This window comes from Streptomyces sp. NPDC059008, from assembly GCF_042749045.1.
Lineage (GTDB): Bacteria > Actinomycetota > Actinomycetes > Streptomycetales > Streptomycetaceae > Streptomyces.
Window position 1 is genome coordinate 1 of sequence record NZ_JBHYJC010000046.1, and the last position, 57,299, is coordinate 57,299.

The 57,299-nt window shown below is 67.5% G+C and carries 48 protein-coding genes, 1 tRNA gene and 4 pseudogenes; 26 read left to right on the forward strand and 27 right to left on the reverse strand.

Annotation, left to right across the window (positions count from 1 at the left end; all coding sequences use genetic code 11):
• The first annotated feature begins 276 nt into the window (after positions 1 to 276).
• Positions 277 to 1,064: pseudogene (locus ACFWZH_RS32915) on the forward strand (IS5/IS1182 family transposase).
• Positions 1,061 to 1,309: a hypothetical protein gene (locus ACFWZH_RS32920; protein WP_384439707.1), complete on the forward strand. Its 249-nt coding sequence runs from the start codon at positions 1,061 to 1,063 to the stop codon at positions 1,307 to 1,309. Before ACFWZH_RS32915 ends, ACFWZH_RS32920 begins: the two are co-directional and overlap by 4 nt.
• 57 nt (positions 1,310 to 1,366) lie before the next feature.
• Here the strand turns inward: ACFWZH_RS32920 and ACFWZH_RS32925 are convergent, their stop codons facing one another.
• Together ACFWZH_RS32925 and ACFWZH_RS32930 are read right to left on the reverse strand one after the other, a co-directional pair.
• Positions 1,367 to 1,627, reverse strand: coding sequence for a type II toxin-antitoxin system RelE/ParE family toxin (locus ACFWZH_RS32925; protein WP_384439710.1), 261 nt, complete (start codon positions 1,625 to 1,627; stop codon positions 1,367 to 1,369).
• Positions 1,624 to 1,929, reverse strand: coding sequence for a DUF6247 family protein (locus tag ACFWZH_RS32930; protein ID WP_384439713.1), 306 nt, complete (start codon positions 1,927 to 1,929; stop codon positions 1,624 to 1,626). Before ACFWZH_RS32930 ends, ACFWZH_RS32925 begins: the two co-directional genes overlap by 4 nt.
• 1,520 nt (positions 1,930 to 3,449) lie before the next feature.
• On the opposite strand from ACFWZH_RS32930, the gene ACFWZH_RS32935 reads away from it, so the two are divergent.
• The 6 genes and pseudogenes from ACFWZH_RS32935 to ACFWZH_RS32960 all read left to right on the forward strand — a co-directional run bounded on the left by ACFWZH_RS32935 (position 3,450) and on the right by ACFWZH_RS32960 (position 10,937).
• Complete coding sequence (locus ACFWZH_RS32935) at positions 3,450 to 4,646, forward strand: macrolide family glycosyltransferase (RefSeq protein ID WP_384439716.1); 1,197 nt, start codon at positions 3,450 to 3,452, stop codon at positions 4,644 to 4,646.
• A 1,606-nt stretch (positions 4,647 to 6,252) separates the two neighbouring features.
• Positions 6,253 to 7,860 carry a multicopper oxidase family protein gene (locus ACFWZH_RS32940; protein WP_384439719.1) on the forward strand — a complete coding sequence of 536 codons (1,608 nt, stop codon included), beginning with the start codon at positions 6,253 to 6,255 and terminating at the stop codon, positions 7,858 to 7,860.
• Positions 7,861 to 8,509: 649 nt separating this feature from the next.
• Positions 8,510 to 8,557, forward strand: a pseudogene (locus ACFWZH_RS32945) (hypothetical protein); the annotation flags it as partial.
• A 100-nt stretch (positions 8,558 to 8,657) separates the two neighbouring features.
• Positions 8,658 to 8,888: a hypothetical protein gene (locus tag ACFWZH_RS32950; protein ID WP_384439846.1), complete on the forward strand. Its 231-nt coding sequence runs from the start codon at positions 8,658 to 8,660 to the stop codon at positions 8,886 to 8,888.
• 576 nt (positions 8,889 to 9,464) lie between these two features.
• Positions 9,465 to 10,233 (forward strand): annotated as a pseudogene (locus ACFWZH_RS32955) (transposase family protein).
• Positions 10,234 to 10,601: 368 nt separating this feature from the next.
• On the forward strand, positions 10,602 to 10,937 hold the full coding sequence (locus ACFWZH_RS32960) for an Lsr2 family protein (protein WP_384439722.1): 336 nt from the start codon (positions 10,602 to 10,604) through the stop codon (positions 10,935 to 10,937).
• Positions 10,938 to 11,720: 783 nt separating this feature from the next.
• Here the strand turns inward: ACFWZH_RS32960 and ACFWZH_RS32965 are convergent.
• Positions 11,721 to 11,942, reverse strand: a complete 222-nt coding sequence (locus tag ACFWZH_RS32965) for a hypothetical protein (RefSeq protein ID WP_384439725.1) — start codon at positions 11,940 to 11,942, stop codon at positions 11,721 to 11,723.
• 519 nt (positions 11,943 to 12,461) lie between these two features.
• A complete protein-coding gene (locus ACFWZH_RS32970) occupies positions 12,462 to 12,887 on the reverse strand; it encodes a hypothetical protein (protein WP_384439728.1) in 426 nt (141 codons plus the stop codon).
• A gap of 146 nt (positions 12,888 to 13,033) precedes the next feature.
• On the opposite strand from ACFWZH_RS32970, the gene ACFWZH_RS32975 reads away from it, so the two are divergent.
• On the forward strand, positions 13,034 to 13,351 hold the full coding sequence (locus ACFWZH_RS32975; RefSeq protein WP_384439731.1) for a hypothetical protein: 318 nt from the start codon (positions 13,034 to 13,036) through the stop codon (positions 13,349 to 13,351).
• Between the two features lie 267 nt (positions 13,352 to 13,618).
• On the opposite strand, the gene ACFWZH_RS32980 is transcribed toward ACFWZH_RS32975, so the two are convergent.
• A complete protein-coding gene (locus ACFWZH_RS32980; protein WP_384439734.1) occupies positions 13,619 to 14,152 on the reverse strand; it encodes a hypothetical protein in 534 nt (177 codons plus the stop codon).
• Positions 14,153 to 15,246: 1,094 nt separating this feature from the next.
• A complete protein-coding gene (locus tag ACFWZH_RS32985; protein WP_384439737.1) occupies positions 15,247 to 15,597 on the reverse strand; it encodes a hypothetical protein in 351 nt (116 codons plus the stop codon).
• Between the two features lie 146 nt (positions 15,598 to 15,743).
• Between ACFWZH_RS32985 and ACFWZH_RS32990 the strand changes: the two genes are divergently transcribed.
• Complete coding sequence (locus ACFWZH_RS32990; RefSeq protein ID WP_384439740.1) at positions 15,744 to 15,953, forward strand: DUF6300 family protein; 210 nt, start codon at positions 15,744 to 15,746, stop codon at positions 15,951 to 15,953.
• Between the two features lie 137 nt (positions 15,954 to 16,090).
• On the opposite strand, the gene tpg is transcribed toward ACFWZH_RS32990, so the two are convergent.
• Positions 16,091 to 16,648: a telomere-protecting terminal protein Tpg gene (gene tpg, locus ACFWZH_RS32995; RefSeq protein WP_384439743.1), complete on the reverse strand. Its 558-nt coding sequence runs from the start codon at positions 16,646 to 16,648 to the stop codon at positions 16,091 to 16,093.
• Between the two features lie 9 nt (positions 16,649 to 16,657).
• Positions 16,658 to 18,754, reverse strand: coding sequence for a telomere-associated protein Tap (gene tap, locus ACFWZH_RS33000; protein WP_384439746.1), 2,097 nt, complete (start codon positions 18,752 to 18,754; stop codon positions 16,658 to 16,660).
• A 78-nt stretch (positions 18,755 to 18,832) separates the two neighbouring features.
• Here tap and ACFWZH_RS33005 point away from each other — a divergent pair, with 78 nt between their 5' ends.
• Positions 18,833 to 19,705 (forward strand): RNA-guided endonuclease InsQ/TnpB family protein, encoded by an 873-nt coding sequence (locus ACFWZH_RS33005; RefSeq protein ID WP_384439749.1) that lies wholly within the window; start codon positions 18,833 to 18,835, stop codon positions 19,703 to 19,705.
• 488 nt (positions 19,706 to 20,193) lie between these two features.
• Here the strand turns inward: ACFWZH_RS33005 and ACFWZH_RS33010 are convergent, their stop codons facing one another.
• From ACFWZH_RS33010 to ACFWZH_RS33020, 3 genes are all read right to left on the reverse strand, one after another.
• The gene (locus tag ACFWZH_RS33010; RefSeq protein ID WP_384439752.1) at positions 20,194 to 20,601 is read right to left on the reverse strand and encodes a hypothetical protein; all 408 of its coding nucleotides are present in this window, start codon (positions 20,599 to 20,601) and stop codon (positions 20,194 to 20,196) included.
• A 282-nt stretch (positions 20,602 to 20,883) separates the two neighbouring features.
• Positions 20,884 to 21,561: a hypothetical protein gene (locus ACFWZH_RS33015; protein WP_384439754.1), complete on the reverse strand. Its 678-nt coding sequence runs from the start codon at positions 21,559 to 21,561 to the stop codon at positions 20,884 to 20,886.
• 332 nt (positions 21,562 to 21,893) lie between these two features.
• Positions 21,894 to 23,129: a phosphotransferase gene (locus ACFWZH_RS33020; protein ID WP_384439757.1), complete on the reverse strand. Its 1,236-nt coding sequence runs from the start codon at positions 23,127 to 23,129 to the stop codon at positions 21,894 to 21,896.
• Positions 23,130 to 23,557: 428 nt separating this feature from the next.
• Here ACFWZH_RS33020 and ACFWZH_RS33025 point away from each other — a divergent pair, with 428 nt between their 5' ends.
• Positions 23,558 to 24,730, forward strand: coding sequence for a glycosyltransferase (locus ACFWZH_RS33025; RefSeq protein ID WP_384439760.1), 1,173 nt, complete (start codon positions 23,558 to 23,560; stop codon positions 24,728 to 24,730).
• Positions 24,731 to 24,747: 17 nt separating this feature from the next.
• On the opposite strand, the gene ACFWZH_RS33030 is transcribed toward ACFWZH_RS33025, so the two are convergent.
• From ACFWZH_RS33030 to ACFWZH_RS33045, 4 genes are read right to left on the reverse strand one after another with little or no spacing between them, the layout of a single operon-like run.
• On the reverse strand, positions 24,748 to 25,182 hold the full coding sequence (locus tag ACFWZH_RS33030) for a low molecular weight protein-tyrosine-phosphatase (protein WP_384439763.1): 435 nt from the start codon (positions 25,180 to 25,182) through the stop codon (positions 24,748 to 24,750).
• Positions 25,179 to 26,315 (reverse strand): DegT/DnrJ/EryC1/StrS family aminotransferase, encoded by a 1,137-nt coding sequence (locus ACFWZH_RS33035; protein ID WP_384439766.1) that lies wholly within the window; start codon positions 26,313 to 26,315, stop codon positions 25,179 to 25,181. The genes ACFWZH_RS33030 and ACFWZH_RS33035 overlap by 4 nt, the downstream gene beginning before the upstream one ends.
• Positions 26,312 to 27,277 carry an ATP-grasp domain-containing protein gene (locus ACFWZH_RS33040; protein WP_384439770.1) on the reverse strand — a complete coding sequence of 322 codons (966 nt, stop codon included), beginning with the start codon at positions 27,275 to 27,277 and terminating at the stop codon, positions 26,312 to 26,314. The genes ACFWZH_RS33035 and ACFWZH_RS33040 overlap by 4 nt, the downstream gene beginning before the upstream one ends.
• Positions 27,278 to 27,282: 5 nt before the next feature.
• The gene (locus ACFWZH_RS33045; RefSeq protein WP_384439773.1) at positions 27,283 to 28,299 is read right to left on the reverse strand and encodes a dTDP-glucose 4,6-dehydratase; all 1,017 of its coding nucleotides are present in this window, start codon (positions 28,297 to 28,299) and stop codon (positions 27,283 to 27,285) included.
• A gap of 208 nt (positions 28,300 to 28,507) precedes the next feature.
• On the opposite strand from ACFWZH_RS33045, the gene ACFWZH_RS33050 reads away from it, so the two are divergent.
• Both ACFWZH_RS33050 and ACFWZH_RS33055 read left to right on the forward strand, forming a co-directional pair.
• Positions 28,508 to 29,800: a helix-turn-helix domain-containing protein gene (locus ACFWZH_RS33050; RefSeq protein WP_384439775.1), complete on the forward strand. Its 1,293-nt coding sequence runs from the start codon at positions 28,508 to 28,510 to the stop codon at positions 29,798 to 29,800.
• A gap of 54 nt (positions 29,801 to 29,854) precedes the next feature.
• Positions 29,855 to 30,064, forward strand: coding sequence for a DUF397 domain-containing protein (locus tag ACFWZH_RS33055; RefSeq protein ID WP_384439778.1), 210 nt, complete (start codon positions 29,855 to 29,857; stop codon positions 30,062 to 30,064).
• Between the two features lie 194 nt (positions 30,065 to 30,258).
• Here the strand turns inward: ACFWZH_RS33055 and ACFWZH_RS33060 are convergent, their stop codons facing one another.
• The 3 genes from ACFWZH_RS33060 to ACFWZH_RS33070 form a co-directional block, all read right to left on the reverse strand.
• The gene (locus tag ACFWZH_RS33060; protein ID WP_384439780.1) at positions 30,259 to 31,059 is read right to left on the reverse strand and encodes a hypothetical protein; all 801 of its coding nucleotides are present in this window, start codon (positions 31,057 to 31,059) and stop codon (positions 30,259 to 30,261) included.
• A gap of 13 nt (positions 31,060 to 31,072) precedes the next feature.
• Positions 31,073 to 31,660 carry a sigma-70 family RNA polymerase sigma factor gene (locus ACFWZH_RS33065; RefSeq protein WP_384439783.1) on the reverse strand — a complete coding sequence of 196 codons (588 nt, stop codon included), beginning with the start codon at positions 31,658 to 31,660 and terminating at the stop codon, positions 31,073 to 31,075.
• Positions 31,661 to 32,646: 986 nt separating this feature from the next.
• Positions 32,647 to 32,949: a hypothetical protein gene (locus ACFWZH_RS33070; RefSeq protein WP_384439786.1), complete on the reverse strand. Its 303-nt coding sequence runs from the start codon at positions 32,947 to 32,949 to the stop codon at positions 32,647 to 32,649.
• Between the two features lie 1,083 nt (positions 32,950 to 34,032).
• Between ACFWZH_RS33070 and ACFWZH_RS33075 the strand changes: the two genes are divergently transcribed.
• Complete coding sequence (locus tag ACFWZH_RS33075) at positions 34,033 to 36,324, forward strand: hypothetical protein (protein WP_384439789.1); 2,292 nt, start codon at positions 34,033 to 34,035, stop codon at positions 36,322 to 36,324.
• Positions 36,325 to 36,329: 5 nt separating this feature from the next.
• The gene (locus tag ACFWZH_RS33080; RefSeq protein WP_384439792.1) at positions 36,330 to 37,295 is read left to right on the forward strand and encodes a hypothetical protein; all 966 of its coding nucleotides are present in this window, start codon (positions 36,330 to 36,332) and stop codon (positions 37,293 to 37,295) included.
• A gap of 123 nt (positions 37,296 to 37,418) precedes the next feature.
• Here the strand turns inward: ACFWZH_RS33080 and ACFWZH_RS33085 are convergent, their stop codons facing one another.
• Together ACFWZH_RS33085 and ACFWZH_RS33090 are read right to left on the reverse strand one after the other, a co-directional pair.
• Positions 37,419 to 38,372, reverse strand: coding sequence for a hypothetical protein (locus tag ACFWZH_RS33085; RefSeq protein WP_384439795.1), 954 nt, complete (start codon positions 38,370 to 38,372; stop codon positions 37,419 to 37,421).
• A 37-nt stretch (positions 38,373 to 38,409) separates the two neighbouring features.
• The gene (locus ACFWZH_RS33090) at positions 38,410 to 38,556 is read right to left on the reverse strand and encodes a hypothetical protein (RefSeq protein WP_384439798.1); all 147 of its coding nucleotides are present in this window, start codon (positions 38,554 to 38,556) and stop codon (positions 38,410 to 38,412) included.
• Between the two features lie 571 nt (positions 38,557 to 39,127).
• Here ACFWZH_RS33090 and ACFWZH_RS33095 point away from each other — a divergent pair.
• From ACFWZH_RS33095 to ACFWZH_RS33105, 3 genes are all read left to right on the forward strand, one after another.
• Positions 39,128 to 39,487 (forward strand): hypothetical protein, encoded by a 360-nt coding sequence (locus ACFWZH_RS33095; protein WP_384439801.1) that lies wholly within the window; start codon positions 39,128 to 39,130, stop codon positions 39,485 to 39,487.
• Positions 39,484 to 40,155 (forward strand): nucleotidyl transferase AbiEii/AbiGii toxin family protein, encoded by a 672-nt coding sequence (locus ACFWZH_RS33100; RefSeq protein ID WP_384439804.1) that lies wholly within the window; start codon positions 39,484 to 39,486, stop codon positions 40,153 to 40,155. Before ACFWZH_RS33095 ends, ACFWZH_RS33100 begins: the two co-directional genes overlap by 4 nt.
• Before the next feature lie 990 nt (positions 40,156 to 41,145).
• Positions 41,146 to 41,337: a DUF1272 domain-containing protein gene (locus ACFWZH_RS33105; protein WP_384439843.1), complete on the forward strand. Its 192-nt coding sequence runs from the start codon at positions 41,146 to 41,148 to the stop codon at positions 41,335 to 41,337.
• Here the strand turns inward: ACFWZH_RS33105 and ACFWZH_RS33110 are convergent.
• Both ACFWZH_RS33110 and ACFWZH_RS33115 read right to left on the reverse strand, forming a co-directional pair.
• Positions 41,315 to 41,826, reverse strand: a pseudogene (locus ACFWZH_RS33110) (transposase); the annotation flags it as partial. The gene ACFWZH_RS33105 and the pseudogene ACFWZH_RS33110 overlap by 23 nt on opposite strands.
• Before the next feature lie 65 nt (positions 41,827 to 41,891).
• Positions 41,892 to 44,633 (reverse strand): hypothetical protein, encoded by a 2,742-nt coding sequence (locus tag ACFWZH_RS33115; protein ID WP_384439807.1) that lies wholly within the window; start codon positions 44,631 to 44,633, stop codon positions 41,892 to 41,894.
• Positions 44,634 to 45,687: 1,054 nt separating this feature from the next.
• Between ACFWZH_RS33115 and ACFWZH_RS33120 the strand changes: the two genes are divergently transcribed.
• The 5 genes from ACFWZH_RS33120 to ACFWZH_RS33140 all read left to right on the forward strand — a co-directional run bounded on the left by ACFWZH_RS33120 (position 45,688) and on the right by ACFWZH_RS33140 (position 49,509).
• The gene (locus ACFWZH_RS33120) at positions 45,688 to 46,188 is read left to right on the forward strand and encodes a helix-turn-helix domain-containing protein (protein WP_384439810.1); all 501 of its coding nucleotides are present in this window, start codon (positions 45,688 to 45,690) and stop codon (positions 46,186 to 46,188) included.
• Positions 46,189 to 46,397: 209 nt separating this feature from the next.
• On the forward strand, positions 46,398 to 46,766 hold the full coding sequence (locus ACFWZH_RS33125; protein WP_384439813.1) for a hypothetical protein: 369 nt from the start codon (positions 46,398 to 46,400) through the stop codon (positions 46,764 to 46,766).
• Positions 46,759 to 47,973, forward strand: coding sequence for an MAB_1171c family putative transporter (locus ACFWZH_RS33130; protein ID WP_384439816.1), 1,215 nt, complete (start codon positions 46,759 to 46,761; stop codon positions 47,971 to 47,973). The genes ACFWZH_RS33125 and ACFWZH_RS33130 overlap by 8 nt, the downstream gene beginning before the upstream one ends.
• Positions 47,970 to 49,226 carry a cytochrome P450 gene (locus tag ACFWZH_RS33135; RefSeq protein WP_384439819.1) on the forward strand — a complete coding sequence of 419 codons (1,257 nt, stop codon included), beginning with the start codon at positions 47,970 to 47,972 and terminating at the stop codon, positions 49,224 to 49,226. Before ACFWZH_RS33130 ends, ACFWZH_RS33135 begins: the two co-directional genes overlap by 4 nt.
• A 195-nt stretch (positions 49,227 to 49,421) precedes the next feature.
• A tRNA-OTHER gene (locus tag ACFWZH_RS33140) sits at positions 49,422 to 49,509 on the forward strand.
• Between the two features lie 560 nt (positions 49,510 to 50,069).
• Here the strand turns inward: ACFWZH_RS33140 and ACFWZH_RS33145 are convergent.
• From ACFWZH_RS33145 to ACFWZH_RS33165, 5 genes are all read right to left on the reverse strand, one after another.
• Positions 50,070 to 51,863, reverse strand: coding sequence for a pyridoxal-dependent decarboxylase (locus tag ACFWZH_RS33145; RefSeq protein WP_384439822.1), 1,794 nt, complete (start codon positions 51,861 to 51,863; stop codon positions 50,070 to 50,072).
• 315 nt (positions 51,864 to 52,178) lie between these two features.
• Entirely contained in the window at positions 52,179 to 53,156 is a 978-nt protein-coding gene (locus ACFWZH_RS33150) for a VlmB-like protein (RefSeq protein ID WP_384439825.1), read from the reverse strand.
• Positions 53,157 to 53,243: 87 nt separating this feature from the next.
• On the reverse strand, positions 53,244 to 53,837 hold the full coding sequence (locus tag ACFWZH_RS33155) for a flavin reductase family protein (RefSeq protein WP_384439828.1): 594 nt from the start codon (positions 53,835 to 53,837) through the stop codon (positions 53,244 to 53,246).
• Positions 53,834 to 54,346, reverse strand: coding sequence for a hypothetical protein (locus ACFWZH_RS33160; protein WP_384439831.1), 513 nt, complete (start codon positions 54,344 to 54,346; stop codon positions 53,834 to 53,836). The genes ACFWZH_RS33155 and ACFWZH_RS33160 overlap by 4 nt, the downstream gene beginning before the upstream one ends.
• An 83-nt stretch (positions 54,347 to 54,429) precedes the next feature.
• On the reverse strand, positions 54,430 to 55,566 hold the full coding sequence (locus ACFWZH_RS33165) for an acyl-CoA dehydrogenase family protein (protein WP_384439834.1): 1,137 nt from the start codon (positions 55,564 to 55,566) through the stop codon (positions 54,430 to 54,432).
• A 381-nt stretch (positions 55,567 to 55,947) separates the two neighbouring features.
• On the opposite strand from ACFWZH_RS33165, the gene ACFWZH_RS33170 reads away from it, so the two are divergent.
• Positions 55,948 to 56,961 carry a phosphatidylglycerol lysyltransferase domain-containing protein gene (locus tag ACFWZH_RS33170; protein WP_384439837.1) on the forward strand — a complete coding sequence of 338 codons (1,014 nt, stop codon included), beginning with the start codon at positions 55,948 to 55,950 and terminating at the stop codon, positions 56,959 to 56,961.
• Positions 56,962 to 57,013: 52 nt separating this feature from the next.
• The gene (locus ACFWZH_RS33175) at positions 57,014 to 57,181 is read left to right on the forward strand and encodes a hypothetical protein (protein WP_384439840.1); all 168 of its coding nucleotides are present in this window, start codon (positions 57,014 to 57,016) and stop codon (positions 57,179 to 57,181) included.
• Positions 57,182 to 57,299 lie beyond the last annotated feature (118 nt).

Consider the following 57,299-nt stretch of genomic DNA (forward strand, 5'->3'; position numbering starts at 1 on the left):
ACGCTGTGGGACAGCGTTCTCCAACGACCTGGGCCCCAGCAGGCCAGTAGCCTCTATCCACCGATGGCCTGCCACAGGACAACCGACGCACTCCCGCGCAGGCCACCGCTGCTGTCGGCGCGGAGTCCAGCGGGAGTTAAGTCCGATTTCCCCCAGTTCGTGATCACTCGATCGTGGAACTGACCGCCGCCCGGCCGCCTGGCCGCATGTCCATGGTGAGATGCGAGGCATGGAGAGAAGTCGCACCTCAGCGACTTATCGGACAAGCAGCGGGCATTGATCGAGCGGTGACCACGGCCTGGAAACAGGACCGGGTTCACGTTCGGCAACCGAGGACCCCGGGTCCTGCGACCTCCGAGAAAGCGCGATCTTCGACCAGAAACGAACAGGTTGTCAGTGGCACTGCTTACCCCATGACTTGCTGGCCTGGTCGGCGGTGTTCTAGTACTTCGGCCTGTGGCGCCAGGACAGTCTCGACCAACGGATCCAGGAACTTCTGCGCTGCCAGGTACGGGAGAGAGCCCGCCGGTTAGAGGACCCCTGGTGGTCATCGACACCCAGTCCGTGCGTGCCACGGCGGGTGTCCCAAAGAGCACGACGGGGCTGGATGCGAACCAGAAGCTGTCGCGGCACAAACGGGGACTGGCCGTCGATGTTCTGGGGCTGATCATCAGCGTCGTCGTGCTGGCCACCTCCGCCCGCGGCAACGGCGCCGGCACCGCCCTCCTCGACTAGGCTGCCGAGCAGTGCGGGATGCGTCTGGAGAATGTCCTGGTGGACCGGGGCTTCAAGGACGAAGTCATGTTCCACGGCGCCCTGGTCGACGTCGACGTCGAGGGCATCCGCCGCAATCCCGCCGACCAGGGCAAAGGATTTGTCCCACAGTCGAAGGGGTCGAAGAGACGAACGGCACGATAATGCTGCACCGACACCTGGCCCGTGAGTACGACTACCGGACCGGCACCTCCGCCTCACGCGTCTACTGGGCCTCCACTACGGACATGGCCCACCGCCTCACCACCTCCACCCCGACCTGGCGCGACACCCTCGAACTGGCCGCGTGAATATCGCCGAACTCGCGCCGACCGGGCACTCACCGGATCCGCCCGAGTCGAACACCGCCTACTGGCGTCGTGAACGCGTTCAACCAACACCCGACCAGGAGTTCCGCGCTCACGAGCTTCACGAACTCCTCGGCATGCCCACCAACAAGGTGTCCGTCAACATCACCCGCAGCCGCCTCGGACGCCTCACCCGCCAAGGATTCCTCTCCCAGCCCGGACGTGGCCGCTACCAGAAAGGGATCTAACGACCGCTCAGTCATGCATCCCTGTGTCGTACTGCCAAAGCGCTGCCTATCGGCCGGTCAGCCGAGCCAGATGATGTCGATGGCATACAGGCGTCCGGCAGACCGATTGATCCAGTAGACGGCTGTGAGCTGTCCGACCGAGGCAGATCGGACATCCTCACCTTCGGGGTCTTGCCTGTTGAAAGCCGGGAAGCTCCACGGGTCGCGCGAAGCAATGTCGAGGAGATCGCGAAGTATCTCGCGAGCGTGGTGGGGCAGCCTATCGAGCGCGGACAGAGCCTGCGGCGAGATCCGCACCTGCCAGGCTGCGTCGCTCACGGGCGGGCTCCAAGTGCGTCCTCAAGAGCCATGCCATCGGAGTCGTCCCTGCCGGAGGCAAGGAAAGCATCGACGGCCGGGGCGGCGGCGAGGCGGGCCCGCCAGGTGCGCACGACGTCGTGCAGCGGAGTAAGGCTGTAACTGTGCCGGGAGTCCTCCAGGGCCGCGGCCCAGTCCCGTTCGAAGGCTGGCACCCACTGATCGGCGCGGCGGTCGGAACGGATCCGCGCGAGGAGCTGGGCGGCGGCGGTCGGGGCGGGGGCGGCCGGCGGGACGGGCGCGTGGTCGGGTTGGGCAGTCATGGTCTCCTCCAGGCGGGTCTCATCACCACGGTAGCTGCCGTGACACAGCTGATGAGGGCCTTGGCAGTCATTCAATAGCTTCCACTGCAGCCGACAGGCGGTGCTAACTCGCCGCCGATGAGTCCGCCGACGGCAGCCGCCGGAGTGTGGCTGGTCAAAGCCAGGACGACCACGTCATGAGGGGCACCAGTCTGGTCACGGTGCCAGCCATCCGAGGAGAAGCCAACCACGGGTCCGAGGGCTCCGGCTATAAGCCGGTCGCGGGGCCTCCGCCGAATGCTTCTTGACGATGCATGAGGAGTCTCTGCGCTGGACCGTCTGCGGCTGAAAACACGAGAGACCCAGCCCTCGGAGGGCACCGTGGGCCGAACGCAGCACGACGTGTGCACCCGGGGATGGGGTTGCCAGGCTACGCCCGGCCGACCGGGGTGCGCATTGCAGAGTGCACACGTTCCGGCTTAGTCAGGCAAGGACCTCGGTGGCGTGTCGCAGGATCAACCTCATTCACGGCTTCAGGCCGCGAGGACGAGGGCCACACGGCAGCCAGGACAACGGGTAATGGTGGGTGCTGGGTTGATAGTGGCCACCACGAGGCCCAACACCGCTTTGTGGATGTCGTGTCGGGAAGTGCGGCGCGCTCGAGTTGGGGGCACGCACGCGACGCGAGGCACACGGAGCCGGAGTGCCTCAATGTCAGGCAGTCAGCATTTGGCGTATCCGGAGAAGTCCATTGCGGTGGCGCAGTAGTGCCTTGGCGAACCGTCGCCCCACATTCAGGTGGCGGTCTACAGGACATGCAAGTCGACGCCTATCGCCGTCGCAGACAGCAGACCGGCGCCAGGGTGGGGCCGTCACGTATCCCACCCCGGCACCGGGAGCCTACTGACAGAAAGAAGTTGCTGGTGAGCCACCGGTCGGAGATCAAGACCGCAGTTCCATGTCTGCAGACGGGGAGGGGCAGTCTCCGTGGCTGCGGCCAGCAGTACGGACTCGAAACTCAATCCGGCCCGGTGGCAGCCGCGTGTCCGACTGACGCCCGGCCGACCTGCTGGATTGAGAGCCAATGTCTACGTCCAGTCAGACCAGCTCGGAACCGCTCACGCTGGCCTGGCGAGGACCATCCGCCCGTCAGTCTTCCGCTCTGATGAGGGCCCTGAGCTGGGTGTAAATGCGACGCTCGGCTCAGGAATCGAGCGCGTCGGTCAGCTCGTCCATCACCAGCCTGGTGGCGTCGCGGTGGAAGGCTCAAGCTACGGCGATGCGCTCCACCGCCCGCCCGACAGGTCCTGTCCGTCCCACCAGGAAAGAGCCAGCGAGATTTCCAGCCCTTATGGCAGAGCGGAGATAGCGGTGTCGGCGCCGGCCGCCTCGGCAGCGGCGTGCACAGCGGTATCGCTTTCGGGGCGAGGCTGCCCAAGGGTGACGTACGTGCCGCGTTGCTTTGTTGCGCACTGCCCGTTGCCCAGTCGCACCCCTCAGCGTTTGCCTGCCGTAACCCTCTATTGCAAGGAAGTTCCGGTATGCCACTTCCATCCCATATCGCCATGATCGGCACCCCTGCGGTCAGCCATGTGCTGCCCAGCCTGGAGATCATCCGTGAGCTGGTGGCTCGCGGCCATCGCGTGACGTACGCCAACGCCGACCATGTCGCCGAGTTGATCGCCCCCACTGGTGCCGAGCTGGTCCGCCTGACCTCCACCCTGCCGGTCGCCGACGACGACTGGCCGCGGGATCCCATCGCCACCGCTTCCCTCTTCCTCGACGAGGCGATGGCTGTACTGCCGCAGCTGCACGCCGCGTACGACGACGCCCCCGCCGACCTCTACCTGTACGACATCGGCGCGTACGCGGGTCGCGCGCTGGCCGAGGCGCAGGGCCGCAACCTGGTCCAGGTGTCACCGGCGCATGTGGCCTGGGAGGGTGCCCAGGAGGAGATGGGTGCGGCGTTCGCCAGGTTGCCCGGAGGTCCTGCGCACCGAGTGCGGTTCGCCACCTGGCTGGCCCAGTGCGGTGCAGTGACCACGGACGTCGAGGAGTTCATCGCGCGGCCGAGGCAGGTGCTGGCCCTGATCCCGCGCGCCATGCAGCCGCATGCGGACCGGGTCCACGCTGAGGCGGTGACGTTCGTCGGTCCATGCCGCGGCGCTGCCGAGGAGAAGGGTGGCTGGGTGCGGCCGGCCGGCGCGGAGAAGGTGCTGCTGGTGTCGCTGGGCGGCTCGGCGCGTCTCGGTCAGCGGGAGACCTACCAGCAGTGTGTGGCGGCTTTCGCGGATCTTCCGGGCTGGCATGTGGTGCTGCAGATCGACAACGACAGCGATCGGGGTCGGCTGGGGGAACGGATTCCCCCCAACTTCGAGGTGCTGCCGTGGGTGCCGCCGTCGACGATCCTCGAGCGGGTAGACACCTGGGTGACGCACTCCGGTATGGGCAGCTGCGGTGAGGGCCTGTACGCCGGTGTGCCGATGATTGCGGTACCGCAGGGAGCCGAGCAGTGCCTCTACGCCGACCGGCTCGTCGAACTGGGTGTCGCCCGCCGGATCGACTCCGCGGAGGTCACGGCGGCGGCTCTGCGTACGGCCCTGGTGGAACTCATCGGCGATCCGCAAGTCGCCGCGCGCTCGGCATGGCTGTGGGCCGAGGTACTCGCCGAGGGCGGTACCCGTCGGGCCGTGGAGCTGATCGAGGAGCAGCTAGTAGAGGAGCGCGTGGGCTGCTAAGGCAGGGCAGGTGCCGCACGGGAGCAAGGGGCTCGTGGAAGGCGCCACCACGGTAGAGCTGAAAAGGGAGTGTGGTGTCGATCTTTACCTCCACGGGCCCCACCGTGACCAGAACCTCCTGCCTGACGTGAAGGAGTCGCGCCGGATCAGATGCTGCGGCGCTGTTCTGCGCAGGGCCAGCGGCCGTTGGTGACACAACACCGATGTGCCGCCGCTCGCCAGCGGGCACGGAGAGCTGCGGCATCACTTGCGGCCAGACGCCGGTCAAAGGTGAGCCAGCAGGGATGAGATGGTGCTGGATTCGGTACCGAGGGCCGAAGCGGTCGGGATGCTCAAGCCGATGACACGGTGGAGGACGGCCCCGGCACCGACTGAGCCGACCGTGCCTCAGCGGCCCCTAGCCACCACTGCGATGCCTGCGCTGCCCAGGGTGCGGGCGAGGTGTTCCACCTCAGACAGCGTCCCTGTGTAGGCACCGGCCAGGACCTGGTGTGTGAGGGCTGCGATGTCTGTAGCCGGTGGCACTGGTCCAAGCCGCATGACCGCCTGCCATCGAAGGCGCCAGCGCAGCGCACTCCGATTCTAAGGACGTCGGCTGTCAGGGTCTTCATCTGTTGCGGCCCTCGAAGTTCAAGCCGAGCATGCAGCCCTGGCTGGACCGGACGTGCCCTCCATGGCCACTGCAGCCCCGCGAGCTTTCGACGCTGATGGCTGAGCACCGCTCATCGCTCGTGTCCGAGAACGACGGCCGGAAACTGGCGGGACCTCCTCCGATTGCAAAGTCGTGCTCTGCCAATCGACACACCATCCATTTTCGTAGCCTCGCAAGCTAGAACGGGCTAGTCATATACGACGCAGGCAGCGCAGCTGTGGCACAAAGGAAATTGGGCCAGTAGGCGGCGAATCCAGGCGCAAAAGATGGATTCTGTATCGCGCTCCAGTTGCCGCATCATCTGGCGGTGCGCACCATGGTTCCGAACGCTCGTTACGGAGGTCTGCACATGGAGCCTCACGACATCAACCCTGGCAAGCGCTGTGCTAGTCGCCGGGGGACCAGCCCGCCCAGATCGGCACCCGCCGCCTGCTGCTGCCCGTGATACGGCGTACCCCCCGTTCTTTATCCGGACGCCAAAACCGACGCCTAGGCCACAGCAGTGTTCCTCCGGTGGTTGAGCAGGGTCTTGGGCACGAAGTTCCCAAACTCAGCCGAGGCCTCGGCCGACCAAAACCTGACTTCCCGGCCACCGCCAAAGCCACCCCTCTCACCTTCCCCACAAGTGGCCCACGAGCTGACTGTCCCCACGCCCTCGGAATCGCGTTACCCAGCACCTACATGCTCTTCGCACTCACAAGCGAGGTACCCCTGGCACGGCCACCACCCTCACCATCGGAAATCTGTCAGCTCTATAACGCGCCAGTGAGGCCACCACGACAGAACGCTTCCTGAAGCTCCCCAGAAATGGGAGCCGGACCGCGTCTCATATTCCTCGTCCCGTTATCGGTGCCGCGCGTGTAGGAGCGCCCGCCGCCGACGCTCCGGAGTCCCGCGGCAGCGCCCCCGAACAGACCACACTTCACACCCACATCGCCACGAGGTGCTTTCCCTATGCGTACGCACTCCCGCCGCGCCGTGCTCGGCGCGGGACTCGCCGCCGCCGGAAGCGGGCTGCTGGCCCCCCGATCCCTCGCATCCACCGCCCCGGAGGCCCCACACGACGCGGGCCCCCCCTACGGATCGCCCGACCCCGGCGATTCACATCACTCCGACGACAGCCCCCTGACCGACTACGTCTCCCCCCATGGCCCGGAGGTCGCCGAGCACGAGCACAAGCGGGGCTCGGGTCGTGTGCGGCGCTTTGCGCTGACCGCCGCCGAGACCCAGTTCGACCTGGGCGGTCTGACCGTCAACACCTGGGCTTACGAGGACAGATTGCCCGGCCCTGAGATCCGGGTCACCGCAGGTGACCAGATCTCGCTGACCCTCCACAACCGTCTCCCCCAGCCCACCACCATCCACTGGCACGGGCTGCAGCTGCGCAACGACATGGACGGCGTCCCCGGCATCACCCAGCAAGCCGTCAAGCCTGGCGACTATTTCGACTACCGTTTCGCGGCCGCCACGCCCGGTACGCACTGGCTGCATCCGCACGTCGGCGTGCAGTTGGACCGGGCCCTGTACGCACCGCTGATCGTCGACGACCCCGATGAGCCGCTCTCCTATGACGTGGAGTGGATCGTCCTAATCGACGACTGGCTCGACGGGGTCGACGGCGCCACCCCGGACGCGGTCCTGGCCCACCTGAACAAGAACAAGGCCGGCGGGGCCATGGGCCATGGGGAAATGCAGACTGGGCACACGACCGGCAAGCAGGCCTCAGGAACAGCATCCCGAATGCTAAGAAGTCCGGGACTGCTGTCCGACTATCCGGCCAATGTGGAGCACCCGTTCCACCTGATCAACGGCCGAATGTCCAGAGACCGCGAAACCTTCCACGCCAAGCCCGGCGACCGCATCCGGATCCGCCTCATCAACGCCAGCGGGAACACCGCCTACCGGGTCGCGCTCGGCGACCACAAGATGACCGTGACACACACCGACGGCTTCCCGGTACAGCACCACGAGACCGACAGCTTGCTGATGGGCATGGCTGAGCGTTACGACGTCCTGGTCACAGCCAAGTACGGCGTTTTCCCACTCACCGCGCTCTCCGCAGGCAAGAGCAATCGCACCGCGCAGGCCCTGCTGCGCACCGGAAACGGCGAGGCCCCCGACCCCAAGACTCGCCCGAAGGAATTGCGAAGCGGGGGGCTGGGTGCAGGTGAGCTCAAGGCCGACGAATCAGTTCTTCTCGCTGACCGCGAACCCGACCGCACCATCAGGATGGACCTCACCGGCACGATGGAGAAGTGGGACTGGGCTATCAATGGCACGCCGTACACCCCGTCGCAGCGGTACCCGGTGGAGCAGGGGGAGCGGGTGCGGATCGTCTTCCGCAACAAGACCAAGATGTGGCACCCAGTGCACCTGCACGGGCACACCTTCGCGCTGCCCGACAACGGTCCCCGCAAGGACACCACGATCATGCTGCCGGGCAAGGAACTCTGCGTCGAATTCGATGCCGACAACCCGGGCCTGTGGATGACGCACTGTCACAACACCTACCACTCGGAGTCAGGGATGATGACGATCCTCGGCTACCGGTCACCGAAGTGACGGATGGCGCCCGCCCAGTCGGCTGAGGCGCGAGAGTCCGGACGCCATGCACCGCCGGTCCGTCATCTTCGGTACGGCCGCCGGCGTAGCGGCAGAGCCGCGATGAGCGAGACGCCCTGCGCAAGCTCGCCACCGGCTGCGAAAACACCGACGTGGACCGAACGGGTGTTAGCGCAAAGAAGGCCCCCGGAGGATGGGGGCGGCCGGAGCGCACCGACGTGCGAAGGACAGTGCGCCCCGACCTCTTCCCGCCCACCGGAGACGGGTTGCGCCGCCGAAACTATGGGCACGGCGCGCACATCGCGACGCGACGTAGCCATCCGTACGACAATGCGCGTCAGCCCCGGCTGTCGGCCCGTGGAGCGTACAGGTTTCCTTGCACATCAGGGCATCAAACGAGCTGCCGACCATGCATTTCGCCCATCCGATGTAACACCCGGGTCTGGGCGTCACCTGGTACGGCCGAACCAGCGACGGCTCGGAAGGGCCTAAAGATCCTCATCCGAGAACGCCGCGTCGCCCCCTGCTCTCCCCCAGCCGTCACTGCACTCGGTGCCGAGATTCGATCGTTGTGCACGAGCCGCACCAGAGGCGGCTTTCTTCCCGGCACCGGAAGGGAGCTGTGGGCGCCGGAGCCAAACACCGACTGGTGTTCGTCGACCGACTCCTGGCTGCGCTTGTCCACCTTCGGCACGCAACGACTCACGGCGTGCTGGCCTGCTGGTTGGGCGTGGATCGCTCCACTCACCCGGGCCATCAGCAAGTGGCGGCCGCTGCTCGCCGAACGAGGGTGCACCATGAACTCCGACGTACGGCCTCGAACTCTGGCCGAGGTCGTCGATTATCTCGGGGCTATTGGGAAGACCGGAATCAGCGACGAGACCGAGGTTCGGGTCCGCCGGCCAACCGCCGGACACAGGGACCGGGACACGTTCATGGCCGACAAGAGCAAGCAGAACGCGGTCAAAGCCATGGTGGTCACGGACGACGAGAGCCGCTTGCCCTTCTTCAGCAGACCGCAGACCTAATCCTGGCACAGCAGAAGTGAAACCGAGCTCCGCTGAAGTTCTCGACGCCTCACCGCCAACCGCGCACGAGCTCGTAAGACTGTCCCGCTACTGTGCCCCGGACGGCATGTGGGGTCGAATCATGGTGCGGTGAGTCGATACCGGATGCGCCTTCCTGGCCGTCATCGGACCACAGAGGCGGACATGATGGTCCTCATATCCATGTACCGAAAGGCCGTTGCCGCGTAAGCGCCCCGGTGCCACTGACCGTCGCTGCGGCAGTATTGAGCATTTCTGCAACCACCAGGACGCTGGCCCCTGTACCCGTACGATGCGGAGTGTTCGTGCCACAGCTGTTCCTTCGATGACATGCAGCACGGACGCGACGTGCTTGAGGAGGTAGTGCGTCAGTTGCCTCCCAGGCCCTACACCAAGCTTGAATCCCGAGTGCCTGTCCTGGATGCCAGGTACGTCGAGCGCACGTTGCCGGATCCCTTCGCCACTCATCGGCAGTGGCGTTCTGACCTCTGGTGGCGGCGCCGCCTATCCGACGGCTGGGAAGCTGGACGATGAGCCCAGGCGGCGGTGGAATGATCAATGCGTGGAGGTGCGATCACTGCTTCGCAGGCATCCTGGATAGGCTCGTTCACCGGGCTGAGCACGCGCTGCTTCGGCAAGCTCGTGACTGCCCTGCGCCATGAGGGAGCGGACACGGTCCGCAGAGACCGGCCGTTGAGCCTGCCTCTGGAGGATCGCGTCCCGCTGGTAGCGGCGTACTGGAGAAACAACTTGGCGCTGCGACAGCTCGCGTCCCTGTTCGGCATCTCGAAGACTGCAGCCGACCGCATCATCACCGCCTCGGGCCTCTGCTCGCCCTGCGGCCGCCGGCGGTTCCGCAAGGACGCAGGGCTCAGCGTGGATGGCGCCTCGGTGCCCACGCTTGACCACACGGTGCCGAGCAGTCGGAGAACTACCGTGCTCCACCAACCACAAGATAGTCATCGACGCAGGTACACGGCTGATCGTCGCCGCTGGGTCCGCCTTCGCCCGGCAACCGCAACGGCTGCAGGGCATGGAGTTGTCCGGGGTGAAGGCAGTCGTCGGCGAAGCCACGCTAATCGCTGACGGTGGTTCCTGCGGAACTGGGCCGATGATCCCGCACCGTCGCGAACGCGGCCAAACTGAGCTCCCCGCCTGGAAGGAGGAGCGCAATCGGTCACACCGCAAGGTCCGCGCCCGAGCGGAGCACACCGTCGCATGCATGAAGAGCTGGAAGATGCTCCGCGACTGCCGCTTGAAGGGCGACGGCGTACATCACGCCATGCTTGGCATCGCCCGCCTGCACAAACTCACCCTCGCTGAATAGACAGATGGAGCGTGGACGAGGCCGCCCCCGGCTCTGACAGCCTTGGGCCAGTTGATCATTGCCGGACAGCCTTTTGGGGCGCCGGTGGCGGCGCCGGCGCTCACCCAGCTGGAAATGGGCGTCTGAGCCATCCTGGCGACCGCCAGGGAGCGGTTGGTGTCGACAAGCCCAGCCCTTCCTCTGGAGCCCGTGGAGTTACGGTCGGACCTCGTCACCCAGGTCGTCGTCCGTCGGGGAGTCGCCGACCTCATACCGCTCACCGACACAGAGCACAAGAGTCTCCCTCAGTTGTGATGTTGAAGTTCATGAGGTGAAAGTAAGAGCAAAGGCCCGTGATCACCCCTCTACCGGGCCCTATAATTCCGCCCATGGCACAGAAGATTGTCACCATCTACACAGACGACCTCACAGGCGAAGAGGCCGAGGAGGCGAAGACACACACAATTGCGATCGACGGTATCGCTTATGAAATCGACCTCGGCCCGGACAGCTACGACAAGCTGATGGAAGCTGTAGGGCCTTTCATCACAAATGGGAGGAAGGTCGGCCGGGTCGGCAAGGGCTCCAAGCAGCGCAGCACAGGTAGCGCTGCCAGCGGCGACACCGCGAAGGTCCGCGCCTGGGCCAAGGAGGCCGGATACGAGATCAACGAGCGCGGCCGAGTGCCGGCTGACATCCGTGAGGCATACAACAAGGCCCACTGATTTAATGCCATAAGCCGGAGGCCCCTCGCGAATGGTGCGGGGCCTCTTTGCTTGGTCTAGTCCGAGGTGCGAACAACCCCTCCTACCCACTGGAAGACCGGTTGGCTGCCTCCCGTACGGTGAAGTCTCTCCAGCGACTTCACCCCCATACTGACTTCGTTTTGAAGTAGCGGTGACCGCGATCGCGGGCCCTCTCGTAGGACTCCTTCTTCAGGTCGAGGTGCCGCTGGGTGAGTGCGTTACAAAGTTACGCCGCGGCCTCGGCAGCCAGGGCGACGATGGTCGACGCGCCGTGGCGTGCTGCGGAGAGCCCGCGAGGATGCAGTCCATGACGGTGCAGATCCGGTCGGGTCCATCCGGTGTGCGGCTCAACGGGCACTCTCCTTGGGTGTGTCGGTCGCGATGGTGACCTTCGGCACCCTCCCGCAGTTTGGCGGCGTTCCTGTTTCAACCGCTCAGCCAAGGATTCCGGGGAGGAGGCGGCCTTCTCGATGGTCTCGGCATGTTCGATGAGCAGGTCCGCCTGATGGTCGGTGCGGGCGATATTCGCGCAGTGCTGACGCAGCGGTCCAGCCTGGGGGGGCGCCTCCCTGGTGCCCTCGGGTGGCAAAGGGCCTTGTCCATTTTATAGACGCACATCACGAACGCGTTTGGGTTATCTACATACATGGCCAGATTCGAGTTGTTCAGCAGGTCGCAGCCTGACCGCCTGTGATGTGCGACAGCGCTCGCTCCATGCATCTTTGGGGTGAGTGCTGTCTGTTCGTGTGGTTGCGGCGGCGGTCAGAGGGCCCTGACGGGCGGTTGCGGGGCGGCGCCGGCGAGCCGGTCCAGGCGGTTGTACAGCGCACGGGTGAGGCGGGCGCAGCCCTGGACGCAGCGCACGGTGCCCTCCAGCCGGACGGACAGGCGGCGTTCGGCCTCGGCCAGGACGTGCTCGGCGAGTACCCGGGCTGCATGGTCCTGCGGGAGCCAATATGCCGCGCGGCGGACGTCGTCGGCCACCGCGCGCGGCGCCGGTCAGCTGTAGCGTGATCTGCTCGTAGCCCGCCTTTGCCAGATCAGGGGACAGTCCACCAGGTCCCACTACAACGCCGGCGTGAATTTCAAGGCCGTGCGCGGGCAGCTGGCGGACAGCCCCTATAGTCCAGCTCCCCCGAAGGCTGATGCGTCGGCCTCAGCCTGCTCACCCGCCGCCTCCGTCCAGCCACCGCAACCCAATCGGACTACAAAGCAGCACGAGAAGATGCCGCGCGCATCACCCACGGCAAGGATGCCCAGTACGCGCAACCATCTCCGGTGCGTTCTCCCCGCCTCCCCGCACCCCAAGCCTGGGGGCGGGGAGATACCGGCACGTGAGAGGCGGGGCCGGCCACAGATGGGCACCTCGTCATGACAAACGCCCGAAGGGAACAGGGTGCCAGGCGAACACCTCTGGCCCAGCCGCGCGACCTGGGAACCTGACCCGAAGTGCGTGCTGCCGTCGGCGCCGTCGCAAAAAAGCAGACGCCCGCGGCGGTGGTATCAGCTTGGGCCGTCAGCGGTGTGCGTGCCGCCCTCCGGACGTTCGCCATCGCCCCCTGGCATTGCGTCGCGCAGAAACCGTTCACTCTCCCAGGTGAGGCTGCGTGCGATCTGGAGGAAGTTCAGGTCGGTCACCTCGGAGAGTTCTTCCTTGTCGAGGTCGGGCTGCAGGCGCAGGGCGCGTGCGATCTTTCCGGCCCAGAGTTCTTCCTTAATGTAGGGCCGCTGGCGATAGCGCTGCTGGAGCTCGCCGAGGTGGTCGGGACTGCAGGCTGCCAGACGTCGCATGCCGTCGAGGTCTGCGTTATACGGGTGGACAGCGGAGGAGTCTGGAACCAGGCTGAAGACTTCCGTTGCGGGCGTCAGCTGCACGCCGCACAGGGCACACAGCGTCGGATCAGGCTGAGTGGCTTCCGGCTCGGCCATGTCGTGGGCGAGTCCCCTTCTCAAAGAATCGTCACAGTGCGCTCGGCCAGCTGGCATCGCCAGCTGCCTACCCAGAAATTCCCGAAGGAAGGCCGCGCTATGACCACTGTGTGCCAAATTGCCCCAGCTGCCGGAAATGGCTCAGCGTGGCGCCCCACCCCGGAAAGTGGAGACCTGGAGCAGCACAGGACCTGCCCGGGCCCACCCACGGCACCGTCGACCTGCCGCTGCACACGGTCTGGTCAGGTCGCCGCTCCTACGGACTGGAGCACCCCCGCTCCCGGATGGGCCTGTACCGCACCGTTCTGGCCAAAGGGCAGCGCCAGGACCTGACCGACTTCCTCAACCGGGACCTGCTCATCGAGCAGTGGCCCGTGCTGCGCATGCTGATCAGCCGCCCAATCCGGCACATGTGGGACGCCGCATTTTCCGAGCCCCCACCGCCACGGCCGCGCGCCGTGTGATCCTGACGGCTCTGCACCGTGCCGGCTGTCCTCGCTATCGGCGCCTCCTACCCACTGGTGGTCACCTGGGCGAGTCGTCGGCCCGCCGAACACCCCACTTCCTATCGGTCGGTCTCGGCCCCCGGACCGCCGTCGTGGCAATGAGCCTCGGTACGCAAACGCTGCCCTCGGAGAGCCCGTATGCCCCACGAGCAGAAGGCAGTCACCGCGGCTGCGGCAAGAGCGCCGAGGAACTCCGGAAGGGCAGCAGACAAGATGCTCATCTTCTTACACCCCCTCGCCATCGCGGAAAAGGAGCGCATTGCGACGCTCTTGCTCTGCCACCAGCCGGCGGACCTTGCGCCGGACATGCTCTCCGAAGCGCGCCGGCTCATCGGCACCGGCTTCCTGGGCAGCATCGGCCCAGGTGCGCACACCCGGACGGGCCCAGGCCAGGGCAACAGCACGTTCCGCTGGCAGCAGCGCCCTGACAAGCTTTCCCAGACGAGCATCCTCCGGCTCAGTGGTCACCAGAGCGTCCGCCGGTTCAGAAGATTCGGTCGCGACGTCTTGCAGGGTGAGGCCGTCACCGATCGGGGTGTTGAGCAGCAGGACTCTCCCATGGCGGGTGCGACGGCGCCAGAGCGGGATCAGCTGCCGGTGTACGGCGAAGGCGTCCGTGCGCAGCCGTACCAGAGAGGCTTCGTTGAGCCGCCCCTCCTCTGCCGCAAGAGGCTCCAGCCACTTGATCCTCAGCCCCTCGCCGAGGGGCTCCAGCCAGTCTCGTCCTTGAGCAAAGCCGTCGACACCGCTTCCTGCCATCGAGCTCCGCTCCGCAGGCCCATGACCTCAGATGCGGACGATGCCACCAGGTCGGAGCGGCCCATCAAGGCTGCTCGCCGAGCCTCCAGCGCTCGCACTGTGGGCGGTGGGTCCACCTCATTGGGAGGCAGCCAGGGATGCATGGCCTCTTGTTCCACCTGTGGGAGGAACGTCGGCAACCTCTTGTGCAGCGACGGCAGCGCACTCACAGTTCCGTCGCCATGCACCGTCAATGGCACCATCTCGTCCGGACCCAGAAAGATCAGCGTGGCAAGGTCGCTCTGCGGCCTGGGCTCTCCGCGCCGCCGTACGGGCCCTGCACGGTGCAACACCCGCACTGTCACCAGCGGGCGCGTCCCTTCAAGTCGCCGAAGACTCTGGCCTGGCTGCCGCACAGGCAATGGTGGCCGGTCCAGCAACCGCTCATCGCGCACGGCCTGCGGAGCCGACTTCACAGATGCCAGCTTCTCCCTCACCGGCCACAGACGCCGGACTAACTGTCGGGCAGACAGGGCAAGTCGAACTGATGGACGCGCACTATCTGTCGAAGACGTCCCGGACACGAACAAGCTCCTCGTGAAGGTTTCTAAAGACTTCCTCTCTTAGGTCGTGGCGGGTGGCCGAACCGACAATGAAATTCTCCACATAGCGTGTGACGCTCGTCACTGCTGTTGAGTGAGTAGGGCACGCCGGGCCTGACCGTTCCCAGAGGCCGAGCGGGTTCATCCCCGGTGCGCGGCGAGGCGTGGCCTGCCGCGCCGCCGAATGCACCTGGCACACCCCCGACCCCACCGCCAGACGGCACGGCGAAGTACACACAGCGACAGGGTCGGTGCGGTGCGCCGGCCCAATGGTCTTGACGGTGAATGCCGATCGTGCCGGAAGATTGTGGCGGATCGCGGAGATGTGCACGCGCTGCGCGGCTGCCACACCCGACTGTCGAGTGCTGGACACCGCCCGGCTGTCATCCCGCGACGCCCAGGCCGGGACGGACCAGGCGGCGGTGAACCCGGCCGATGGGCGCAGACCCGCCCACGGCGCTACTGGGAACCAGGCGGTGGTGTTCTCCGACGGCCCCTCCCGCACCGGCCGCCCTACGCCGGGCTGTTGGCTCGTCCAGCCCGGTAGCGTGCGATGAGGCGGCTGAGCTGTGCGTTGTATCCGTCGGCTTCCTCAAGGGCGGCCGACGGCAGCGGATCGTCCCGGAAGTATCCGAGGGCGGGGCGTCCGGCGAGGTGCCCGCACAGCGCGTCGAGGCGGTCAAGGAGCGCCGCTCGGCGGGCCTGATCGAGGGTGAGAGAGCGCAGCCAGTCGTACCGCTCAATGGCCGTCTCGGGACGCGAGGGCAACGAGCGGCGGAGCCTGGCAGCACGTTCTGATAGAACCTGGGCGACCGGCAGGAGCAACGCCTGGGCATCCGGGTCGGCGTCCACGGTGGCGGTCATAGAACCCAGGGTGGCAGCGGGCACTGGCAGTCGGCTGCAGGCTGAGCCCGGCGCTGCTCCGTACGGCCGATCCCTGGCCTTGCCGGGCTGCTACGCCATGGGGAAGGTCAGCCGACGGTCAGGCTACGGACGGGCCGGGCACACCGGTGCGGTCAGACCGGAGAGCCCGCCGTCCTGGCCGGGCCCGCGCTTACAGCTGGAGTTGTGCGGCCTGCGGCGCTGACAAGCCCGCCGTCGGCGCACTGCTGCGGTGGTTTGCCGAAGGCGGCGGGCGGGACGCCACACGCGCTGAGGAAGGCGCCCGGCTGCTGATGGAGTGGACGAAGGACTACATGGCCGGCCACGGCTGGTTCTAGGAGTCGCCCGCCGTGGAGCCGTGACCGGGTGCGTGGGGACGGCGTTGGGACGGGCGTCGTACACCGGGCCACAGCTGTCCACGTGTGATCCGGCTACCCGACCACACCATGAGCGCACGGATCTCCCCCGCGGCGAGTCAGAAGTCCAGTTCGACGTAGTCGATGTCGGTGAACTCCACCAGGAGCCCGTCGGCGCGGCGGCCGCGGTCTTTGAAGTAGATCTCCTGCAGGCCCTCGGCGGCGATGTTCTGCAGCTGCTGCTCGGTGGCGCCGGCGGCCTGGGCGTCGAACAGCCGGGCCGCGTATGTGGGCGGCAGGGCCTGGGTGATGAGTCGAATACGGCCGTCATCGGTGGTGCCCGGGGCTGCGGTGAAGCCGAAGCGGGCGCGGGTTTCGATGACGATGCCGCCGGTGGTGGCTGCCCGCTTCTTCGCCTGCTCGCGTACCCGGGGCTGCCACCGCTTGCGGACCTCGCGCTCTATGCGGGCGGCGAGGTCCTTGCGAGGCCGCTTGATCTGCGCCTTGAGGTAGCGCTCAACCGTGCGCTGGGACACGCCCAACAAGTCGGCCACGGCCTTCGTGGAGCCCTTGTGCTGCTTGACCAGGAACCGCATCTGCGTGGGCCCGGACTTCGGGATGGGGCGGGTGGCGGTGTTCTGTGCGGCCTTGTCGAGGCTGTCGCCGATGATGCCCATCGCGTCTTCCTACTCTCCGCTGTCGGGGGCGTCGTCGCCCTTGATGTGGCGGGCGGGGTTGATCTGGTCGTCCTCGATGGTCTGGGCGAGCCAGAGAAAGTCGCGGGTGCCTTCGTGCTTGACCATGCCGGGGCTGACGCCGAGGCGGAATCCGCCGGGCAGCGGCTTGCCGTCGGGGGTGTGCGGCATGAAGTCCAGCGGGCTGGAGCCGTGGGAGAGGTAGACGGCGCAGTCGGACAGGATCGCCACCGGGAAAAGGCCCACGCGGGCCCATGCCATGAGCTTGCGGTGCTGGTTGGTGCGCGCCTTGCCGATCAGCTCTGCCCTGGCGTGGGGGCTCCAGGTCGGGCGTTCCAGGGCCGGCCACCGTTCCCCGAACGTGTGCTTGATGCTCTGGGGGCGCTCGCGCAGCTTGCCGATGCCGCCCTTGACCGTCGATTTGATGGCCGACAGCACCGCGGCCTGTCCGGGGTCGACGTCCTTGTGGTGCGCCATCGCGGTGAGGAAGTCTTCCTCGCTCATGCCGGCTTCGACGCCGAGGTCGGCCATGGTGGCCATGTAGGCGTCGCGTAGGTGGCTGTACCAGGCGTCGAAGTAGGCCGCGTGCTCGTAGCGGACGTACGCCTCGGCCGGCGCCACGTCGTGGCCGAGCTCCACCGCGTAGGCGACGGTCGAGGTCGAGTACCAAGCCGGGCCCATCGGGCGGGTGCCCTTCGGCGTGAACGGGCTGGGCAGACGGGGGTCGAGGTCGATGTGGGAGAGGTCGACCAGCCAGGAGCCGGGCAGCTTCGGATCGAACGCTGGGTTCTTCACATGGGTGGCGGGTCCGGTGCCGATGACGAGGCGGTTGGCGGCGGCGGCGAAGGCCATGTTGACGTCGATGCCGACCGCGTGGGTGTAGCCCTGGGCGCACTCCTCATCGGTCAGCGACCGGAACCAGTCGTACGCCTCCTCATCGATGACCTGGTCCGGCGTGCGGACGTGGTGGCGGGGGAAGAGGGCGGCGACCAGCGGGTGCTCGGCCGGCGCCTCCGGCGGTGCGGGGTCGACCGGCTCGGTCAGCGCGCCCGGGTTCGGGCCGGAAACCCACGAGCCAGTCTCGTTCTTGACCGGGCGGGTCGGCGGGCGCAGCGCGCTCATCAGCTCCAGGCCGCATACGGCGGTCGAGCCGCGCGGGGTGATGACACGGGTCGCGTAGGCGCCGAGCACCGCGGCGATGTCGGCCGGCGGCAGCTGGTCGGTGTTCCCCCAGGAACGGGTATCGAGGGCGCCCCAGGGCAGGATCGCGAACTGCACGCATTGCCGTTTGCCGCCCACGGCGGGGCGGTAGACCCGGGCCCACGGACCGAATCCGCGCTTGGTCAGTTTCCACTGGGCCTTGGTGAGCTGCTTGACCACCTTGTGGTCCTCTGGCAGACGCAGACCGCGCCGGTCCTCCAGGACGGCCGGAAGTCCGAGGCGTTCGGCGGCCGCGTCGGTGATGACGATCAGCGGGTCGGCGTCCTTCCCGTTGCGGTTGAGCCGCGGGGCGCCCAACTTCGCTTCAGTCAAGGTCCATTCGACCAGCGTGGGAAGGGTGTTGGCTGGGCAATCCAGCACCAGACCGCCCACGCAGTACGCACTGCCGTCACCGTCCAGGACTGCCAGCGGCCCGTGCGGGAACTGCGCGTCGACGGCCGGTTTGGCGGCGGTCTTCTTCGCCGGGCGTCGGGACGACGCCCGGCGCGGCGCGCGCTCGGGCAGCGGTGCGGCCACCGGAGCGGGCGCGGCAGTGGGAACGGCCGAGGTCGGCGGCTGCTCGGCCGGGCCGGTGAATGTCCCCGGCGCCGGCGCCACCTCGGCTTCGGCGTCGGCGGGCTTCGGGTACTTCGCTGCCCAGCCGTCCAGCAGCCGCTGGTACGCCTGACGGCGCGGCGGCCGGGGTTCCGTACGGCCCGCCTCCCAGTTTTTCACCGTCTGCGTCGAGGTCTGCAGCACCTGTGCAAGCCGCGGCTGCGTGACCTTCGCCGCTTCACGCAGCCGCGACCGCTCTGTCGGGGGCGGCAAGTCCGGCTCGCCTTCCAGGAGCGCGTCCACGGACGCGAACAGCTCATCTTCGGTCGGCACGCTTCACCTCCACCCCAAACACTACTACAAATTTATCCTTGGATTTGCGCGCTCCCTATCCTTGGGTTGCGGCTTCGCGTGATCAACCAGAGCGTGACCCACACGGGCAGCGGGCCTTCGTGGTGTCGGCTGCACCGTCCGGCGCGGCGCTTGGCACGGCTGCTGGCCCGGGGAGGGGAGACGAAATCCGTGACTCTCGCGCGGGAGGGCCACTGGTGGTTCGTGTCGTTCAACGTCCGTCTGCCCGCTCCGCCGTCGGTGCGTGCGACGCGGCGGCAGCGGGAGTCGGGAACGGTGGGAGTGGACCTGGGCGTGGCGGTGTTCGCTGCGACGTCGGACCCGTTGGCCGTCGGCGACGACAAGGTCCAGCTGTTCGCGAACCCACGTCATCTGGACAACGCGCGGCGGCAGTTGTGCAAGTGGCAGCGGCGGATGTCCCGGCGTCACGCAAAAGGCGTGCCGGCTCACCAGCAGTCACAGGGGTTGAAGGAGGCACGGGACCAGGTCGCTCGCCTGCAGGGCCTGGTCGCCGCGCGCCGCTCGTCCACACAGCATCTGCTGACCAAGCGCCTGGTGACCCAATACGCGCAGGTCGCATTGGAGGATCTCCGGGTGCGGAACATGACCAGGTCCGCTCGAGGCAGCGTGGAAGCGCCGGGGCGGAACGTAGCGGCCAAGACCGGGCTGAACCGTGCAATTCTCGACGTCGGCTTCGGGGAGATCCGTCGTCAGATCGAGTACAAGGCGCCCTGGCACGGCACCACCGTCTGCGTGGTGAACCCCGCGTATACCTCGCAGACCTGCAATCGGTGCGGGCACACGGATGCCAAGAGCCGCCGCACCCGCAGTCTGTTCGTCTGCACCCGCTGTGGGCATGCGACGCACGCTGACACCGGCGCCGCCGTCAACATCAAGCGGCGCACTCAGAGTGCCGCTCCCGAACTCGCCTGAGGAGGGCATCTCGGCGGACGCCGGCCACCAGCTGCTGCGGGTGCGCAGCATTCCTCCCACGAGCCCATACCCAGGGGCGACCAGACGCGGGCGCCGTGTGCGTCACGGACCCGGGCGGCGAGCACCGCGACAGAGCGCCAGACGTCGTCCATCGCCTCACGCAGCCCGGCTGTCATCGCGCGGGCCTGCGCGACAGTCAGCGGCAGCCGGGCCGGTTCGGCTGCGCCGGCCTGGTGCTGGTCGTGCACGCCTATGTCTCCATGGTGCTGCGCTCAGCGTCTGTGTTGCAGGGGAGTGTCGGGCGCCACGCCGGACACGGCACGGTGACGTCTCCCCCGCCGCTGTGAGCTCCGCTATGGGCGCACCGCGAGCAGGGCCTCGGTGCGGATCGTCTCCCTGTATCGACCAGTCGGATCGTGCGCCAGCAGCGCTTGGCGTAGGTCTTGCTCGAATACCTTCCGACGCTCGCCGAGCATGACGGGCGCGGTTTAGCTGTTGCTGAACTGCAGGCCCATCAGCTCGTCCAGTGTGCGCAGGACCGGCTCGTTCCAGGCGGTACGGGTCACGGCGTTGAAGGGTGAGCGGGCCAGGGTGGCGTGGTAGGGCTGGTGCGGTTGCGGGTACATCCCACGCCCGGCCCGTCGGGCGCGCCCGAGATAGGCGGCGCGGACGTTTTCGATGACGCGGGCCCATGCGGGCAGGGACGTGGTGCCGGGTGGGCCGGCGGAGATGATGACCACGCCGGCTTGCTGGGCGGTGAGTGCGTCGAGGTCGACGAGCACCTGGTTGCGGTTCATCCAGTGGAAGGGCTTGGCCATGACGACCAGGTCCAGCGGCGGAAGGTCGAGGGGCCGCAGCAGTGTGGAGTCGCCCTGGAGCCAGCGGATGTTGTGCACGCCGTGTTCGGCGGCCCGCCGGCGACTTGGTCGAGCATCTCGGCAACCGGGTCGACGGTGTAGACCTCGCAAGCCTTCTCCGCGAGCGGCAGGGCGACGGTGCCCGGTCCGCCCCCCCCAGGTCCAGGGCTCGGGCGTCGTTGAGCTCGAAGCGGTCAGCGAGCAGAGCGAACAGGGCGGCGGGGTACTGCGGCCGGTAGCGGGCGTAGTAGGCGGCCGCAGAAGCGAACGCCTGAGTATCGGAGGTCACGAGCATCCTCCGGTTGGTGGTCGGTGGGCTGCTCAGTGGGCGAGGTCGGCGAGGAAGGACTCGGCGGCGGACCAGGGCGTCAGCTCGATGCCGAAGGTGCTGCGCTCACCCGGGCCGTGGAGGTGGACCAGGCGGCCGGAGAGGTAGACGAGGTCGCCTTCCCGGAAGGCGCCGGTGTACGCGCCGAGGTACGAACGCATCTGCGTGATCCGCCAGGCGAAGGTCGCCGCTTCGTCGATGGTGGAGCCGATGACGGTGTCCACCGTGATCCCGTACACGGCCGGCGTCGCCAGGCCCTCGCTGTGGTCGGTCACCCGGGCCAGCACGCTGATCGCGCCGACCTCCCGGGAGACCACCCCAGCCAGGGTCCGGTCGCCGTCAGCGCCTAAGGGCTCGCAGTTGATATGCGCGCCAGCCCCGGCCGTCAGGCCCTGAAACTTGCGGGACTCCTGCTGCAGCAGCGCGTCGAACGAGCTGCCGGCCACGTACTTTGCCCGCCGGACGTAGAGCCGCGTCAGGGACTCTCCCTCGTAAGGCCGGATCAACGACCGCTCGGCGAACAACGCCTGGGCGGCCTCGTAGCCTCGGGGCCTGTAGCAGACCAGGTCGATATCGCTGCGCGCGTTGCACACCCCGACCACGAACGAACCAGTGACGCCGATGACCTCCGCGGCGCCGGCATCCACGACCCATTCGATGATGGCGGCCAAGTCTTTGCCGACCAGTGAGCCGCCCAGCAATTCCGGGGACTGATGCAGCGGTCAGGGCGCGGCGGCAGGAGTAGTGGGTGATGACGTCCTCGCGGGGCACGCCGGTGATGTCACAGCCGATGGCGGGCGAGTAGACGTAGCACTCGGGCCGGTCGGCCAGGATGCCAAAGGCCTTGCTGACCACGCTGTTCTGCCGGTACATCCGGCCGAACAAGCTCCGATCACCGCCCTCGTCCGGGTAGTACTTCACGTAACCCAGCCAGTGCGAGCCAGGGTGGACGTCGCCGATCACCTTGAAGATGACGCCGGAGCAGTCGAGGAGGTAGTCGCGGTCACGGATAGCCAAGAGCGCCGTGCCGAGCGGCGAAGTCGTCGAGGGCCGGGAAGCGGGCGGTGTCGACTGCTCCGGGGTGCTCATACTGCTCCAGGACCTCCTTAAATAGGTGCCGGCGGTAGTGCCACTTGAGGTGCTTGTCGGTGCGCGCGGGGTCGGTGGGCCGCATCAGGGCGAGGAAGAACAGCGCCTTGACCAGGAGGTAGGGGCCCAGATGCTGGCTGAGGCACTGTCCGGTGGTGGTACGGGCCACCTTGTTCAGCGCTTCCAGGTACCGGAGCCGCTGCTCGGGGCTGGCCAGGTAGCCCTTGGTGCCGCCCTTGAAGGGGATGATCTCCAGGGCCAGGGCGGTGTCGTAGCCGAGCGGTACCAGGCCGTGGTGCTGCCAGTCGATGATGCCGACCGGGAGGACGTTGGGCAGGCCGTAGTCGAGATGGCCGGGCACCAGGGGCACTCCGGCGAGCTGGGCCACCGCCCGGTCCACGGCCGCTCGCACCCGGGGGTTGTCGAGGTCGGGGTTCTCGGCGAAGACGTTGTCGGTCCACCCTGCGGTGTGCACCCAGGCGCGCAGCGCCTGCAGAGGGGCGGGCACCGCGTGTGCGGCCTGGGCCCGCAGCAGCCGGCCTCCGACCTCGGCAGCCAGATCGACCACCGTGTCGGACAGGGCACGTGTGCCGTCCAGGCTTTCCAGGGCCATGTCGTGGAGCGAGCGCTTGCCCAGGGATTCCTCCACGACGAAGACGTGGCCGTCGCTGGTGCCGCTCTGAAGGATGCGCGGGACCGGGTATCCGAGCTCGGCGAGGTGGCGCTGATACGTGGCCTCCGCGGCGAGTGCCTCTCCGCCGGTACGCCGGTAGCGGGTGCCGTGATCGTTGACGTAGACCGCGCCGCCGGCCGGATCGGCGGTGCGCTTCTTCACCAAGTGCCAGTCATCCATCATCACGTTCTCCTTCCGGGGGTTCCGTTGCGGAACCAACTTCCGTGCGGTGAGCGAGGGCGTGGGCCAGCCGCGGGCGTCCATGACCCATCGCCGGTCGCCAGCCGCAGCACTGTGCTGCAGCTCGGCGAGGACCTCGTCCGCGGGTGTCGCGGGCCGGGCGAGGTCGACTCGGCGGAGGAACTTCAGCAGCGCCGGGAGCCGGGCCGGGGTGATGCCGGCGCGCTCGCGCCACGCGCACAGCGGCAGGTACCACTCGGTGAACAGCCGCTGCAGCCGCGGAGTGACGCGGTGCACCTCGAACAGCCGCCGCAGCGCGGGCTCGTCGTAGGGGCATGCGGTAGTGCAGCGCGTATTGCAGTTGCATGCCGCCCCAGCGTCGGACCGGGCGGCGCGCCGTAGGCGGCGGCGTGTGCGGCAGCGTTCTGGATGATGGTCATCACGGGCTGGTCCTCGCCGCGCTGCGCGGTGGCGACCAGCACGGCCAGGTGCAGCCCCCGGCCGCCGGTCGAGCACTACGCCGTCCAGGCCGAGCGAGCCGAGGCTGAAGCCATGGTCGCGGGTGCGCGGTGCAACACCGCCTCAGCACGCCCGGGCAGGGTGGCTGCACCACCCAATAGCCGGTCCTGCATCGGCCGTCGCCTTCTTGAAGGCGACGGCCGAGCCGTCAACCTCCTGAATCGAAGTCGCTGACCGACGTTGTCGAAGCCGGTAGCGTCTGCGCGGTGAACAGTGACACGCTCCCGCGGTCCCTTCGCCTGATCGTCACAGGTGGAGGAACCGGCGGCCACACCTATCCCGCGCTGACCGCCGTGCGAGCTCTGCAGGCCAGGTTGACGGCTGTCGGCGGCACGCTGGACGTGCTCTGGATCGGGACGGCGGACGGGCTGGAGGCTCGCGTTGCCCCGGCTGAAGGCATCGCGTTCACCACGGTCGCCACGGGGAAGATCCGCCGTTCCAGCAACCCGCTGAAGCTCGTCTCGCCGGCGAACGTGCGGGACATGGCCCGCGTGCCACTCGGCGTCGCTCAGGCGCGGAAGGTGGTTGGCGACTTCCGACCGGACGTGGTCCTTGCTACGGGGGGCTATGTTGCCGTTCCGGCTGGGCTGGCGGCCCGCATGTGCCGTCGGCCGCTGGTGCTGCACGAGCAGACCGTGCGGCTGGGGCTGGCCAACCGGAAGTTGGCGAGCTCGGCAACGCGGATCGCGGTGTCGTCGGAGTCGACGCTGCCGCTCTTGCCGGAGGCGGTGCGCGGTGCTGCGGTCGTTACGGGGAACCCGGTGCGGCCCGAGGTGTTGTCTGGGCACGCGGACAAGGCGGTCGCGGCGCTGGGGTTGCACGCTTTCGACCGGCGTTTGCCGACCCTCTATGTCACTGGCGGCGCGCAGGGCGCTCAGCAGATCAACGACGTGGTGAGGGGGCTACTGCCGTGGCTGCTGGAGCGCGCGAACGTCGTGCACCAGTGCGGGCCGGCCAATGTTGAGGGGCTGCGGCAGTATGCCACGGCCCTGCCTGCTGATCTAGCTGGGCGGTACTACCTGACCGGGTTCGTCGGTCCGGAGCTGCCCGACGTCCTGGCGCTCGCCGATGTCGTGGTCTGCCGAAGCGGCGCCGGCACCTTGGCGGAGCTCACCGCCCTGGGCAAGCCGGCGGTGTTCATCCCGCTCACCTCCTCGGCCGGCAACGAACAGGCTCACAACGCCAGGCATCTTGAGGACGCCGGCGCCGCGGTCGCCCTCCTCGGGGACGTTACCGCCGACTCCTTGCGCGATGCTGTCGAGCCACTGCTGACCGACCCTGCCCGCAGAAGCGTAATGGCGGAGCGGGCGCGGGCGCACGGGAGGCCGGACGCCGCGGACAGGCTGGTAGACGTGCTGCTGTCCGCAGCGTCCGGCTGACCGGTGCGCGAGCGGTCCTATGGGAGGTGCTGGGTGGCGCCGTCCTCGATCAGGGCGACGACCGCAGTGAACGCCTCCTCGGGCTTCCCCCACGGGTCGGGGACATCCCGGTCGCCGAGATAGAGGGCGAGTTTCGCGACGGTGCGCTCGTCGGTCAGGCTTCGCAGGTCGGTGAGATTGCTGGTGTCCATCGCGAGGACAAGGTCGGACCACTCCAGCAGGTCATGGGTGATGTGCGCACCGCGGTGCGCGGTGAGGTCGTAGCCGCGTGCTGCCGCGGCGGTCACCATGGCCGGATGTGCTGGCTTGCCGACCCACCTATCTCGGATGCCCGCCGATCGAATTTCGACCGCTGGCCCGCCGACCTTCGCGAGGACGGCGGCTGCGAGCGGGGAGCGGCAGTGGTTGCCGAGGCACACCGTCAGCAGGCGCCGCGGCCACCCGGCGCTCACCGGCCCCCTCCTGCGGTGAGGGCCTGGCGGAGTTCGTCGGTGACGTGGGTTGTATCGGTCTCGGTGAGGTGCTGGTGGAAGGGCAAGGTCATGATCTCCCTGCCGATCTGCTCGGTGATCGGTAGGAACCGGTGCCACTTGGCGAACGCCGGCTGGGTGTGGTTCGGCGGGTAGTGCGTGCCGACGCCGATGCCGTGCTCTTGCAGCGTGTGAAACACCCGGTCGCGGCTGCGCAGGATGCGCACGGCACACAGGTGCGGGACGGAACGGTCCACGTCGACATCGACCAGGGCGACGCCGTCAACGTCCCGCAGCGCGGCGGCGTACGCCCGCCAGAGGGCCTTACGTTTCGCTTCGGTCTCATGGAAACGGTCGAGCTGGGCGAGGCCCACCGCTGCGTTCAGAGCGGACATCTGAACGCGTAGTCCGAATCCATCGACCGTGTACGAGGTCGCCTGTGCTCGCCAGGTTGGGGACTCGGCGATGCCAAGGCCGCGCAGCCTGCGACAGGTGTCTGCTTCCCGCGGAGTGCGTGGCACGATCATGCCCCCTTGCCCGCAGGTGAGGTTTTTGATCGGGCCGAAGGAGAAGCACGTCAGTGCGCCGGTCGCGCCGACGCGCCGGGGGCCGCTGCGGGAGCCAAAGGCGTGCGCGGCGTCCTCGATGACGCAGATTCCTCGCTTGTCCAGCGTGGGCTGAGCGTCGGAGAGGTCGACGGCGCGGCCGCCGTAGAGCACGGGAAGGACGGCACGGGTGGCCGGGGTGAGAGCATCCAGCACCTCGGGGCTCTCGACGCAGCCGGTGCGTGGGCTGACCTCCACGAAGGATGGCCGGGCTCCGACCGCGAGGATCGCCTGGATGGTCGCGCAGAAGGTGAATGACGGCACCACCACCTCGTGCCCGGGGCCGACACCAGCGGCGAGCAGGGCCACGTGCAGGGCGGCCGTACCCGAGGCGACGGCGACGGTTTCCCGAACGCCGAGGAGGCAGGCGACCTTGGCTTCGAACTCGTCGGTGACCGTGCTGTGGTTGTACTGGCCGCTGCGCAGGACCGCGGCCAGCGCGGTCTGCTCGCTGCCGTAGAGGTACGGGCGCGCGTTGTGCCCGGCGCCCGCCCGGGTCACGGTGGTCATCGCTGCTTCCCCTCGCTGATCGTCAGCGTCTCGATGTACTTGGTCAGGCACACGTCCGGCTTGTAGGTGAGCTGGCCGTGGTCGATGTCCTGCTGGAAGAGGCCGCGCAGGAGTTGCCCGACGTAGTCGGCGCCGGCCGCTTCGGCGGCGAGGAAGCCTCCGCCGACACGGGCATTGGCCTCGGTGATCACCACGCGGGTCGGTCCGTCCTGGCGGATGAAACCCTGTACACAGCACGCCCCAGTCACGCCGATGGCGGCGAGGGTCGCGCGGACGCATTCCTGCACCTCGGGGTCGTTGAACGTGCGGGAGACAACGGCGAGGCCGCCTTTGACCAGGAGCCGGTAGCGCAGGATCACCGAGGCCCGGCCGGCTCGGTCGACGAGGCAGTCGGCGGTGAACTCCCGGCCGCTGATGCGCTCCTGGATGATGGGCCTGGGGACGAGCTGGCACAGGACGCGGGCCTGCTCCCGGGTACGGCAGAAGTGCACGTCTTTCCCGCCTTGGCCATGCCGCGGCTTGATGACGAGCGGCCCGTCCGGCGCGCGGTCGGGCTCATACGCCAGGACAGTGCGTGGGGTGGGGATGCCGTGCTCGGTGAGCACCGTGGCGAAGTGGGCTTTGTCGGTGCAGGCTGTGATGGCGGGCCGTTCGGGCAGCCAGGTCCTCACGCCAAGGTCGGCGAGCGGCCGGCGGAGCGTGAGGAGCTTGGGGAGCTCCTGTTCCACCGTCGACAGGACGGCGTCCGGCCGCAAAGTGGCGCACAGGCGGAGCATGCCGGAGCGGTAGCCGGAGTCGGCGGCCGGGACGGTGAGGTGTGAGGTGATCTCGGGGAGCAGGAGGCCGGGCGCGTATGGGTCGGAGTCCGCAGCGATGACCCGGCAGCCCAGCCGCAGGAGGCTCCGTGCGAGGTCGAACCCGGGGGCGCCGCCTACCCCAGTGACCACAAGGGTCTTCGGCACGGCGATCACCGCCCGGCCGAGGTGCTGGGGCGGGACCGTCCGGGGCGGGCGGCCGTCGGGTTGCGCATGAGCGGTGCCCAACGGTCCGGGTTGCGGCGGTACCACTCGGCGGTCTGCGCCAGTCCATCCGTGAAGTCCCGCCTAGGCCGGTACCCGAGTTGTGCAGCGGCCTTCGACCAATCCATGGAGTAGCGGATGTCGTTAGCCTGCCGGTCGGGGATGTAGGTGACCGCGTCCCAGGTGGCACCACAGATGCCGAGTAAGTGTGCCGTCAGCTCCCCGCTGGTGAGGTCGGTGCCGCCGCCGAGGTTGTAGACCTCGCCCGGGGCACCGTCGCGCAATGCGGCCTCGATGCCGGCGCAGTTGTCGTCGACGTGGAGCCAGTTGCGGACGTGCTCGCCGCGACCGTGCAGGGTGGCCTGCTCGCCCCGCAAGAGGCGGGTAACGAACAGGGGGATGATCTTCTCGGGGTGCTGGTAGGGGCCGTAGTTGTTCGAGGAGCGGGTCACGCACACCGGCACCCCGTAGGTCTGGAAGTACGAGAGGGCGACGAGGTCGCTTGCAGCCTTTGATGCGGCGTAGGGGACGGACGGGCGCAGCGGGAACTCCTCCGTTGCCGTGCCTTCTGGAAGAGGCCCGTAGACCTCGTCCGTGGAGACGTGCACGAACTTCTGTGTGCCGTGCCGCATGGCGGCGTCCAGCAGGGTTTGTGTGCCGTGGACGTTCGTTGCGAGGAACGCGCCGGCGGCGAAGAAGCTGCGGTCGACGTGCGACTCGGCGGCGAAGTGCACGATGGCGGTGTGCTTGGCGACCAGGTCGTCCACGAGTTCAGCGTCGAGGATGTTGCCGTGGACGAACGCCAGCTTCTCGCTGAGGAATGCCGTGCCCAGGTTCTCGATGTGGCCAGCGTAGGTGAGGGCGTCGAGAACGGTCACGCTGGCGACATCAGCAGCGTGGATCATCCGCTTCACGAAGTGTGAGCCGATGAAGCCAGCCCCGCCGGTGACGAGAAGGTGTTCCATGGATGATGCCTCCCTTGAGGGAAGGGGACGGGCCGGGCGATGCCCCGAGGTCCCCTCACCATGTCGGTTGGACGTCGCTGGCGGCAGCGTCCAGGGAAGACCTCGCACATGGTGTGCGGGCCCCGCACACCATGTGCCTCCGTACGCCCTCCCGGCGCTCGGGAGATGGCGCTAGCGTCATGCCTCCCGCTGTTCCGTAGGAGGTCCTATGGACGTCAGATCAGCGCGAGAGTTCGGCGCGCTCATCCGCGGAGCCCGCTGTGCCCGCCGCCTCACTCAGACCCAGGTGGGCGCCGCGTGCGGCTACTCCCCCTCGGCCGTCTCCCGGATCGAGGCTGGCCTCATGCATATCGACTACGCACGGATGATGCAGTTCGCCGCCTTCCTTGGCATCGCACCCGACAGGCTGCCCTCGGCTCCTGTGCCGCCCAGGCGTGTGGTCGATACGGTGGAGCGTCCAGCGGACGAGGAGGATGCAGTGCGTCGTAGGGAACTGCTCACCGGGGCACTGGCTGCCGGAGCAACAGCCGCGTTCGGCGCCTCACCAGCCAACGCCGCCTCCCCAACCGTCGACCCAGCCGCTGGCCTTGAGGACACGCTGTTCCATCTCCCCCTTGCCTCTCCCCTGCGCCTGGAGCGGCTCAGCCGGCAGGCGGCACGCGCGCGCACCGACTTCCGTGCCGCCCGCTACACCGCCCTCGGCCGGGCGCTTCCCGGCCTCCTCGCAGCCGCGACCGCGACCCGGGAGACATCCGCCGGACGAGCCCGGGAACAAGCCGGCGTGGTCCTCGCACGCTCCTACGTGCTCGCCGCGGAACTCGCCCTCAAGCAACACCACGACGCCGCCTGGGTCGCCGCCGACCGTGCGCTGGCCACCGCACGAGCGAGTGGCCACCCAGTGTCGATCGGTGAAGCCACCCGCGTCCTGGCCATCACAATGCGCCGCTCAGGCCGTAGCCCCGCGGCGGTGCGACTGCTCACCCGGGAAGCCTCCGACCTCGACGCAGCGCAGGCGCAAACCGGCGCAGTGCGCACGACGCTGCTGCTCACAGCCGCGTACACGGCAGCGACCGAAGGCGACCGAGCGACCGCGCTCAATCTGCTCGATGAAGCAGCGGAGGAAACCGATCGGCGTCGCGCGACAGTGCCAGGACTGTTCACCGTCGACGCAACACAGACTCAGGTCGACGGCTATCGCATCACCGTGCTCAACGCGCTCGGGACCCCGGATGAAGGCGTCAAGGTTTTCACCAGGCTCAATGTTGACCGCATGTCCACCCCAGAGCGGCGGGCCCGCACCTGGACAGACGCCGCCCGTATGTGGCGTGCCCTGGGCGACAGCCAGCAAACGTTCGCTGCCCTGCGCCGGGTTGAGCAGGAGGCGCCCCAGGAACTACGGCGGCCAGCGCTTCGTGCTCTCACCTCTGATCTGCTCTATGCACCCGCCCGCGTCCCCGGGATCCGCGAGTTCGCTGCGCGCACCGGGGCGTTGCCCGTCTGACCCGGACCGGACCGACCGCGGGCCGGATGCACACGATCTGATCAAGGAGATCCGTTGAGCATCACCGCGAACCCCCGCCCTGAGCCCGCCTGGCGCAAGAGCAGCTACAGCAGTGGAGGCGCCAACTGCGTCGAGGCCGCGTCCCTCGGCCCCGACACCGTGGCCGTACGCGACTCGAAGAACGCGGCCCAGACCCCGTTGCGCTTCTCCAGCACGACGTTCACCGCCTTCCTCCTCATGGTGAACAGCCACACGGAGTTCTAGGCCCCCGTCTGAGCGCCGCTGCCTGTGAGGGCAGCAGCGCCGACCGGCGTCACCCCACAGAATCTGGCCAAAGCCACTCACGGCCACCGAGTCCGCGCATCTCAGGGTTCGGAAAGTACGCTGCCTGGGCCCTGGGAGGCTGCGGCCGTCGTTTCGTCGAGCCGGCGGTCCCGACCGCGCCGGCCGGACCGGTTTCAGGCCCGGCACTCGTGGAGCTGGTCGGCGAGCGCGAGGTCGGGCCAGGCCAAGGCGTCTGCTTCGGCAGTGGGTTCGACCGTGAGCCTTTGGACAGCGGCGGCCAGGGACCGGGAGAGCGCTCCGGCGCGAGCGCAGAAGGTTTCCATGGTCCAGCGCTCGGTGGCGCGGGTGGTCTGGCGTCGCAGGATCCGCAGTGCCCGTAGGAGCATGAGGGAGGTCAGGGGCTCAAACTCCCGGCGCGGGGACGAAGGAGGGTGCGGGGGGCGTGGGTCGGCATCGCCAGCATCCAGATCGGCGGCCTGACGAGCCCAGTGCCGCGCGTGCCGCAGCTCGCCGCGGATGAGGTACAGCAGGTACAGGCATTCGGCAGCGGCCGACTTGCCGGCACCTGCGGCGAACTGCCACAGGAACTCGGCCTGCTCGTCGCGGCCGGCCAGGTGCAGCAGGCAGGCGAAGGCCATGGAACTATCGGGGTCGATCTGGTGCGTCGTGGCCAGGCTGGCGATGTGCCGGGCGGCATGGGGGCCGCGGATCGTCCAGGTAGACAGGACCCGAAGCTGGCGGGCCGCCCGCTCCCGACGGGCAGCCGCAGCAGGGCGTCCGGACGTGGCGAAGGTCGGTTGGAGAATGGCGGGGTGCGGGTAGCCGCCCCAGGCAGAGCCGTGCCGTACCGCGTCGTTGAAGTCCTCCTCCAGCTGGCGGCGCGATGCCCTCTCCTGGGCTTCCCCGAAGTCGTCGTCGGGAAAGGCGCGGGCATCGTGCAGGAGGTCATCCAGGGTGCGCGGCTGCTGCTGCATGGGGCGGTACTCCTCAGTCCTCGTGGCGTTCAGTGTCGGGTTCCAGGCCTAGCTCGCGAGCGATTCGGTTGCGGGCATGGAGGCGGTGGGAGCGCACCGTGGCTTCGGAAATTCCCATGATGCTGGCGGTCTTGGCTGTGCTGTAGTCGAGGACGTAGTGCAGCACCATCACGTCGAACTGCCTTCCCGGCAGGCGGGCGATTGCGGGATACAGTCCGACGCTGCTCTCCATGGCGGCGAACTCATCGCGTGCGCCCTCCAGCACAGCGCGGGCGACGCGTTTGAACACGGCCGTCTCCGCCATGGCGGAGTCACGGCCCTGGGCGATGAGAACGTCGTCGACGGTCTCCTTGAGATGCGCCCAGGCGCTGGCGGCCGGGCAGGCCTCCTCCATCAGTCGCGTCCAGCCCTGCAGGAGGCTGAGGAAGACCTGGTGGACGATCCGGCCGGCGAGGCGCTCGTCGCCGAGATGGAGTTCCGCGTATTTGTGGTAGGCCCGATGGAAGCGACCGTGGAAGGCCCAAAAGGCCAGAGGGATCCGCTGCGGTGCATGCACGCCTGGGCTCGGCGCCGTCGAGTCGGTCTTCCTGTTCTCGGTCACGCGTCCTCCCCCTCGCCGGTCGGGAGAGGCAGAGGCATCTCCATGTGCCGACGGGGCGCGCTGCCGGCACATCGGTGATCGGCCAGCGAAGCAGCCCCCACCCGGACACCTACCGCGAGACCTCGCCTTGCCAGACGCACCGCATCGGGGGCGAAGACGCGCACAGCGGTGGCTATCACCAGCGCGCCGATGAGCTGATTGAACAAGATGTTTCCTTCCATTCGTCGGCACTGAGCTCAGCCCCCGCGAGCCAACTGCGTTTCGTGCCGAAGGACTTCACCGCCCTCAGGGATCAGCTAAGCGGGCTGGGGTGGGCAAACGTGGAGGTCGCCTCGGAGGAATTTCGACCGATCGTGATAGTTGAGCTTCCGAACGCGCCCACCACGCGCCCCCTACCGACCAGTAGGCACACAGTGAACGCCTAGATGCGTACTGTGACCAGGGCTTTTCCGGAACCGTCGATTCACCTGCCTTCGGGGCCGCCGAAGCGGGCAGCGAGCTAGTGACGTGCGTCACACTCGTGCCCGTCGATCGCAGACAGGCTTCTGCCGGCGCACGGCAGGGGCCTGTCCCGTCTGCCGTCCGACTCGCGGCGGGCCTTCGCCATCCCACCGACCGGATAGGCCGCCCTGCGGGGGCGCCGGGGTGAGGGCGCCGCACCCGAGGTGCAGGACAGCAGGCCGTGCTTGCGAAGGGGGTACGGACGCCGCACCAGCGTGAGCAGTAGCCCCGGCGACTGTCAGCTGGGCGCGCGCAGACCGCCCCGCGGCCGCCGTTGCCGTCGAGCAGGGCGGAATTGAGGCGGCCGCCGTACTCATGCCGTCGCGGGCGCGGGAGCGTGAGGAGACCGGACTGGCCGGCCGTGGCTGAGAGGGAGCTGTTGCTGCCGCGCTGTGGCCTGGCCCGTCAGGGGCGCTCCGCTCAGCGCGGCACCGTTGGGGTACGCCTCTACTGCGGTGAGTGGACGGGCGGGCCACCCCGCTCGCCTATCGCCCGGCCGCGCCGGTGCCGGGCTGGTGGGTGCTGCGTAGGTGGTTTTGGCGTGTGGTGACCAGGGCTCGCCAGCGTTCGTGGACGGTGTGTGCGTCGTCGAGCCACTGGGTGGTGCTTTCGGCGGGTTGGGGCAGGTCGCCCATGGCGGTGGCGATGTCGACGTAGTAGGCGAAGTCTCCGTTGGCGGTTGCCGCCTGGCGCAGCTCGGGCGGAGCAGTGGCACTGGGCGGCTTCCCGGAGGAGTGGCGAGGTGCGCCGACGTTGCGGAGACCGCCAAGTTCTCTTCTGAACGACAACGCATACCGCTCAACGACTTTGCCTGACCTGATCCATGCCATCCGGGCTCTCACCTGCCTCGTCGCCGCTGAGGACGAGTCCCTGGATGCGATCAACGCCGCCCAAGGGCGCCGAGTGATCACGTCTGGGCGTCCGCTTCACCGCGGGCCGCCGAGTGGGAGGTTACTGGCTCCGTTGATAACGAGCGCTGGCCGAGGCCGGCCTCGGGCGGAGGACCGCCGGATCATCAACGGGATGGTCTACAAGATCCGGACCGGGGTTGCCTGGCGGTCGGCTGGTGACCGGCCGTCTGCACAGCAACCGGTTCGGGACGGGTGCCTGACCGCACGCGGGGGAGTGAATGTTCCCCGACCGCCTCGCCGATGTCACGGGCACCTCGCCCGAGGCGTGGGCGTACCGGCGGTATGTGGCCAGGCTGCGCGATCCTCTCCCCCTGCGGGCGGGCCGGTCGGTCCACCCCGAGTTACCTTCGGCGGCGTGGCCGCCAGCGGGGACCGGGGGACCACACTCCGCCGTAAGGACGGCCTGGCCAGCTTGTTCGCGATTTGCCGCCTCAGTGCGGAAGGGTGACGATCGGAGTGCGGGCGTTTGTCCTTCGCGCCCACAGGTCTGGAGTCGAGTGAAGCCGCTGCCGAGCGACGCTCAGCCGTTGATGCAACGCGCAGCCGTTTAGGCTCCGAGGAGCTGAAGCTGATGCCCCGGATCTGCGGTGGAACCGGACAGGACGGGCGACCCGTTGACGACCGACACCACCGCCGAACGCAGGCGAGGGGATTGTTGCGATGACGCACTCCGGTTCGACATTGGCCTGGCCCGTCCGCTGGGACACCGTGACGGCGTTGGGCACGGAGCGCGAAGCCGATGAACTCGCCGCTCTTCCCCTGCTCGCGGCCCACCGCGTGCTCGACCGGCTGGCGGCGCTGGCGTTCGACGCCGTCGACGGCGTCTACGGGGCGACCGACGCGTTCGTCGACGCCGTCGCCGAACTGCGCCGCACCGTCCCGGACCTGGCCCCGGGCCGGTCCGGGGAAGAACTGACCCGAACCGGCGCTTCCCTGCGTACGACACTCGCCGTGGACCACGTGGAGGGCACGCCCGATCTCACATTCTCCTCCCCCTACCGCGATTCGGGAGACGCCGCTTCCGATGCACCTTCGCCGGACACCCTCATCGACGTCGACGGGGTGAACTTCGTCGAAGAACTGGCACTCCGGCTGACCGGGAGCCTCGGGGCGTACACGATCCGGCGGCTGTCGGAAGTCGCGGTCGCCGCCGAGCGCCGACTGCCCGGCAAGGGATATCCGCACGACCCCGGCTACCTGGCCGACGTTTCGTTCTTGACCGGCACCGCCGCCGAGTACGGCACGGCAGGGGGCCCGGCCGTGGACGACCAGGGGGAACAGCCTCGGTGGTCACCACGGGACCGGACGGACATCGTCGCCCTTGTGCGGGCGACATCGGAGACCTGCAGTACGTGGCTCATTGAGGTGGACGAAGAAGATTGGGCAGCGCACCCGCCGCCGGAGGGCGAAGGGGTGTCCACGACCGGTATCGAGAGCGTCGAGGTCGCACAGCCGTGTGGCGCGTCGCCCGTCATGACGATTCACGGTCACGGCTTCAGCGCCGCACACTCGCCCGGAACGGGCGTCATCGCGGCGACCTGGGAGGGCGCCACGACGCAGGTGGTGTACCGCACGGTGCCGGTGTCCAGCTGGTCCGACACCGTGGTCGTCGCGAAGCTGCCGAGCAATGTGATCCCGGGCTACGCGGCATTCGCCGACCTCGGCTTCATCGCCGATTACAACGCGTGGGCCCAGGGTCGCAACACGAGAGTCACCGCAGCCATGCATGCCCGCGGCTGTCCGGGGGCGTGGAATGTCGAGCGGCTGTACGCGAGCGGCCCCGGCTCCGTGCCAGCTGCCCGCTACATCGCCGGTAAACCGCGAGTCCTCGCCGATGTGGCCCCGACGAGCGGCCCCTCCGAGCACTGGAACGCCAGCACCCTGCACCTCGGGACCGGTCAGGCGTTTCGGGTGGGCTGGCAAGGGTTCGGCGCCGACACTGTCACGCTGCGCGCACTCGACGCGGGTGCGGGCGAGATCCTCGCCAACGCCGGCCACACCGGCTCCATCACCGGGCTGAACGTGTTGGGCGGAACGCTGGTTCTGACAGCCCCCACCGACCCGGTCCGTGCCACGTTCGCCATCGAGGCCGGCAACCCCTGTGGCACCACGCGGGCCACCATCGCGGTAATGGTGACCGGCCCGGAACTTCAACCCGCATCGGTGACGGTGTACCAAGCCGTCGCCGGGGGCGATGTCTCGGTCACCGTCCAGGGCGGCATCGACATCCTGGCCCCGCCGACCGGGTCGTCGATCCCGCTGGTCGCGGACAAGCGCAGCGTGGCGGTGATCGACTGGTGGAACGCTGTACCGCAGATGCCGCCCGGCGAGACGCTCACCGCGACGGCCACGCTCGAGGTCCACGGCCCGCTGCTCAGCTTCCCCGGGGTGACGCTGAGGCCGAGTGTGTCAACCGCCGACCCAGCACCCCCGGACTCACCGCTCGAACTGCCCTCCGGACCGGGCTTCACGTCGTTGGCGGCCTATCAGCAGTGGCTCGCGATGGGCAACGACCCGCAGACGTTCAACGTGGTGCTGCCCGCCGAGGTCTGCCGGGGCGGGGAGATCCTCGGAACAAGCACGCAGGGCTGGACGCGGCTCGACGCCGAGATACGCGTGTTCAGCCAGGACGGGCCGAGCTGGACCTTGACGGCCGGCACCAATGTGACGTTCTACCCGCGGCGCAGAGTCAGGATCCGCTACCGCCGCTGGGGCCAGACCATCAACCTGCCCTCGGGCACGTCGCCACGGCCGGCTCCCACCGACCAGGAATGCCGGACCGCCCTGCGAGCCGCCGGAAGTCTGCTTCCGATACCCGACCCGGAAATCCTCGCCCTGCCCGGCTCACCCGTCGAGCAGAACGGTCACCTGATCGAAGATCTGATCGCCGAGCGCGGCGGCACCGCCACACCGTCGTGGCGCAACGAGATCTGGCTGGTCATCGGCCCGGTCGGCATGGGCGGCTACGCGCCGGGGCCCTGGGTGGGCGCCTCGGACGCCACAGCGGCCACCATCGCACACGAGGTGGGCCACCTGTTCGCCCAGAATCACCTGGCGCTCTGCGGTATCGAGGGCGACCCGCCCTCGTCCTTCCCGAACGACGGCAAGGTGGTCGTGCCGGGCTTCGACATGTGGAACAGCACCTTCGTGCGCAACGCCCGCGACATCATGGTCCGCACCTACTGCCCCGAACCGACGTGGCCGAGCCCCGAGCGCTGGCGCCGCGAATTCCGACAGGTCGGTCGATCATGAACATCGTGCACGTAACTGGCGTCATTCATCCGGACGGCCATTTCACCCCCGGCTGGTGGGGCAGCACCCCGGAGGGTGTCACCGCGCCGCCTGGCCCGGATCTCGACTGGGCGGCCGTTGCGGTCGACGAGGCCGGGCGGACCCTTGTGCTGGCTCCCGCCGCCCTCACGACCTTCCCGGTCTGCCCGGGCAACGGCGAGTTCGCCGCCCGGTTGACCGCGTCCTTGCCGCTCACTGACGGAACGGCAGCCATCGCCGTCCGTCACCATGACGTGGAGGTGTTCCGCCGCACGGTACCCGCACCCGCCACCGTCAGCCTCGAACTCGGCGCCATCCAGCACGAGCGTCTGCCACGCGACCTGGTCGTCGACGTACCCGTGCGGATCGACGGCCCTCAGCCTCCGCCCGGTGCGCACCTCGTTGCCCGGTGGGAGGCACCGGGTTCGAGTTCTCCCGCGGTGCCCCTCGGCCTCATCGACGTCGGCGGCGGCGAGCCTCCGGTGGTGCGGCTCGACCTCGCCGACCTTCCCACCGCCGAGCTGTGCCGGCTGACGGTGAGCTACAGCGACGGGTCGCGCACGGTCACCGTGTCCAGCCCGGCCCTGGCAGTCGAACCACGACCCTCGGGGCCGGAGATCGTGACACCGGAGCCGGGTACCACGCTCTCCGAGGACGGTCTGCTCGTACTGGAAGGGCGGCTCGACGGTGACGGCGACCCCGCCGCCCTGCAATGGCTGCTCGACGCCGAGACGGTCGGTCACGGACCGCGTGCCTCCGTCGCCCGCCCGAGCTCCGGAGAGCACACCGTCTCCCTGCACTACGGCGCCGAACGCCGCCAGGTCGACGTCACAGTTCGCCCCGCCCCTGCGGCGCCACCGCCACCGCCACCACCGCCGCACTGGAAGCCGCCGTGGCGCACCCGTGCGGTGCGCTCGGTCGGCGTCGACCGCCCCGGCGGCGGCCCCGGCTGAGCTCCGGGGCCAGCACCGCAACCAGTGGACTTGATGGCTGCGCTGGAAGAGAGCGTACGGGCGGCGCGGACCAAGTCCTGACATGGGCCCCGGCCGTTCGGTTCGTTCGTGCTGCGCTGCCTTCTACCTCGGCTTCGGGTGCGGGGCGTACTCGGTGCGGATACGGGGGGCCGCAGCGCCGGCGCCACGATAGAGCTGGCGGATGTCGCGGACCAGGTCGTCGTGGTCGCTCAGGTCGACGTAGTCAGGGTGGCAGGCGTACCCGATGAGGCCGAAGAGCTTGTGGGTGAGGCCCAGCTGTTCTCCGGCGGTCAGTTGTGTGCGGCGGGCCCGCTGATCTTCGCTGGCCGCCAGGCACTTCGTGAGCAGGTCGGGCCATGGCATGTCGACGAAGGCCGGGTGAGGTTCTCCGGCTTTCTCGGCGGCCTGAGTGGCGATCCTCGCTGCCTGAACGGACCTGTTGGCGCGCTGCTGCAGATCGGGGACGGCTACGAGCTGGCGCGCCAGGGCGACGATCTGTTCATGGTGCTCGTCGGCCCATAGGCGTTCGGCTCGGCGGTCGCGCTGGGAGCGGATGAACTCCACGCGCTCGCTCTGGCTCATGGGTTCGCCGCTGGCGTCATCGATGTCTGCGCGTATTTGGAGGTAGCGGCGCTCTGCCGATTGGCGGCTGCGCATCTCCAGTGCGTCGGCCAGCCGGGCCCAGGTGACGCTCTTGGTACGCGCTGCACCGATGATGCGGGCCTCGTCGATGAGGAGTTTGTCCCGCAGCGTTCGGATCACTAGGAGTGCGGCGAGCAGGTCGGTTTCCTCGGCGTCGTCCGCTGCTCCGTGCTCGATGAGCCTTGTGAGGTGGTCGAACTTGGCAGCCACGTCGCTGAGGGAGCCGCTGGTGCGGAAGGCGGGAGCCGCCTTGGCCATCTCGCCTGCCCAGGCGTCCGGCTGGGGTGGTTGCGGAGTGAGCAGGTGTTGCCAGGCGTAGTAGCGGTTGGATTCAACTTCGGGGCGTTCGGTTAATGTCGCCTTCCGGACGACGCGTTTTGTCGTCTGCGAGACGACATTAATTGAATGCTGCAAAGTGACGGCTCCAAGAAATCCGATATCGAAGCGAGGTCTATTCGTTGGCTTCCGCGGGCGGCTGCGGCACCTCGGGTGTGGCGCGGCGGCGCCTGCGCCGCCAGGCTTTGCCGATCTGAGCGGCGAGGAAGCCAGTGGCCAGCACAAGGACGCCGGCGACGTATTCGGGCCAGGTCTGGCTCACGAGATGGACAATCATTGCAGGTCAACGCACATGCAAGGCCTGTGCGCCGCGCTCCTTTGCGTTCGGCGTTCATCAGGGTTGGCTGCCCGACCTTGGGCAGTCGGCCGGGCATCACTGCCGCAGCCAGCTCTACGGGGCCCTGGAATGCACTCGACGCCCTTTGCGTCACTTCTGACCCCGTTGTCCGACGAACATTCTTAAGGCATGTGCCAGAGCCAGACGGCCACTTTCCGGCGACCGGGAAAAGCGCCACCCTTCGCCACCCCTCACCTCACCCGAGATGCGGCAATTACGCGGATTGAATTCAATCGAACAAAAGTGGAATTGACGCCTCGCGGACAATTCCCTAAACGGCATGCACTCCCGGAGGGGGAGACACCTCGGCAGTGGAAGCGCGGCCCAGGAAGGCCGTGGAGCTGCTGCAGGGCCACAGCAGGAAGACGCGGAGGCGGCCCGTCGCACCCGCGCAGGCCGGCGCTCCACGCTGTCTGAGGGGAGCGGAATGAGGCACCGCCCAGACCGCCCCGGCCCCGGCATGGCGACCGCGCGACCCGCCGGCGATACTGGGGGCATGAGCGTGCAGTCCCACTCGCTTCCGGTGCCGAACGCGTTCGAGTTGTTGTGTGCGCAGTACGCGAAGCGGCTGCCCACGCAACTGGAGGACCTCAACGGTCCCGCCCACGGCACGGTCGATCTGCCGCTGCATGTGGCCTGGTCGGGACGCCGCTCCTACGGACTGGAGCAGCCGCGCTCCCGGATGGGCCTGTACCGCACCGTCCTGGCCGAAGGACAGCGCCAGGACCTGATCGACATTCTGAACCGGGATCTGCTCATCGCGCAGTGGCCCGTGCTGCGCACGCTGATCAGCCGCCCGATCAGGGACGTGTGGGAAGCCGCTTTCCCCGAGCTGCCCACCGCGACGGCCGCGTGAAGCTGACAGGTCTGCACCGCCGGCTCCTGGCCGACGTCCTCGCTATCGGCACCCCCTACCCGCTGGTGATCACCGGCGGGTACGCCGTGCAGGCCCACGGCCTGGTCGACCGGCTCTCCCAGGACCTGGACGTGGCCACCGAGAACCCGGCCCCCATCGACGAGATCATCCGCACAGTCGGCAATGGCCTGGTCGAGCGTGGCTGGGGCGTCCGGCACATCGAGTCCAGTCCGCTGTCGGGCCGGCTCATCGCCACCGACCCCGCCACGGGCGAGGAGTGCGAGGTCGACGTCCTCAAGGAGGCGTTCTGGGCGCCACCGAAGGTCACCGAGTACGGTCCGGTCCTTTCGCTGGACGACGTGATCGGCACCAAGGTCCGCGCGCTCGCGGACCGCGGCGCGGTCCGCGACCTCATCGACGTCCACGCCGCGACCCAGCATCGCTCTACCGCCGACCTGGAAAACCTCGGCCGTCGCCATGCGCGCTTCGAGTTCAGCCTCCAGGACCTGCGCGACCGCCTCGCCGGTTCCGACTGGTGGGATGACCAGGACTTCGCCGACTACGGCCTCAGCCCTGAGCAGGTAGCGGACCTGCGCGCCTGGGCCCTGGCATGGGCCGGCGACCTCGACACCCGCCTCTACGCCGGGGACGACCTGGACGACAACTGACCTCGCCACGCAGTGTGTTGCTCTGCTGGCTCTCCTCCGTCACACCAGCAGGGTGCGATGCTCGGCGGTCATGACAGGCGATGATGGGGAGAGGCTGTGGGCAAGGAGTTCGTCGACAACACGGCCTTCTCGAAGATCTACGGGCTGTTTGCGACGGGGATGCTGCTGGTGCCACTGCTCCGCCTGGCGCAGCTCGGGCGGAGCAGTGGCACTGGGCACCGAGCAGTATGGGCTCAGGGGCGACGCTGGTGTCGCTGTCCTGGTGCGGCCGCTCCTCGGCGATGACGCCCACAATGTGCCAGGTGACGACGTCGCGAGCCGAGGTCTCCAGCGGCTGGTGCTGCTCCCGCAGCCGGGCCCAGCCTCCGACCACGCCGGTGTCCCAGGACGGGAACGGCTCCGCGTATAGCTCACCTGCGCGGACGCCACCGAGCCGCCACACGGCCCGCTGCAACGACGTCTCATCGACCAGCACGCCGGCGTCGCGGGCAGCCCACCACAGAGCCAGGGCCAGCAGACGAGAGGCTGGCAGCCAATTCCTCGTACGCTCCTTGCCTCGCGCGTGTGCTGGCCCGCCTCGTACGCGTCCAGGTCACCCGAGGCATAACCGATACGGCGTTGTGTGTGAGCTGCCACGCCAGTCGTTGCGCCCGCATCCATGGGCCTTCCCCGAACACCTCCTGGTGCCGCTGCTCCCACCCCGTTGCCATCCTCTGCCTCCGCTGCTCTGATCTGACCGGGGGCGAACGGCGTGCCCCGGAGCCAGGCGATGCATACGGGCGGGACAGCGAGTCTGAGCCGATCGATGGCGTCGTCCCTGGGCGGCAGCTATCCGTCAATTTCCACCCAGGCACTCTGGCAGTGGCCGGATCTTGCGCAGAGCTGTCCCTGTCGACACTTTCAGGTCAAGATCGCTGCTCCGAGAATGGGCACTCGGCTTCGTCCGGTGCCAGCACCGGACGATGAGTGTTTGAACCTGTAAGGAGAGTCATGGCACTGGAGATGCGCGACCGCTGCGAACGCTGTGAAACGGCGCTGCCTCAGACCTCGTCAGCCCGCATATGTTCGTACGAGTGCACGTTCTGTGTGTCCTGCAGCGAAGCCATGCGGGAAACGTGCCCCAACTGCGGCGGTGAACTCGTCGCCCGCCCTCGTCGTGCGTCGGCCCCGGCCGCCGGGTAGACCGGTCGGCTGTGAGTGCCGGCTCGGTGGCGAAGATGTCGAGCAGGGGCTCGCGCTCGTCGGCCTTCGCCCCGGTCAGCATGAAGGCGACCGGTAGTCCGCCTAGGGTGCACACCAGGTGCAGCCGCAGAACCCAGAAGTATCGCGAGTGGCTCGCGCAGTAGCCGTACTGGGCCCGTCCGGCCAGGTCGGAGCGTTTGAGGGTTTCTCGGGAGCAGCGCATTCGATGGGCGTGGAGTCCACGACCCGTACGTCGTCGGTCCACAGTGCGGTGTCCATGGCCAGCCCGCGACTGGTGTGCCGGATGAGTCCGGCCGCCTTGCGCAGGCGCTTGTTGTAGCCGGGCTGCTTGGCAGGTACGGGAACAGCTGTCGCGGGTGGGTGCGCGCGTGACGCAGTCACCTCGCCTCGGAGGTGAAGCCGAGCATCACCTGCATCATTCAACAGGTCATGGGTCTTCACATAGAGTGCGGCCGCGAGGGAGTCCAAGTCGGCCGTCACACAAGGACCTTGGGTTCCCTCGTCTCATGCCCGCAGTCATCCCTTGGAATCAATTATCTAGGGCTTGGTGAGTACTCGTACGCTCTCTTCCGGCACAGCAGCTTCGCGGCGCCACTGTGCACCGACTGGCCTGGATCGGGCACGGACCGTCGTGCGCTGGCTCCCGCGCCTGAGCAGGCGGGCATGGTGTAGGTGGCGCCATGATGAGCAACGGTCCAGGCCGCCAGACCCGGCGCCTCGGCAGCAATCTGTGTCCGCAGTCGAGCGGTCTCCTCAGCCTCCCCGACCGCCTGCAAGTCATCGGGTTCCGGGCGCAACAGCTTGCTAGCGGGTCCGACATCCGTGGTCCGGCTGGCGGGGCGGTCTTGCACGACGTGGGTGACTGCGGCCGCGCGAGCCTGGGCGGCACCCGCCTCGTAGACCGCGTGCCGCTCACCGGCGGTCGCTGCTGTCGGCGCCGAGGCGAGCCAGGCGGTGCTGCGCTGCGTCAGCAGATGTTCGGCGACCCGCTGCCTGGCTCTGTGCGCTGCCTCCTTGGCGGCCTGTTCGGCGGCCTCGATGCTCGGGTGCAGGTGACGGCTCCGGGTCTGCGCCGCGTAGGCGCTGCGAGCCTCGGCATCAGCCTCAGGGCTGGAGCTGAGCGCCAGCAGGGCGGTGGCTCGGTATTCGTGGACAAGGGATTCCGCCGTCAGCCGACCCTGAACGGCGATCGACAGGTCGGTGCCGCCGGCGGCCTGAACTCGGGCACAAGCGCCCTGGATACGTCGACGGGCTCGCTCCTCCGCTGTGGAGACCAGGGCAGCGGTCAGGGACGGGTCGTTCGACTCGTGGCAACCGCTAGCAACGAAGGCGACAGCCTTTGCAATCAGCGCTTCGGTCTCCTCATCAGCCCGGCACACCCCACATAGCCCAGCCGCGTCCGCCTCGCCGCACTGGACACAGGGCAGCGCGCGGCGCCGCGCCTCGTCCGCCTCCTGTTGGGCGCGGACCTCGGCGGCTTGCGCCAGCGATGCGGCCTCGGCCGCGGCGCGCTTGCGGCGGCGCTCCTCAGCGTGCGCGGCATCGGCAGCCACGGCTTGGCGTAGCCGGCTCTCGAATGCCTCGAAGCGCTCCTGGGGTGTGCTGTGGGGCAGTTCGGCCTGGGCCTCGGTTGCCACGCGCCGGCGGCGGCTGCGAAGGTCGAGGACCTGGTCCTCGCAGAGCGTGCAGTCGTCGCCGGAGTGCATCAAGATGCCCTCGTCGCACCGGGCGTCGGTGCAGTCGCTGCGTCGGGGTAGGCCGCGCTTCAGTAGCCAGCCCACCGGGTCGTGGACCCCTGAGGCGCGGCCGGCCTGAGCGGTCAGACGGCGCGTCAGGCGGGCGGCGAGGTAGGCCTCGGCACGGTCCTCGCCGAGCCAGTCCGCTACCCGACGCAGCTCGCGACGGGCGACCTTCTCCACCAACCGGCGGGCGCCACCCCGCTCCATCCGGTCCCACAGCGCCTCCGCCGGAGCCAGAGGAACCTGCAGTTCACGACGTGGCCGGGGAACCCTCCTCAACAGCCGGCTGCCGGGATGCCCGCCCATGCTGGCGAGCAGTTGTGCGGTCGCATCCTGACCCGACTCGGCGGTGCTCGTAGCCCAAGCCTGCTCCGGATCGATTGGCTGTCGGTGGTCGGCAAGGTCTGTTTGCTCTTCCCCGCGCAGCTGGTCGGACTGGCCACCGACCAGCTTCAGCCGACGAGCCTGGTCACTGGCCCGCCCCTCGCGTGCGCCGGCGCGTCCCGGCAGATCACCGATCTCCCCCCGGCCATGGCCGGAAAAGCCATGACGAGCAGCAGGAGAAGGGATGGGAGTAACCACAGGAGCGTGGAAGGCGTGGTGGCGTGCAGTTGTGGCGAGGTCTGTGGATCCCGTTGTCTCATCCTTGGTATCAGCCGAGATGCCAGCATTCACAACAGTCCCGGTGTCCTTGACAACCTCAAGATCTCCGGATGCAGTAGCGGCGTGGTCTGAAAGCACGGACTTGGTGGCTTCGAGGGTCTCCCGGGCGACACGACCGTGGGCCTCGGCGACCGGCACAAGACGCACCCGCGACTTCCCGCTGAGCCCGGACGCCGTCTCCCGCCGTACGACCTCCGCGACGCCCTGCTTCTGGAGCCGCGACAGTACCTTCGCCCCGCCCGCTGGCGAGCAACCCAGTAATCGCGCAACCGTCGCTGCCGGACGCCCTCGGCTCATGTCGACCGCGCCGGGGCACAGCTGCAACCAGCCCGCCGAGCCCGTGGACAGCACCATCAGCAGCAGCCCGAGCCGGTCAGTCGCAGCCCCCCGACCTCTACGTCCCGCAAGCAGGCCGGCCGGCACCGGTTCCCGGTCCTTTGGCGCCCATCCCGGCCCGAACAGCACCTCGCACAACCGCAGCAACACGGCGAGCTCCACCCGGGACAGGGCCAGGGCGTGCCGCCGATCCCCCGCCTGCTGCGCCCGGTACATCGGTACCACCCAGCACTCCAGGCCCGTCGTGTGCCCAGCCGCGTTGGTCACCACCTTCGAACCGAGAACCCCGGCACGGCGCAACTCCGGCAACACCGTGTGCGCCACCTGTGACTGGGACACTCCGAGCCACCGACCAAGCTCTTCCGCCCAGATCACCGTCCGGTAGCCATCGCGGATTGTCGCCTTCGCGGTCAGTACGACCGATGCCAGACGCGCGGCATCCGAAGCGGAGGCCAGAGCCGGGACTGTCACCAGCGCGCGGACCGCGCCCAGCAGGCGTGTCCGCATGGTCCGCGTCAGTTGGAGTGGGTTAACCATCTCCAACTCCAGCGTCGGTGCGGCCTGTGCGGGCACCAATGGCGGCCGATGCCCCGGTGTTGGCACCCGGGATGCGACAGCGGCTACCGCCGCCACCGTGCTCACCGGCGGGACGAGGAAAATACGTCACCATAACGCGCTACTCAGCATCTGCCCCTGTGGAAATGCTCCGCGCGTGCATGCACAGCCGACGGGACGTGGGGAGAGCGACGGGGGATACTGCGTCATCCGTGCTGGCCTGGGCTGGCGCACGGCAGCGCTGTGTTGCATGATGGCGATCGTCCTTCATGTAGTTGCACATGGACGTAACGAAGCCCTGCGGTGGCTTCGGGGTTCTGGCAGAACCTGTAAGTCGCACTGACCTAACCGGCTGGCACCGGTGCGGTCAGCACCTCCGTAAGGCCCTGGCAGGCCTTACGGAGAGCAGTTGGGCTTCCGGTCTTAAGGTGACTGGCATCATCCGGAGACCGGATAGCCCAGGCGGCTGGCCAGTTAGGGGCGCCGCCGAGCGATCTACGTCATCTTGGCCTCCGTGAACGCTGTGTGCTGGTACGCGTGCGAGCACGGGAAGACAGTCCGCTGGCGCGAGGCGCAAGTGACCTCTGTGACGCGGAGAGAGCAAGACCACGGATACCTGGTCTTCTCCGGAACGCTTGGGGTAGGCGCAGCTGGCGGGCCGCACACTTGCAGGTGCGTCGGCATGTCGTCCTATCCGGCCGTGGAGTGTTGCTGGCAAAGGGCACGGGAAGCCGCACCGCTGCGGCACGGAGGTTGCGTAAAGCGGCGCAGCGACGAGAGATCAGACGTTCTGATGAACACTGCCCGGATACGCCGTAGGCGCTTGGTCGAGCAAACATGCTGGTGCACGCGGCGTAGGCTGTGCCCAGGCGAGAGCACCGTAACGGCCCCTCTGTCGCCTCGTGCTGATGTTGACTCAGCATGTCGCATAGCCCTCTCTTGAGGTCCCTCCCCTATCCAGGACGATATGCCCCACCACACTCCGTTGCAACATGATGCGCCGATGGCGCAGTATTGTGCGCCAGGGAGGTAGGGCATGGGCGATCAGGGCAAGCGGACTGACGCGCTGGCACAGCCGGGACTTGACGAGCACGTGCACGCGACGAAGGCTGAAATCGCCACGCGGTTGCGGCACGTGCGTCAGCACCATCCGGAGGGCCCGTTCAGCCTGTCTAAACTGGCCGAGCGCGCCGGGGTCTCCAAACGAACCCTGGCGTCAGCCGAGTCCGCGGACGGCACCAACCTCACCATCGAGACGTTGGTGAAGGTCGCGCATAGCCTGGGGATCCAGCGGAGCGCGTACTTTCTTGACGAACAGGTCTTCCAGCAAGTGAACACCGAATTGGAAGCGCTCAAGGAACTGCGCCGCCGTAAAGTGGAAAACATCGCGCTTCGGCATTCCACAAACTTGCCCATGGATCACCTGTCCCAACTCCTCACGGGGATCATCGACGCTGCGGCGCTTGCGCGCGAGTCCCTGCAGGATGCGCCGCCAATCCCGGACAAGCCTCAGCATCTCACTGACGGCTCGTCGTAGTAATAGTGGTGCGATGGCGGTTCAAGGCTCACGGTGAGCGGTCAGGAAGCCTTCACAAGCGGTGCGAGGAGCGGGTTCACGCTCTTGGTCTGCCCACCAACGAGAAGCTGACTATTCACGCATTGTGCGAACACCTCGGACGTCTACATAACCGCCCTATCCACCTGGTTCCACTCGATCTACCGCCCGGAAGTCCCGACGGTCTGTGGGTGTCGGCGGAGGGCAACGACTATGTCTTCTTCGAGCAACGCCTCGCGCCCGTCCATCAGCAGCAAGTCATCCTCCATGAATTCGGCCATGTAATCTGTGACCACGAGGCGGCGGCACCGGTGATTTCGCCGGAGTCCTCCAAGATCCTGCTGCCTTCACTCGACCCGAACATGGTGCGACGAGCACTGGGCCGGGAACACTCGCACGCCGAAGCCGAAATTGAGGCTGAACTCGTCGGCTCACTCATTGGCCGCCAGATCAGCACCTGGGACGTGGAACACATACGGCCAGTTCCCCCCGAGGCGCAGGAACTAGCCCTGCGCCTTTCTGCTCTCGAAAACCCTGCATCCCGAGGAAGAGATGATTAGACTCCTGGAAGATATTAACGGAATTCTCTATTCAATCTGCGCCGCAATAGCCTTTCTTGCACTGATCTACAAATTACGAATATTGCGGACGGATAGGTCGGCGATACAGATCGCCTTAGTCGGAAGCTTTTTATTCCTTTTCCTGACATATGCCGTCTCCACGCCTGTGCTCTGGAAAGCGACCAGCCGCGCCGTAGGGATCATTAACTTCTCCGGACTCTTTACGCAGAGCTGCGTCATCATCACCGTCGCATTCCAGCAGCTGGTTCTGCTGCATCTGTCGCACGAGCGGCGCATCGCCTGGCGCAAAGCCGTGCCGCGGCTGGCGGCTCTGACCCTGATCCTGATCATAATGGTGACGCTCTTCTTCATAGCGACCAGCGTGGGGGAAAAGCCCACTACCTTTGCGGTGACCCAGGCCCAGTACTATCCCGCATATTTGAGCGTCTATCTGCTGGGCTATGGGGCCAACCTAATCGACTTGTTCATCCTGACCCGGCGCTATGCCAAGACCGCGTCAACTCCATGGCTGCGACGTGGCCTCCTGACCATCGCAACGGCCGTACCTCTGTCTCTGATCTATGTCGCATGCCGGGCTGCAGACATCATCGCGGGACAGTTCGGCACCAGCGGACACGTCTGGGAACCGATCGCTCCGATCGCGGTGTCAACGGGGGCAGTCATCAAGGCAATAGGGTGGACCATGCCGGACTGGGGACCTCACCTCAGCAAGCTGTGGCAGTGGCTCGACCGCCATCGCGCCTACCGGGACCTCAAGCCGCTGCACCGCGAGGTGACCGCCCAGGTGCCCGAGCCAGTGCTCGAGCTGGGCGACGACATCGACCTGCGCACCCGGCTGTACCGCCGTGTCGTGGAAATCCGTGACGCCCAATGGGCTCTGCGAACCTGGATGGAACCCGGCATAGCCAAGAACGCTGAGCAGCTAGGCACCGCCGCCGGCCTGACCGGTATCGATCTTGCCGCCACAATCGAAGCGGCCCAGCTCAAGGCCGCACTCCAGGCGAAAATCCGGCAGGAACAGCCAGCTGCCTACACGGACAGCCCGCGCGTAGCCGCGCCGCCGGACCTTGCCGCCGAGCTTGCCTTCCAGCGCAAACTCGCCCGTGCCTTCGCCATATCACCAATCGTCACAAGTGCCCTCGCACAGCCCATCAGCAGCCCTGCGTCTCATAAGGAAGCCACGTGACAGCACAGCCTCTGACCACGCAACTCCCTCAGCCATTCGACAGCGCGCACTTTGCCGACCCATACCCCACCTACGCGCGCCTTCGCGACGAAGGCCCTGTGCACCGGATTGCACTTCCGGATGGTTCCCCCATCTGGCTCGTGACCCGGGAGGCCGACGTCCGTGCTGGTCTCACCGATCCCCGCCTGTCTGTGAACAAGGCCCATTCCGGCACCGGCTACAAGGGCTTCTCGCTGCCTCCGGCCTTGGACGCCAACCTCCTCAACATCGACTCGGACGATCATCTGCGGCTGCGCCGCCTGGTATCCAAGGGCTTCACTCCCCGCCGCGTCGAAGGGATGCGTGAGCTCGTCCAAGCCGCAGCCGACCGACTCGCTACCCGCCTCACCAGCCGAATAGTTGCTGAGGGCCATGCCGATCTGGTCAGGGAGTTCGCCAACCCCCTGCCCCTCGTCGTCATCGGCGACTTGCTCGACGTACCCGAACCGGACCGGCGCCCCTTCTCCTCCTGGGTCGGCACCATGATTGCCCCAGAGCAACCTGGCCAGGTTGCCGAAGCCGTGGACCACATTCAGCGCTTCTTGATCGACCTTGTCGCCTTGCGGCGAACTAACCCTGGCGACGACCTGCTCTCCGCTCTCATTGCCGCTCGCGACGAGGGAGATCGGCTCAGCGAAGACGAGCTGGTCTCCCTCGCCTTCCTGATCCTCATGGCCGGCAGCGAGAACGCCCAGCACCTCATCAGCGGCGGCCTACTCACCTTGCTGCGCCACCCTGACCAACTCGCTGCCTTGCGCGCCGACCCCAGCCTGTTGCCGGGGGCCGTGGAGGAAATCCTGCGCTACGCACATCCCAACCAGATGGCCATCCGACGCTTCCCCACCGAACCGTTAGAGATCGGCGGTGTCTCAATCCCGCCCGGCGACACGGTCCTGCTCTGCTTGGCCTCCGCCCACCGCGACCCCGCCCGCTACCTCGATCCAGATCGCTTCAATATCCACCGTGAGGACAAGGCTCACCTAGCTCTCGGCCAGGGTATGCACTATTGCCTCGGTGCCCCGCTGGCCCGCATGGAAGTCCAGGTTGCCCTCAGCACTTTGTTGGGCGGCTTCCCTGACCTGGCCCTAGCCATCCCTGCCGACCAGCTGTCCTGGCGGGCATCTTTCCGGTCTCATGCCCTGACGGCACTGCCCCTGGTCACGGAGTCCTCGTCTGCTGAAGACAACAGCAAAGGAGCCGGAGGCGAGCTCTGACATTCCGAGCAGGGCCTGGCCAGCCGGGCAACACTGACCAGGCGGTTTGCGGGGTAGAGCCGGGCCGGCAGCGGCGCTCCTTTCTGACTTGTAGATGGCAAGCTGGGTCTGTCAGCTGGGTGTCAGGGGCTGGTCAGCGATGGCTGGCATAGTGAAGGACACAGCGAGGCCGGAAGCGCCGGCGCAGCTGTACAAGGAGAGGTACCCGAAGCGGCCCAACGGGGGCTTGAGGTCTACCTCAGTCGGGCTCCGGCCCACGCAGGTTCGAATCCTGCCCTCTCCGCCCAGCGGGCAGAGCACTGCGCAGGCCGGGTGTACCCGAGATTCACGGGTACACCCGGCCTGTGGTGTTGTCCGGACAATGTGCACCTCCCGTTACTGAGCTTTGCGCTGCAGGGTGACGATCGACGTGGCGTCTTCCGGTGCACTGTCGCCGGTATCGCTCGGTGCAGCAGGCTTCCCGGTCGACGGAGTGGACCGGGGCCCGTATGTCGAAGCATGGGCGACCCGCTCCGACTGACCTCCAGGTCGGGGCTGTGCCCTGGAGACCAGACGGGCCGTATCTGGGGGATGCGCTATCCGGATGAAGACACCGACTCCCACACCCGAAATCCCCCGGCCGCCGCCCGCTGACCAACTCCGACAGAAACGTCAACAACGATCACCGGGACGAGCCGAAGCCAGTAGATTCCCCTGAATTGACGAATCGCCCACGTTGCCGATGCCGTAGTGATGTCGCGTCCCGTGGCGAGAGCCGGGGATTCGTGGAAAGGGCCGAGGCCGCACCCGTTCATGCAAAGGTGCGGCCTCGGTCGATCCACGGCTCGTGGGGCGAAATGTCGGTCAGCTGCCGCTCGGCCGGCCGATGGCTATGCCGTTACAGACGGCCTCGTCGTCATGGGCTGCTGAGTCGATGAGCCGGTGCAGTTGGCTATCCAGCGTGGTCGGCTCACTGGAACACGGGAGCCCCTCGAACGCTCCGGGCTGCCTCAGGTCCCGTATCAGCTCATCTATGAGCTCTGTGGTGACGTGTTGCATGGTGTAGAGGTGGACGTACGGGCGATCCTGGCCGTCGATGTGCAACGTCTCGCAGGACAGCGAGTACTTGTGGACGAGGTCCGCATTTGGACGTCGGAACCGCACAGTCAGAGACTGCGCGCTGCGGGCCACCCACAGGTCGTGTCCCAGCTTCTCCTGGAGGGCGAGAAGCCGGTCGTGTGCGTAGCCGGCCATGCGTTGCGCCTCAGCGGCTGCGCGGATGTGGTCATCGAAGCTGTGTCGGGCGAGAAAGTCCCACATCAGCAGGGCGGAATGTCCATTGCGGGATCCCGCGAAGGTGGTGTCGGCAGCGCCGATGTACTCCGAGGAGCGGGGTGGGATCATCTGCAGTCCCGTGCGTGTCATGAATACGCCGCAGGGCCAGGGCACACCCATCCACTTATGGCTGCTCATAGTGATTGAGTGGACTTCGGGCAGCCGGAAGTCGAAGACCGGTGGTGTCTCTGTGACCAGGCCAGCGTCGTGAGCCATCTCCAGGTAGGGCGCGTAGCCGGCACCCAGCGCGCCGTCGACGTGGATCCAGTATCCAGGGCGTACGTCGTAGCTGCTGTCCTTGCCTCGGCTGTGGTAGACGTGGCGCTCGTCCAGCCCGTATTCGGCGCAGATGTCGTGGACGAGGCGAGCTGCTGCACTGACGTCGTCGTATGCGCCCTTGAAGGTCGATCCGTAGTTGAGGTTCACCAGGATTGGGTAGCCCTTGCTGGCGAAGAAACGCACGAGGACGGCGAGCTTGTCGAGGTCGATGGCGCCGGTGCCGTCCATCCCGCCTAGCGACGGTACTTCGGTAGGCCAGGGGGTTCCGGGGGCCAGGGGGTTGTCGTCAGGGTAGCGGGTGCTGCCCACGGCGTGGAAGGTGTCGATGCCCAGCACCCGTACCGCTTTGGTGAGCGAGTAGTGGGTGTCTTGGGAGAAGAAGGCGACTGGGTGGTAGGCGTTGGGGCTCTGTCTTTCGTGGCGCACCGCTTGCGTGTATACGACGCTCGCTGGTTCTGCGGTGGCTTCTCGGCTGGCACGGTGGCGCAGCAGCCGGCCGGACAGGAAGTCGCGGGCGTTCCACAGGCCGTAGAGGTTTCCCTCGCTGGATCCCATGGTCAGCAGATAGCCCCAGTATGTTTCGGGATCGTCGTCGCGGTGCGGCCACTTGGCGTTCCACAGGGAGGCGAAGTAGTCCAGGACGGCCCGTTCCAGGACCTTGGAATTGGCCGTGTAGGCGCCCGACTGATAGGGGTCTCCGACGTTGTTGATGTGCCGGTCGAGGTAGTGGCTGAGCCGATCCTGGTAGCCGAGGTCGTTGTTGATCTGGTAGCCGACGAAGTTGTCGGTCTGCCGGTCGATGTAGGCGCGGAACAGGGCCTCTGCCTCGGCATACTGGTCCGGCTCCAGTCCGGCGGGTGGCAGTTGCACCTTGGCGTAGGGGACGTCAGGGGTGTCGGGGTAGGCGTGTCTCGGGTCGCTGCTCGGAGCTGAGATGTGGGGCAGCCCGTCGACAACGCGCAGGTTGCTGAAGGTCTTCTGCCAGGGGGTGTCCTCCGGGCCGAAGGGCAGGTCGGGGTAGGAAGCGCTTGCTGATGCCGACATGGGAGGTCCTCTTCTCTTCGTCTCTCTACGCACGGACTTCGCAGGGGCAGTGCCGCGGCCTTCGCGGGCGGACGGCCGGCACGCGCGGGGCGTCCGGTCGGGTGCCGGTCGGGCACACGGGGCGCTGCCCCAGAGCCGGTCAAGTCCCCGGCAATGGCTGGGGGCGTACGGGAATGACGAGGCTCATGGTGCTTACGGAGTGACTGCCGCGGCCGAGAGGTGGGCTCGCCAGGATCGGCAGGCGCGGACCCGTACCGTCGTCGTGTGCCCGCGTCCGGCCCGCCCCGTCCGTGTGGGGCGGGCCGGACGCGGTGGTCAGGTCAGGCGGAGGATCTCGATGGCCTCGTCAAGGCCCATGTAGGCCAGGCGGGTGGCGGCCATCTTGTCGGTCCAGCGCTCGGCGGTCGCGTAGCGCTCCTCGGCCGTGGTGTCCAGCAGCCGCTGCCCGGGGAAGAGCTCGTAATCCCCGATCAGGTGGGCGTGCTGGTGCATACCTTCCTGGAAGAGGTGCTCGCGCTCCATGATGTACTTCTTGTCCGGGATCTCGTCCCAGAGCTTGCGTCCACGGGTGATGATGTCCATCAGCCGGTCCCGGTAGGTCGGGTTACGGTCCAGGTGCTGCTTGACGATCGAGCTGCCGACCGTAAGGTGGCGGATCTCGTCGATGGCCGCGCCGCGCGCGATGGCGCTAGCCGCGGGGTCGATGAGGTTCCACTTGCGCTCGCTGAGCTCGGCGGCCGGGGCGAGCACACCCTCGATGATGATGGTGAAGATGGCCACCGCGCCGATGAAGTCGCCCTCCTCGCGTACGGCGCGCAGCGCGAACTCCAGGATCGGGTCGAGCACCTCGCGCTTGTAGTCGGCGGAGAGCTTGGTGATGGTGGAGCGCAGTTCGTCCGCCGGGATGCCCATCTCGACCAGATGGTTGCGGAAGACCATCGAGTGCCGGGCCTCGTCCATCAGCTGGGTGGCGAAGAAGTCCATCTCGGCGATGCCGGTGGCGTGGGCGACGTAGTACGCCAGTGCGCGGGTGCCCTCTTCCTCGGCGATCGAACGGCAGCCGAGCTCAAGGATCTGCGCATCGCGCAGCGGCCCGTCCGTGCGCATGTGCTCCGGCGTGATCTCGTCGGCGGTGTGGCCGGACTCCGCGCGGTCGCGCAGGGTGCCCTGCGCCACGCCGCGGAACCAGTACGCGAGGTTGCACTGCTCCGCGGACAGATCGAGGTTCATGGCGCCGTCGAGGAGCCCCGGAGCCTTGTCCCAGTCCGTCTCGGCGGGGATCGGGAGGGTCATGGAAAGACGATCCTTTCTTAAGGGGTGTACGGGCACGGGTGTCGGGGGTGCTGCACCGGAGTGGACGGTGCTCGCGGTGAGGTGTGCTCAGTCCAGGGCGGCGGTGGCCATGCCGGGGGTGCGCCAGCTTTGGCGCCGGACCACATCGCGGAATTCGACGTCGTGCAGCTGCCCGTCGAAATTCACCAGGGGGCGTCCTCTGCCGGCCGTCCCGCCCAGCACTTCAGCGATGACTAGGTCGTCGCTCTGTCCGAGCTGGACGTGGTCGGTAACCCGGCACACCAGCCGGGCCAGGGCCTCGCACAGCACGGGGAGGCCTGTCGCGTCGTCCGGCTCCCACTTGATGAGATCGAACTGGGCCTGTCCCGGTGGGCGTTCGGGGTTGGCGAACCAGTCAGCCAGCAGCGCTTGGCGCGAGGAGAGCACATTGACCAGGAACTGGCCACTTTCCACGGCAAGTCGGCCCATGAGCGAGCCGCGGCGCAGGCTGACGGACAGCGTCAGGGGGCGCTGGCAGACCACGCTCGTGGTACTGACTGTGGCTGCATGGACGACGCCGTGGTGGGCGGTGGTCAGGACCGACACTCCGGTGGGCAACTGGCGGGAGACGGCTCGAAGGGCCTGGGCGTCGCTGTCCTGGGATGCGGCGACGGTAGCGGATTCGAGCGGGGTGCCGGTCACCGCTCGGCCCTCACGACGCTGGGGGCGGGTGCGGGTTCCTGCGGCTGCCCGGTCGTCTGCGGGCTCTTCGTGGAGAAGAGCTTGCTGGTCAGCTGTGCGAATTCCTGGTTCGCCACTGGTTCAAACGGCAGGCCGAAAGGCTTGAGGAAGTTGCCGAATACTCCGCGGTCCGCGCACAGGTGGATCGGGATGACCAGCAGCGCCCATTCCGGGCCGCTGATCCAAATCCACAGACCCACCACAGCGCCCTGGGTCAGCAGGCTGTGCATCGTGTTGTAGGCCACGTAGAAGCCCTTGTGGATCTTCTTGGTGTGGCTTCGGCGGTAGGCGATTGCGCCGGGTATGTAGCCGATGACATCGATGTAGAGGAAGAGAATGAGCGCCGGGAGCCAGCGCACCTCGCCGATGTGGGCAATGAAGAGCCCGAGGGACACGGCGAGGCCGGCCAGGTATTCGGCGCGGTGGATGCGGGCCGTCGTCGGCGACTCAAAGGCGTTGAGCTGGTCCATCGTGACACCCCCTGTCGGTGTGCCGCGGTGTGCGCGGCCTCGATGCGGACTGAGAACGAGCTAAGAACGGACTCGGAACGGAGTCAGATCTGCAGCGGGCCGCCGTTGAAGTACTCGACCAGGTGCGGGGAGGAGCTGGTGCGGCCGGGCGGGTGGAAGGCCAGGGGGTGCAGTGCGGAGGACAGGTAGGCGACCTCGGCGGACTTGATGAACGCGATACCGCCGAGAAGTTCGACTGCCTGCTCCGAGATGGCGGCGAGGGTCTTCTGGATGGCGAAGCGCGCGGTCAGGGTCGCGGCGACTGCCTCGTCGCCACTGACCCCGTCGCGCACCGCGCGGGCGGTTCCTTCGGTGAGTGCGACGGCCGACTCCAGGTGGATGCCCAGCATCGCCCGGTCGTTGACGGTGCCGCGGCCGCGTTCGAGCACCATCTCGGTCAGGGCGCTGGCCGCGCCGACATAGGCCGAGGTGATCAGCATCTCGAACCAGACGAATGCCGCCGTCTGCAGGTCGTCGAGGCGGCTGGGGTCGTCCGGCGTACCGCGGATGATCAGGTGCTCGGGGACATGGACGTTCTCGAGTCGCACCTCGTCGCTCTGCGAGGCCGCCAGGATGGGACTGTCCCAGAACGGGTGGACGGAGATCCCCTCGGAGTCGGCGGGGATGAGCAGTACGGCCAGGGAGTCGGGGCCGTTGCTGTGCGGCACGATGACGCTCGCGGTCAGCAGGTCCATCGAGTGTGAAAGGCTGCACGGCTTCTTCGCACCGTTGAGCACATAGCCGTCTTCGACGGCGGCGGCCGACACCGACGGGTTGAGGATGTCCTGCTGGGTGCGGCCCTCGGCCCAGCCGGAGGCCAGCAGCAGCCCCTCCGGCGCGATCCGCGCCAGCAGCTTGGCCTGGGAGTCGCTGGGCGGTACGACCCGGTCGGCGAGCGCGAAGAGCATGGCCGCCGTGAAGTTGTGCATCGTCGCGGCGGCGGCGAGGGAGGGCGAGTACGCACCCAATGCCCGGGTCACCCGGACCGCATCCAGCGCGTCGGCTCCCAGACCGCCGTACGGGGGCGGTACCAGCAGTCCGGCGCCGCCGTTGTTGCGGAAGATGTCGAGCACCGGGCTGCCGGCCGTCTCCCGTTCCAGGAGCGGGAACTCGTCCAGTCCCTTGAGCAGCCCTGGATGGAGACGTTCGCAAGTCTCGCGTGCAGTGTCGAGGGAACGCATGCGTGGAAGTCCTCCAGGGTGTGTCAAGGAAATCTGATGGCCGTCGCTCATGAATGGACCGTGCGACAAATAGCGAGGGTAGACGAGTTGAGTGGTGGTCCTCGCCTAATCGCCTACGGAGAGCGTGACATGTTGACCTGACCAGGGTCTGACGTCTTTCTGACAGTGGAGAAGAATCCACTACGGCATGGGTTCTGACACCCTCATGACACCCTTCTGACGTCTTCCGCTCCTGCCTCTTCCCGCTATTGATTAGTGCTCTCCGCTCGCCGCATTATGGAGCCTCGACCGGGTCCGCCGCCGCGGACACCGCGCCATACCGGCTCGAAACAAGGGCTAGCCATCCGCTACTCAAGAGCGGGACTTGGAGGAGAGATAGTGATGAATGAGCGGGCTTCAGAATTCAGTAGCAAAGTCTCGGCTGATTATGTCCTCAGCGCGATTAAGGAGTTCTCGGATGCCGATAACCCGAGCTCCTTTCTGGCTGTCAATGAGGGAAACTGCTACTTCGCTCTGCCGGGTCGCCCCGGGGTGATCGTCTACCGTCCGGCAGGAAAGTATCTCGTCCAGTTCGGTGGCCCCTTCGCTCCCGACGACTGCTATACAGACCTCCTGCTGGCTTTCCGTGACTTCGCCGCCGAGCAGCAGCGCACCATCGCCGCGATCCAGCTGCAAGCACACGACGCCCGCCGCTACGCACGCGCCGGCTTCACCGTGAACCAGGTCGGAGCCTCCTACGCCGTGGACCTGAACACGTTTACTCTCGCCGGCAGCCGGTACATGCAGCTGCGCAACAAGATCTCCCGGGCGTTGCGTAGTGGCCTGACCATCATTGAGGCCGACTATGACCAGTGGGCTGATGGTGTCCGTGAGATCGATCGTCTCTGGCTCCCGCTCAAGGGTGAAGGATCCCGCCCCTTGGAGTACCTGGTCGGCCAGACCGGCGGTGAGATGCAAAAGCATCGTAGGCTCTTCATCGGCCACATCGACGGCGAATTGATGGGCTACGTCTCGTACTCGCCGGTCTACGGAACCAACCCGGGCTGGATGCACGACCTGAGCCGACGACACCCTGACAGCCCGGCCGGAGTCATGGAGGCCATCAACAAAGCCGCCATCGATGTATTCCGCAGTGAGGGAGAGTCGTGGCTGCATTTCGGGTTCACCCCCTTTACCAACCTGAGTGACACCCGGGAGGTCGAGGGGCACAGCCTGGGTTTCAAATGGCTGATGCACTATCTGTGGGAGAACCAGATCGTCTACCCCGCTTCGACGCAACTCGCGTACAAAGACAAGTGGAACCAGAGCCTGATTCTCACCGAGTACGCGGCCTTCGACGGCAAGGCCAGTGTGAACGGCTTCGTGAACATTTGGCGAGCAGCCAACGCCATGTAGGAGTTTCTTTCTCGCCCAACCGGCCTCTTTTCAACGGACTAAGGAGCGCAACATGTCTGAATCTCAGTCGGCAGCAACCGCACAGGTCGAGGTCCTGCAGCAACGAGTGACGGGGCTCTTCGTTGAGCTTTGCGGTGATCCGGACAACGCTGCGGCGGCCACCGCCGTCGACCAAGCGCTGCACGACCTGGACGCGCTGCTCGCGGCCACGACCGGATGACGGTGCGTTCCGAGGTGAAATCAGTCGTACTGATCGCCGAAGAGCTGTCGCCCGCCACCGTCGACGCCCTCGGCCCGGACTTCGAGATCCGGCACTGCAACGGCGCGGACCGCGCCGA

Bases quoted from the DNA above. Each gene is read 5' to 3' on its own strand.
- ACFWZH_RS32930 (WP_384439713.1), bottom strand. From the start codon at position 1,929: ATGACTGCCCAACCCGACCACGCGCCCGTCCCGCCGGCCGCCCCCGCC.
- ACFWZH_RS32935 (WP_384439716.1), top strand. From the start codon at position 3,450: ATGCCACTTCCATCCCATATCGCCATGATCGGCACCCCTGCGGTCAGC.
- ACFWZH_RS32940 (WP_384439719.1), top strand. From the start codon at position 6,253: ATGCGTACGCACTCCCGCCGCGCCGTGCTCGGCGCGGGACTCGCCGCC.
- ACFWZH_RS32950 (WP_384439846.1), top strand. From the start codon at position 8,658: ATGAACTCCGACGTACGGCCTCGAACTCTGGCCGAGGTCGTCGATTAT.
- ACFWZH_RS32960 (WP_384439722.1), top strand. From the start codon at position 10,602: ATGGCACAGAAGATTGTCACCATCTACACAGACGACCTCACAGGCGAA.
- ACFWZH_RS32970 (WP_384439728.1), bottom strand. From the start codon at position 12,887: ATGGCCGAGCCGGAAGCCACTCAGCCTGATCCGACGCTGTGTGCCCTG.
- ACFWZH_RS32980 (WP_384439734.1), bottom strand. From the start codon at position 14,152: ATGGCAGGAAGCGGTGTCGACGGCTTTGCTCAAGGACGAGACTGGCTG.
- ACFWZH_RS32985 (WP_384439737.1), bottom strand. From the start codon at position 15,597: ATGACCGCCACCGTGGACGCCGACCCGGATGCCCAGGCGTTGCTCCTG.
- tpg (WP_384439743.1), bottom strand. From the start codon at position 16,648: ATGGGCATCATCGGCGACAGCCTCGACAAGGCCGCACAGAACACCGCC.
- ACFWZH_RS33035 (WP_384439766.1), bottom strand. From the start codon at position 26,315: ATGACCACCGTGACCCGGGCGGGCGCCGGGCACAACGCGCGCCCGTAC.
- ACFWZH_RS33045 (WP_384439773.1), bottom strand. From the start codon at position 28,299: ATGGAACACCTTCTCGTCACCGGCGGGGCTGGCTTCATCGGCTCACAC.
- ACFWZH_RS33050 (WP_384439775.1), top strand. From the start codon at position 28,508: ATGGACGTCAGATCAGCGCGAGAGTTCGGCGCGCTCATCCGCGGAGCC.
- ACFWZH_RS33060 (WP_384439780.1), bottom strand. From the start codon at position 31,059: ATGCAGCAGCAGCCGCGCACCCTGGATGACCTCCTGCACGATGCCCGC.
- ACFWZH_RS33095 (WP_384439801.1), top strand. From the start codon at position 39,128: ATGAGCGTGCAGTCCCACTCGCTTCCGGTGCCGAACGCGTTCGAGTTG.
- ACFWZH_RS33105 (WP_384439843.1), top strand. From the start codon at position 41,146: ATGGCACTGGAGATGCGCGACCGCTGCGAACGCTGTGAAACGGCGCTG.
- ACFWZH_RS33115 (WP_384439807.1), bottom strand. From the start codon at position 44,633: ATGGTTAACCCACTCCAACTGACGCGGACCATGCGGACACGCCTGCTG.
- ACFWZH_RS33120 (WP_384439810.1), top strand. From the start codon at position 45,688: ATGGGCGATCAGGGCAAGCGGACTGACGCGCTGGCACAGCCGGGACTT.
- ACFWZH_RS33130 (WP_384439816.1), top strand. From the start codon at position 46,759: ATGATTAGACTCCTGGAAGATATTAACGGAATTCTCTATTCAATCTGC.
- ACFWZH_RS33145 (WP_384439822.1), bottom strand. From the start codon at position 51,863: ATGTCGGCATCAGCAAGCGCTTCCTACCCCGACCTGCCCTTCGGCCCG.
- ACFWZH_RS33150 (WP_384439825.1), bottom strand. From the start codon at position 53,156: ATGACCCTCCCGATCCCCGCCGAGACGGACTGGGACAAGGCTCCGGGG.
- ACFWZH_RS33160 (WP_384439831.1), bottom strand. From the start codon at position 54,346: ATGGACCAGCTCAACGCCTTTGAGTCGCCGACGACGGCCCGCATCCAC.
- ACFWZH_RS33165 (WP_384439834.1), bottom strand. From the start codon at position 55,566: ATGCGTTCCCTCGACACTGCACGCGAGACTTGCGAACGTCTCCATCCA.
- ACFWZH_RS33170 (WP_384439837.1), top strand. From the start codon at position 55,948: ATGAATGAGCGGGCTTCAGAATTCAGTAGCAAAGTCTCGGCTGATTAT.
- ACFWZH_RS33175 (WP_384439840.1), top strand. From the start codon at position 57,014: ATGTCTGAATCTCAGTCGGCAGCAACCGCACAGGTCGAGGTCCTGCAG.